General features: G+C 70.1%; 57 protein-coding genes and 1 tRNA gene (2 of these 58 only partly in view). 30 read left to right on the top strand and 28 right to left on the bottom strand.

All coding sequences use genetic code 11. The features are described 5' to 3' along the window. Together QQX02_RS10660 and QQX02_RS10655 are read left to right on the top strand one after the other, a co-directional pair. On the top strand, positions 1-1,125 hold the 3' portion of the coding sequence (locus tag QQX02_RS10660; RefSeq protein WP_301142992.1) for a glycosyltransferase. Its footprint begins 66 nt before the window's first position; only the last 1,125 of its 1,191 coding nucleotides appear in the window; its start codon lies off the left edge, out of view; its stop codon occupies positions 1,123-1,125. Between the two features lie 16 nt (positions 1,126-1,141). Next, positions 1,142-1,918 (top strand): SGNH/GDSL hydrolase family protein, encoded by a 777-nt coding sequence (locus QQX02_RS10655; protein WP_301142991.1) that lies wholly within the window; start codon positions 1,142-1,144, stop codon positions 1,916-1,918. A gap of 28 nt (positions 1,919-1,946) precedes the next feature. Here QQX02_RS10655 and QQX02_RS10650 read toward each other — a convergent pair whose 3' ends face one another. Continuing rightward, a complete protein-coding gene (locus QQX02_RS10650) occupies positions 1,947-2,525 on the bottom strand; it encodes a DoxX family protein (RefSeq protein WP_301142990.1) in 579 nt (192 codons plus the stop codon). A 162-nt stretch (positions 2,526-2,687) separates the two neighbouring features. On the opposite strand from QQX02_RS10650, the gene QQX02_RS10645 reads away from it, so the two are divergent. Then, positions 2,688-4,640: a M3 family metallopeptidase gene (locus QQX02_RS10645; RefSeq protein ID WP_301142989.1), complete on the top strand. Its 1,953-nt coding sequence runs from the start codon at positions 2,688-2,690 to the stop codon at positions 4,638-4,640. A 9-nt stretch (positions 4,641-4,649) separates the two neighbouring features. Here the strand turns inward: QQX02_RS10645 and QQX02_RS10640 are convergent, their stop codons facing one another. Continuing rightward, on the bottom strand, positions 4,650-5,252 hold the full coding sequence (locus QQX02_RS10640) for a TetR/AcrR family transcriptional regulator (protein ID WP_301142987.1): 603 nt from the start codon (positions 5,250-5,252) through the stop codon (positions 4,650-4,652). 67 nt (positions 5,253-5,319) lie between these two features. On the opposite strand from QQX02_RS10640, the gene QQX02_RS10635 reads away from it, so the two are divergent. The 8 genes from QQX02_RS10635 to QQX02_RS10600 all read left to right on the top strand — a co-directional run bounded on the left by QQX02_RS10635 (position 5,320) and on the right by QQX02_RS10600 (position 13,618). Continuing rightward, the gene (locus QQX02_RS10635; RefSeq protein ID WP_436968509.1) at positions 5,320-7,566 is read left to right on the top strand and encodes an exo-beta-d-1,3/1,6-glucosidase; all 2,247 of its coding nucleotides are present in this window, start codon (positions 5,320-5,322) and stop codon (positions 7,564-7,566) included. Positions 7,567-7,574: 8 nt separating this feature from the next. Then, positions 7,575-8,810 (top strand): MFS transporter, encoded by a 1,236-nt coding sequence (locus QQX02_RS10630; protein WP_301142985.1) that lies wholly within the window; start codon positions 7,575-7,577, stop codon positions 8,808-8,810. Positions 8,811-8,893: 83 nt separating this feature from the next. Continuing rightward, entirely contained in the window at positions 8,894-9,655 is a 762-nt protein-coding gene (locus tag QQX02_RS10625) for a fructosamine kinase family protein (protein ID WP_301142984.1), read from the top strand. A 194-nt stretch (positions 9,656-9,849) separates the two neighbouring features. Beyond that, positions 9,850-11,034 carry an LLM class flavin-dependent oxidoreductase gene (locus tag QQX02_RS10620; RefSeq protein WP_301142982.1) on the top strand — a complete coding sequence of 395 codons (1,185 nt, stop codon included), beginning with the start codon at positions 9,850-9,852 and terminating at the stop codon, positions 11,032-11,034. Between the two features lie 10 nt (positions 11,035-11,044). Next, on the top strand, positions 11,045-11,509 hold the full coding sequence (locus QQX02_RS10615; protein WP_301142980.1) for a MarR family winged helix-turn-helix transcriptional regulator: 465 nt from the start codon (positions 11,045-11,047) through the stop codon (positions 11,507-11,509). Beyond that, positions 11,506-12,210: a CE1759 family FMN reductase gene (locus QQX02_RS10610; RefSeq protein ID WP_301142978.1), complete on the top strand. Its 705-nt coding sequence runs from the start codon at positions 11,506-11,508 to the stop codon at positions 12,208-12,210. The genes QQX02_RS10615 and QQX02_RS10610 overlap by 4 nt, the downstream gene beginning before the upstream one ends. Positions 12,211-12,283: 73 nt before the next feature. Further along, on the top strand, positions 12,284-12,574 hold the full coding sequence (locus QQX02_RS10605; protein ID WP_301142977.1) for a GNAT family N-acetyltransferase: 291 nt from the start codon (positions 12,284-12,286) through the stop codon (positions 12,572-12,574). Positions 12,575-12,583: 9 nt separating this feature from the next. After that, positions 12,584-13,618, top strand: coding sequence for a pirin family protein (locus tag QQX02_RS10600; RefSeq protein WP_301142976.1), 1,035 nt, complete (start codon positions 12,584-12,586; stop codon positions 13,616-13,618). On the opposite strand, the gene QQX02_RS10595 is transcribed toward QQX02_RS10600, so the two are convergent. Further along, complete coding sequence (locus QQX02_RS10595; RefSeq protein WP_301142975.1) at positions 13,584-14,315, bottom strand: NADPH-dependent F420 reductase; 732 nt, start codon at positions 14,313-14,315, stop codon at positions 13,584-13,586. The two genes, QQX02_RS10600 and QQX02_RS10595, sit on opposite strands and share 35 nt — an antisense overlap. 58 nt (positions 14,316-14,373) lie before the next feature. Between QQX02_RS10595 and QQX02_RS10590 the strand changes: the two genes are divergently transcribed. Together QQX02_RS10590 and QQX02_RS10585 are read left to right on the top strand one after the other, a co-directional pair. After that, positions 14,374-15,213 (top strand): HAD hydrolase family protein, encoded by an 840-nt coding sequence (locus tag QQX02_RS10590; protein WP_301142973.1) that lies wholly within the window; start codon positions 14,374-14,376, stop codon positions 15,211-15,213. Between the two features lie 114 nt (positions 15,214-15,327). After that, positions 15,328-16,848 carry an MDR family MFS transporter gene (locus QQX02_RS10585; protein WP_301142972.1) on the top strand — a complete coding sequence of 507 codons (1,521 nt, stop codon included), beginning with the start codon at positions 15,328-15,330 and terminating at the stop codon, positions 16,846-16,848. Positions 16,849-16,888: 40 nt separating this feature from the next. On the opposite strand, the gene QQX02_RS10580 is transcribed toward QQX02_RS10585, so the two are convergent. Both QQX02_RS10580 and QQX02_RS10575 read right to left on the bottom strand, forming a co-directional pair. Continuing rightward, positions 16,889-17,371, bottom strand: a complete 483-nt coding sequence (locus QQX02_RS10580) for an NUDIX hydrolase (RefSeq protein WP_301142971.1) — start codon at positions 17,369-17,371, stop codon at positions 16,889-16,891. Between the two features lie 4 nt (positions 17,372-17,375). After that, complete coding sequence (locus QQX02_RS10575) at positions 17,376-18,137, bottom strand: SGNH/GDSL hydrolase family protein (protein ID WP_301142970.1); 762 nt, start codon at positions 18,135-18,137, stop codon at positions 17,376-17,378. A 43-nt stretch (positions 18,138-18,180) separates the two neighbouring features. Between QQX02_RS10575 and QQX02_RS10570 the strand changes: the two genes are divergently transcribed. The 3 genes from QQX02_RS10570 (at position 18,181) to QQX02_RS10560 (ending at position 20,447) form a co-directional block, all read left to right on the top strand. After that, the gene (locus QQX02_RS10570; protein WP_301142969.1) at positions 18,181-18,663 is read left to right on the top strand and encodes a glutathione peroxidase; all 483 of its coding nucleotides are present in this window, start codon (positions 18,181-18,183) and stop codon (positions 18,661-18,663) included. Positions 18,664-18,735: 72 nt separating this feature from the next. Beyond that, positions 18,736-19,782: an LLM class flavin-dependent oxidoreductase gene (locus tag QQX02_RS10565; RefSeq protein ID WP_301142968.1), complete on the top strand. Its 1,047-nt coding sequence runs from the start codon at positions 18,736-18,738 to the stop codon at positions 19,780-19,782. Next, on the top strand, positions 19,779-20,447 hold the full coding sequence (locus QQX02_RS10560; protein WP_301142967.1) for an NADPH-dependent F420 reductase: 669 nt from the start codon (positions 19,779-19,781) through the stop codon (positions 20,445-20,447). Before QQX02_RS10565 ends, QQX02_RS10560 begins: the two co-directional genes overlap by 4 nt. Positions 20,448-20,474: 27 nt before the next feature. Here the strand turns inward: QQX02_RS10560 and QQX02_RS10555 are convergent, their stop codons facing one another. Beyond that, entirely contained in the window at positions 20,475-21,239 is a 765-nt protein-coding gene (locus QQX02_RS10555) for an SDR family oxidoreductase (RefSeq protein ID WP_301142966.1), read from the bottom strand. 230 nt (positions 21,240-21,469) lie between these two features. Between QQX02_RS10555 and QQX02_RS10550 the strand changes: the two genes are divergently transcribed. From QQX02_RS10550 to QQX02_RS10520, 7 genes are read left to right on the top strand one after another with little or no spacing between them, the layout of a single operon-like run. Continuing rightward, a complete protein-coding gene (locus QQX02_RS10550; protein ID WP_301142965.1) occupies positions 21,470-24,271 on the top strand; it encodes a DUF4040 family protein in 2,802 nt (933 codons plus the stop codon). Continuing rightward, entirely contained in the window at positions 24,268-24,606 is a 339-nt protein-coding gene (locus QQX02_RS10545; RefSeq protein ID WP_301142964.1) for a cation:proton antiporter subunit C, read from the top strand. The genes QQX02_RS10550 and QQX02_RS10545 overlap by 4 nt, the downstream gene beginning before the upstream one ends. After that, entirely contained in the window at positions 24,603-26,159 is a 1,557-nt protein-coding gene (locus tag QQX02_RS10540; RefSeq protein ID WP_301142963.1) for a monovalent cation/H+ antiporter subunit D family protein, read from the top strand. The genes QQX02_RS10545 and QQX02_RS10540 overlap by 4 nt, the downstream gene beginning before the upstream one ends. Continuing rightward, on the top strand, positions 26,156-26,521 hold the full coding sequence (locus QQX02_RS10535) for a Na+/H+ antiporter subunit E (RefSeq protein ID WP_301142962.1): 366 nt from the start codon (positions 26,156-26,158) through the stop codon (positions 26,519-26,521). Before QQX02_RS10540 ends, QQX02_RS10535 begins: the two co-directional genes overlap by 4 nt. Further along, positions 26,518-26,775, top strand: coding sequence for an MrpF/PhaF family protein (locus tag QQX02_RS10530; RefSeq protein WP_301142961.1), 258 nt, complete (start codon positions 26,518-26,520; stop codon positions 26,773-26,775). The genes QQX02_RS10535 and QQX02_RS10530 overlap by 4 nt, the downstream gene beginning before the upstream one ends. Position 26,776: 1 nt before the next feature. Continuing rightward, a complete protein-coding gene (locus QQX02_RS10525; RefSeq protein WP_301142960.1) occupies positions 26,777-27,112 on the top strand; it encodes a cation:proton antiporter in 336 nt (111 codons plus the stop codon). Beyond that, positions 27,112-28,356: a BaiN/RdsA family NAD(P)/FAD-dependent oxidoreductase gene (locus tag QQX02_RS10520; RefSeq protein WP_301142958.1), complete on the top strand. Its 1,245-nt coding sequence runs from the start codon at positions 27,112-27,114 to the stop codon at positions 28,354-28,356. The genes QQX02_RS10525 and QQX02_RS10520 overlap by 1 nt, the downstream gene beginning before the upstream one ends. On the opposite strand, the gene QQX02_RS10515 is transcribed toward QQX02_RS10520, so the two are convergent. Further along, the gene (locus tag QQX02_RS10515) at positions 28,353-28,739 is read right to left on the bottom strand and encodes a DUF1304 domain-containing protein (RefSeq protein WP_301142957.1); all 387 of its coding nucleotides are present in this window, start codon (positions 28,737-28,739) and stop codon (positions 28,353-28,355) included. The genes QQX02_RS10520 and QQX02_RS10515 overlap by 4 nt on opposite strands. Before the next feature lie 260 nt (positions 28,740-28,999). On the opposite strand from QQX02_RS10515, the gene QQX02_RS10510 reads away from it, so the two are divergent. Continuing rightward, positions 29,000-30,085, top strand: a complete 1,086-nt coding sequence (locus tag QQX02_RS10510; RefSeq protein ID WP_301142955.1) for an ATP-binding protein — start codon at positions 29,000-29,002, stop codon at positions 30,083-30,085. A gap of 164 nt (positions 30,086-30,249) precedes the next feature. On the opposite strand, the gene QQX02_RS10505 is transcribed toward QQX02_RS10510, so the two are convergent. The 13 genes from QQX02_RS10505 to QQX02_RS10445 all read right to left on the bottom strand — a co-directional run bounded on the left by QQX02_RS10505 (position 30,250) and on the right by QQX02_RS10445 (position 42,063). Further along, positions 30,250-30,322 (bottom strand) — tRNA-Ala (locus tag QQX02_RS10505). Positions 30,323-30,375: 53 nt separating this feature from the next. Beyond that, the gene (locus tag QQX02_RS10500) at positions 30,376-30,975 is read right to left on the bottom strand and encodes a histidine phosphatase family protein (RefSeq protein WP_301142954.1); all 600 of its coding nucleotides are present in this window, start codon (positions 30,973-30,975) and stop codon (positions 30,376-30,378) included. After that, entirely contained in the window at positions 30,972-31,589 is a 618-nt protein-coding gene (locus QQX02_RS10495) for a histidine phosphatase family protein (RefSeq protein ID WP_301142953.1), read from the bottom strand. Before QQX02_RS10495 ends, QQX02_RS10500 begins: the two co-directional genes overlap by 4 nt. A gap of 10 nt (positions 31,590-31,599) precedes the next feature. Further along, positions 31,600-31,977 (bottom strand): ribosome silencing factor, encoded by a 378-nt coding sequence (rsfS, locus tag QQX02_RS10490; protein WP_367304238.1) that lies wholly within the window; start codon positions 31,975-31,977, stop codon positions 31,600-31,602. After that, a complete protein-coding gene (locus QQX02_RS10485; protein WP_301142952.1) occupies positions 31,953-34,010 on the bottom strand; it encodes a hypothetical protein in 2,058 nt (685 codons plus the stop codon). The genes rsfS and QQX02_RS10485 overlap by 25 nt, the downstream gene beginning before the upstream one ends. After that, positions 34,003-34,599 carry a nicotinate-nucleotide adenylyltransferase gene (gene nadD, locus QQX02_RS10480; RefSeq protein ID WP_301142951.1) on the bottom strand — a complete coding sequence of 199 codons (597 nt, stop codon included), beginning with the start codon at positions 34,597-34,599 and terminating at the stop codon, positions 34,003-34,005. Before nadD ends, QQX02_RS10485 begins: the two co-directional genes overlap by 8 nt. 1 nt (position 34,600) lies before the next feature. Then, positions 34,601-34,747: a hypothetical protein gene (locus tag QQX02_RS10475; protein ID WP_193746352.1), complete on the bottom strand. Its 147-nt coding sequence runs from the start codon at positions 34,745-34,747 to the stop codon at positions 34,601-34,603. A 67-nt stretch (positions 34,748-34,814) separates the two neighbouring features. Then, on the bottom strand, positions 34,815-36,101 hold the full coding sequence (locus tag QQX02_RS10470; RefSeq protein WP_301142949.1) for a glutamate-5-semialdehyde dehydrogenase: 1,287 nt from the start codon (positions 36,099-36,101) through the stop codon (positions 34,815-34,817). 62 nt (positions 36,102-36,163) lie between these two features. Next, positions 36,164-37,279 (bottom strand): glutamate 5-kinase, encoded by a 1,116-nt coding sequence (gene proB / locus QQX02_RS10465; protein WP_367304237.1) that lies wholly within the window; start codon positions 37,277-37,279, stop codon positions 36,164-36,166. A 35-nt stretch (positions 37,280-37,314) separates the two neighbouring features. Continuing rightward, positions 37,315-38,838: a GTPase ObgE gene (gene obgE / locus QQX02_RS10460; RefSeq protein WP_301142945.1), complete on the bottom strand. Its 1,524-nt coding sequence runs from the start codon at positions 38,836-38,838 to the stop codon at positions 37,315-37,317. A 90-nt stretch (positions 38,839-38,928) separates the two neighbouring features. After that, entirely contained in the window at positions 38,929-39,180 is a 252-nt protein-coding gene (gene rpmA, locus QQX02_RS10455) for a 50S ribosomal protein L27 (RefSeq protein ID WP_062132831.1), read from the bottom strand. Between the two features lie 14 nt (positions 39,181-39,194). Next, the gene (rplU, locus tag QQX02_RS10450; RefSeq protein WP_062132823.1) at positions 39,195-39,503 is read right to left on the bottom strand and encodes a 50S ribosomal protein L21; all 309 of its coding nucleotides are present in this window, start codon (positions 39,501-39,503) and stop codon (positions 39,195-39,197) included. A gap of 139 nt (positions 39,504-39,642) precedes the next feature. Further along, positions 39,643-42,063, bottom strand: a complete 2,421-nt coding sequence (locus tag QQX02_RS10445; RefSeq protein ID WP_436968531.1) for an Rne/Rng family ribonuclease — start codon at positions 42,061-42,063, stop codon at positions 39,643-39,645. A 526-nt stretch (positions 42,064-42,589) separates the two neighbouring features. Here QQX02_RS10445 and QQX02_RS10440 point away from each other — a divergent pair. From QQX02_RS10440 to QQX02_RS10420, 5 genes are read left to right on the top strand one after another with little or no spacing between them, the layout of a single operon-like run. Beyond that, complete coding sequence (locus QQX02_RS10440; protein WP_301142942.1) at positions 42,590-44,062, top strand: cytochrome ubiquinol oxidase subunit I; 1,473 nt, start codon at positions 42,590-42,592, stop codon at positions 44,060-44,062. Positions 44,063-44,073: 11 nt separating this feature from the next. After that, entirely contained in the window at positions 44,074-45,096 is a 1,023-nt protein-coding gene (gene cydB / locus QQX02_RS10435; protein WP_301142941.1) for a cytochrome d ubiquinol oxidase subunit II, read from the top strand. Between the two features lie 4 nt (positions 45,097-45,100). Then, on the top strand, positions 45,101-46,687 hold the full coding sequence (locus QQX02_RS10430; RefSeq protein WP_301142940.1) for an ABC transporter ATP-binding protein/permease: 1,587 nt from the start codon (positions 45,101-45,103) through the stop codon (positions 46,685-46,687). Further along, positions 46,684-48,360: a thiol reductant ABC exporter subunit CydC gene (gene cydC, locus QQX02_RS10425; protein WP_301142939.1), complete on the top strand. Its 1,677-nt coding sequence runs from the start codon at positions 46,684-46,686 to the stop codon at positions 48,358-48,360. The genes QQX02_RS10430 and cydC overlap by 4 nt, the downstream gene beginning before the upstream one ends. Next, on the top strand, positions 48,353-49,975 hold the full coding sequence (locus QQX02_RS10420; RefSeq protein WP_301142938.1) for a sensor histidine kinase: 1,623 nt from the start codon (positions 48,353-48,355) through the stop codon (positions 49,973-49,975). The genes cydC and QQX02_RS10420 overlap by 8 nt, the downstream gene beginning before the upstream one ends. Here QQX02_RS10420 and QQX02_RS10415 read toward each other — a convergent pair. The 8 genes from QQX02_RS10415 to QQX02_RS10380 all read right to left on the bottom strand — a co-directional run bounded on the left by QQX02_RS10415 (position 49,972) and on the right by QQX02_RS10380 (position 55,333). Continuing rightward, on the bottom strand, positions 49,972-50,589 hold the full coding sequence (locus QQX02_RS10415; protein WP_301142936.1) for a response regulator transcription factor: 618 nt from the start codon (positions 50,587-50,589) through the stop codon (positions 49,972-49,974). The two genes, QQX02_RS10420 and QQX02_RS10415, sit on opposite strands and share 4 nt — an antisense overlap. A 36-nt stretch (positions 50,590-50,625) precedes the next feature. Next, a complete protein-coding gene (mutM, locus tag QQX02_RS10410; protein ID WP_301142934.1) occupies positions 50,626-51,555 on the bottom strand; it encodes a bifunctional DNA-formamidopyrimidine glycosylase/DNA-(apurinic or apyrimidinic site) lyase in 930 nt (309 codons plus the stop codon). A 51-nt stretch (positions 51,556-51,606) separates the two neighbouring features. Continuing rightward, a complete protein-coding gene (gene rnc, locus QQX02_RS10405; RefSeq protein ID WP_301142933.1) occupies positions 51,607-52,344 on the bottom strand; it encodes a ribonuclease III in 738 nt (245 codons plus the stop codon). A gap of 31 nt (positions 52,345-52,375) precedes the next feature. Beyond that, positions 52,376-52,570, bottom strand: a complete 195-nt coding sequence (gene rpmF, locus QQX02_RS10400) for a 50S ribosomal protein L32 (RefSeq protein WP_062132798.1) — start codon at positions 52,568-52,570, stop codon at positions 52,376-52,378. Between the two features lie 2 nt (positions 52,571-52,572). Further along, positions 52,573-53,124 carry a YceD family protein gene (locus tag QQX02_RS10395; protein WP_301142932.1) on the bottom strand — a complete coding sequence of 184 codons (552 nt, stop codon included), beginning with the start codon at positions 53,122-53,124 and terminating at the stop codon, positions 52,573-52,575. 119 nt (positions 53,125-53,243) lie between these two features. Further along, a complete protein-coding gene (gene coaD / locus QQX02_RS10390; protein ID WP_301142930.1) occupies positions 53,244-53,723 on the bottom strand; it encodes a pantetheine-phosphate adenylyltransferase in 480 nt (159 codons plus the stop codon). Then, complete coding sequence (gene rsmD / locus QQX02_RS10385) at positions 53,720-54,280, bottom strand: 16S rRNA (guanine(966)-N(2))-methyltransferase RsmD (RefSeq protein WP_301142929.1); 561 nt, start codon at positions 54,278-54,280, stop codon at positions 53,720-53,722. The genes coaD and rsmD overlap by 4 nt, the downstream gene beginning before the upstream one ends. A gap of 45 nt (positions 54,281-54,325) precedes the next feature. After that, positions 54,326-55,333: a sodium:calcium antiporter gene (locus QQX02_RS10380; RefSeq protein ID WP_301142928.1), complete on the bottom strand. Its 1,008-nt coding sequence runs from the start codon at positions 55,331-55,333 to the stop codon at positions 54,326-54,328. A 196-nt stretch (positions 55,334-55,529) separates the two neighbouring features. On the opposite strand from QQX02_RS10380, the gene QQX02_RS10375 reads away from it, so the two are divergent. After that, on the top strand, positions 55,530-56,226 hold the beginning of the coding sequence (locus QQX02_RS10375; protein WP_301142927.1) for a cellulase family glycosylhydrolase. Its footprint extends 1,199 nt past the window's final position; the window shows 697 of its 1,896 coding nt (coding positions 1-697); the start codon lies at positions 55,530-55,532; the stop codon falls past the right edge of the window.

Raw genomic sequence — 56,226 nt, 5'->3', positions numbered from 1 at the left:
GAGCTGGGACGCGGCTACCGCGAGCGCGGCCACGAGTTCCTCATGGTGGTGCCGGGCCCGCACGATGCGGACGAGGAGACCGAGTACGGGCGGCGGGTCTCGGTCGCGAGCCCAGTGCTGCCTCTCTCCGGCGGCTACCGGGTGATCTCGCGCGTGGCGCAGGTCCGCGAGATCCTCACCGGATTCTCGCCGGACGTGCTCGAGGTGTCCGATCGCACCACCCTGCGCGGCCTTGGCACCTGGGCGGCCCGCCGCGGCGTCCCGAGCGCCTTCTTCGCTCACGAGCGTGCTGACGGTGCGCTGGCGTCGCACCTGCCGGGGTGGCTCGGAGGCGTCCTCCCCCTCGGTCGCATCGCTGATGCCCACAACAGGGGCACCTCGCGTCGATTCGCGACGATCGTCTGCACCACGGACTACGCCGCCGAGGAGTTCGCCCGCATCGGTCGGGAGATCGCTCATGTCCCGCTGGGGGTCGACCTCGACCGGTTTCACCCCTCGCATCACGACGCCGCGCTCCGCGCCGAGGTGGCCGAGCCGGGCGAGGCGCTGCTGCTGATGGCGTCGCGACTGTCCGCCGAGAAGAGGCCCGACCTCGCCGTCGGCGCAGTCCGCGTCCTCACGGAACGGGGGCGACGGGTACGGCTGCTGAGCGCCGGCACTGGCGCGATCGAGTCCGCGGTCCGCGCCGACGCCGCCGGGCTGCCCGTGGACTTCCTCGGGTTCGTCAAGGGCCGGTCGCGTTTCGCCCGCCTGCTCGCGACCGCCGATGCGGTGATCGCGCCGGGCCCCATCGAGACGTTCGGCCTCGCAGCGCTCGAGGCCCTCGCCTCCGGCACCCCCGCCGTGGTGAACGCCGCATCGGCGCTCCCCGAGGTCGTCGGCTATGGCGGCGAACCGGCGGAGGGCACCCCTGAGGCGTTTGCGGATGCGATCGAGCGAGTGCTCGACCGCGACGAGCCCACGCGCCGCGCCGCAGCCCGCGCACGAGCAGAGACCATGCCCTGGTCCGCCACCGTCGAGTTGATGCTCGCGCTTCATACCCGCGCACTCGGCGCCGACCTTGACCCGCACACCGGTGCGGCGGGGCGGCGCCGTGCCCGGGAGAGAGCCCGCTCCGGGCACTGACGGACGGAGGACCCCCGTGCCCGTACCTGTGGTCGTCGCGATCGGGGACTCCATCACCCTGGGGGTGGGCGACGGCGTCCAGGATGCGCGGGGCGACGTGGGATGGGCGGCGCACACGGCCCGCGCCCTCGGCGCGGCGACCTACCTGAACCTCGCGGCGAACGGCACCAGGGTGCGCGACCTCCACGGAGCGCAGCTCGATGCGGCCATCGCGGCGCGGCCCGATGTGGTGCTGGTCACCGCGGGCGGAAACGACGTGCTCCGCGGAGACTTCGACCCGATCGCCGTCGAGCTCACGCTCAGAGCGGCGTGGGAGCGGCTGTCAGGTCCGGGCTGCGTGGTGGTCACGGTGACGATCGACCGGATCGGATTGTTCGACCTGCTCCCGGCCGCGGTGGGCGCCGTCATGGCGAGGCGGGTCCACGCGCTCAACGGGGCGATTCGTGGGGCTGCTGAGGCGACAGGAACCCTCGTCATCGACGGAGCGACGGTGTTTCGCCAGGCCGGCCGGTCGGCATGGCACATCGATCGCATCCACCCCTCGCCGCTGGGGCACCGCGCCATCGCCGCCGCCGCTCTGGAACGCGTGGCACCGTGGTGGGCGGCAGTCGCGCCCATCGACTCCCCACCCGTGCCTCCGCGTACGACGGAGCGGGCCTGGTGGCTGATGCGGAAGGGAGCACCGTGGGCGGCACGCCGCAGCCGCGATCTCATTCCGCAGGTGGCTCAAGCCGTCGCGCACGAGATGCTCGAGGAGAGACGGTCGCGGCTGCGCGGTGCGGCGCGCGCCTGAGGGCGCGAGCCGCACCAGCGAGCGAGAACTAGACGAGCCAGCGGTTCTTCTGCACGATCGACAGCTTGCGCCACCAGTTGCCCAGGCCCACGGCCTGCCAGGTGCGCTCGAGCAGCACGATCGCGATGATCGCGAGGATCTGCAGGATGTGGTCGTCCATGAACGGGTTGTTGGCGTTGCCGCCAGCGTTCGGCCACGCGTGCGACACGTACATCATGGCGAGCAGCAGCGATCCTGCGACCGCAGCGATGCGGGTGCCGATGCCCAGGATGAGCGCGAGGCCCACGCCGGCGAGACCGATCATGAAGCCCCAGTCCGTCCAGCGCTGGTCGGCGAGACCGATGAAGAAGTCGGCGAACGGGCCGGACGATGAGGCCAGGTAGCCCTCCGTCACGGCGCCGCCTTCGAGCCATGCGCGCTCGCACATGACTTGGATCGAGCCGTCGTCCTGACGACACGTCGAGAATCCCAGACCGAACAGCTTGTCCAGGAATGCCCACAGGAAGATCCAGCCGATCGCGATGCGGGTGAGGCTGAGGAAGATCCAGCCCGTACGCGACCCCACTTGTCCGGTCGCGTGTTCGTCGTTGTGCTCCATTGCAGCCATGACAGTGCTCCTCGGGGTCAGAGTAGGTCGTACGCTCCTGACCGTAGCGAACACGGACCCAGAAAGTGCGGTGGGATCGCACGGAACGACAGGGTGTCGTCGCGCCTTGGCCGGGTTCTGCGGCCCCTGGGGGACCAACGTCCCGGGAGTACAGTCGTCGCCATGAGCCGAGCGCCCTCCTTCGTGACCTTTCCCGCTGCCGACTCCGACTGGACGACCTTCGTCGAGAACTACGTGTCAGAGCGCCTCAACACGGCCCGCGCCCGTCTGGGGACGCTCACGGCCGGTGACGCCGATGGAGCGCCGACCGCCGAGGAGGCGCTGACGGCGTGGAACGACGCCGACATCGCGCTCACCCACGCGCACCAGCTCATGGAGAGCATCTCGGAGGTCCATCCGGATCGGGAGGTGCGCGTGCGATGCACCGACCTGCAGCAGCGCACGCAGCGGTTCCGCACGGCACGCGACGGCGACCCTGCGCTGTACTCCGCCATGTCCGGTGCCCTCAGCGGTGCCGCTCTCGAGGGCGATGACGCCTATGCGCGGGACCTCATCCTGGCGGACTTCAGGCTCGCCGGCGCACACCTCGGTGCCGATCAGCGCGACCGGCTCGCGCAGCTCGACGACGCGCTCTCGTCGGCCGCCACCGAGTTCTCCGAGAACATTCGGGAGGACACCCGGAGCATCCGTGTCGCCCCGTCCTCGCTCGCGGGCCTTCCCGACGACTACGTCGCGGCGCACCCGGCAGGCGAGGACGGCCTGATCGAGATCACGACGGACTACCCCGACCTGGGCCCGTTCCTCGACATGTCGACCGATGCGGACGCACGTGAGGCGCTCATGCGAGCCGACTACCAGCGCGCGTACCCCGTGAATGACGAGGTGCTGAGCCGCCTGCTGCGCCTGCGAGACGAGAAGGCGCGGCTGCTCGGGTTCGGCGGTTGGGCCGACTACGCGACCGCTCGCATGATGATGACGGACGGAGCGGGCATCGACGCGTTCCTCACGGGCGTGGAGGCCGCCGCGAGGCCGGCAGGCGAGGCCGATGCGGCGATGCTGCTGGAGCGCAAGCGTCGCGACGTGCCCGACGCCACTTCGCTGCTCGTGTCCGACTCTCGCTTCTACATCGAGACTCTCAAGGCCGAGCGATTCGGCGTCGACGCCCGCGAGGTGCGCCGCTACCTCGACTATCAGCGGGTGCGCGACGGGATCCTGGCGCTCACGGCCGAGCTGTTCGGCGTGAGCTTCTCCCCGGTGTTCGACGCTCCCTCGTGGCACGACGATGTCCAGGCCTTCGATGTGGTCGATGCCGGCGACACGATCGGCCGCATCTACCTCGACATGCATCCGCGCCCGGGGAAGTACGGCCACATGGCCTGCTTCCCTCTCGTCACCGGGATCGGCGGCCAGCACCTCCCCGAGGCTGCGCTGGTGTGCAACTTCCCGCGCGGTCGGATGACGTTCGATGACCTCGAGACGTACCTGCACGAGTTCGGTCACCTGCTGCACGTCGTCTTCTCCGGTGGCGTGCGGCACTCGCGGCTCGCCGGACTGTCGGAGCAGGGCGAGTGGGACTTCGTGGAGGCGCCGTCGCAGCTGCTCGAGGAGTGGGCCTGGACTCATGAGGTGCTGGCACGCTTCGCGATCGACGATGACGGCGAGCCGATTCCCGCGACGCTGGTGGAGGCGCTACGAGCGAGCCGTGACCTCGGGGCGGGCCTGACGACCTGTCGCCAGCTCGTGTACGCGCAGCTGTCGTACCGACTCCACCGCGACGTCCCCGAGGACCTCGCGAGCGCATCGGCCGCCATCGAGCGCGAGCTGGACGTGCGCACCCCGCTCGAGGGGACGCACCAGTACGCGTCCTTCGGTCACCTCACCACGTATTCCGCCTGCTACTACACGTATCAGTGGAGCCTGTCCATCGCCAAGGATCTCTTCACCGGGTTCGATCCGGAGCACCTCCTGGACCAGACCCGGTCGCGACGCTACCGGGACGCCGTGCTGGCGCCAGGCGGCTCACGCCCTGCGGCGCGCCTCATCGAGGACTTCCTGGGCCGCCCGTTCAGCACGCGGGCCTATGAGGAGTGGCTCGCGAGCCTCGCGACCTCGTAGCGGCGAGCGCTAGAGCGGCCGCGTGAGCTGCGCGTCGATGTGCGCCTTGACGAGATCGCCCATCGGCGTGGGCCTGGCGCCCATGAGCCACTGCACCTGCAGCCCGTCCATCAGCGCGACCAGCTGAGAGGCGGCCGCCGAGGGGTCGATGCCGGGCCGCAGCGCGCCTTCGTCGCGGGCCACCTCATAGGCCGAGGTCACTCGGGCAAGCAGGGTGGCGTAGCGGCGCGCGAAGTACTCGTGAGCGGGGTGATCGGTGCCCGTGGCCTCGGCCGAGAGCACGGCGAACAGTTCGACGATGCCTCGCTGAGTCTCGTTGTGACGGGCCGAGGCGACCATGCTGCGCAGCGCGTCGAGCCCCAGCTCGCCCCGCACCGGGCGGTCCTGGGAGTCGACGCGGTCGCGGTACTCGAGCACGGCGCTGAGGAGGGACGCCTTGGTCGGGAAGTGATAGAGCAGGCCCGGATGTGTGAGACCGGCGCTCGCGGCGATGTCTCGTAGCGAGCTCCCGCGGTAGCCGCTGACGGCGAACTGGCGCATCGCGGCATCCAGGATCTGGGCGCGCGTGTCGCGCCCCTTCTGATAGCCGTCGCCGTCCCGGTCCGCGTCCATGGCGGCAAACTTACCACGCGGTAGGTTTGGTGCTACCGTGAGAACGCTGGAAGGCGAAAGGATACGCGTGAACGACACGGCCCCCTACCTCGACTCGACTCTCACGACCGCTGAGCGCGTCGCGGACCTCGTGTCCCGCATGACGCTGCCCGAGAAGGTCGGTCAGATGATGCAGCTCAACGCCAAGGAAGGCGTCGCTCACCTGGTCAACGACTTCCACGCCGGCTCGATTCTGCACACCTCGCCGGAACGGGTGCTCGAGGCTCGTGACCTCGTCGAGAACACCCGTCTGCGCATCCCGCTCCTGGTGGGCGAGGACTGCATCCACGGCCACTCGTTCTGGGAGGGCGCCGAGATCTACCCGACGCAGCTGGGGCTGGCGGCGTCGTGGGACCGCGACCTGCTCATCCGCGTGGCACGCGCGACCGCAGTCGAGGTCGCGGCGACCGGTGTCCACTGGACCTTCTCCCCCGTGCTGTGCATCGCCCGCGACCTCCGCTGGGGCCGCGTGTCCGAGACGTTCGGGGAGGACCCGTTCCTGCTCGGCGAGCTGGCATCGGCGATGGTCGCGGGATACCAGGGCGACGGCCTCGCCGACCCCACCGCCATTCTCGCCACCGCGAAGCACTTCGCCGGCTACTCCGAGACCCAGGGCGGCCGCGACGCGTCCGAGGCTGACATCTCCCGCCGCAAGCTTCGCTCCTGGTACCTGCCGCCGTTCGAGCGCGTGGCGCGCGAGGGATGCGCCACCTTCATGCTCGGCTACCAGTCCATCGACGGCACCCCGATCACGGTCAACGACTGGCTGCTGAACGACGTCCTGCGCGGCGAGTGGAAGTACGGCGGCACGCTCATCACCGACTGGGACAACGTGGGCAACCTCGTGCGCGAACAGCGCATGTACCCCGACTACGCCGAGGCCTCAGCGGCGGCGGTGAACGCCGGCAACGACATGATCATGACCACGCCCTCGTTCTTCGAGGGCGCCCAGGAGGCCGTGGAACGCGGACTGCTCGACGAGGCTCGCATCGACGAAGCCGTGTCGCGCATCCTCACCCTCAAGTTCGACCTCGGGCTGTTTGAGGACCCGCGGCTGCCCGACGTCGAGCGCCAGCAGGAGGTCATTGCGCAGCCCTCTCACCGCGAGCTCGGCCTCGAGGCGTCGCGACGCTCGCTCGTGCTGCTCGAGAACGACGGCCTGCTCCCGCTGGACCCCGACGGCGCTCCTCGCCGCATCGCGGTGGTGGGTCCCAACGCGGACGACGCTCAGACGCAGCTCGGCGACTGGGCCGGCAGCTCCGGCCAGGCGGACTGGCTGCCCGACGGCCAGCCGCGAGACATGATCACCACCGTGCTGGACGGCCTGCGCGCGCAGGTCCCCGACGGCTGGGACGTCACCCATGCGCGCGGTGCGGACATCATCTCCACCGGCCCCGACCCGGCCGGCGAGTTCTTCCCGGACGGCCAGCCCCGCCCTCACATCGCGATGCCGGTCGATCCGGACCAGGGCCTGATCGACGAGGCAGTGGAGGCGGCGCGCGACGCCGACGTGGTGGTCGCCGTCCTGGGCGACCGCATCGAACTGATCGGCGAGGGCAAGTCCACCGCCACTCTCGAGCTGCTCGGCGGCCAGACCGCCCTGCTCGACGCGCTTGTCGAGACGGGCACCCCCGTGATTCTCGTGGTGCTCGCCTCCAAGCCGCACGTGCTGCCCGCCTCTGCCGAGCGCGCATCGGCCGTCATCTGGGCGGCCAACCCCGGCATGGCAGGGGGCCGCGCGATCGCCGAGCTGGTCCTGGGCCAGATCGAGCCCACCGGCCGGCTGCCGATCTCGTGGCCCCGCCACGTCGGGCAGCAGCCCACGTTCTACAACCAGATCGACGCCCAGCACGGCTACCGGTACGCCGACCTCACCCAGGAGCCGCAGTGGGTGTTCGGCGAGGGGCGCAGCTACACGACGCTCGAGTACTCGAACCTGGAGATCATGCCGCCGCGCGAGGGCGCCGAGGACCAGATCTTCGCTCAGGTCACGGTCACCAACACCGGCGATCGCGCCGCTCTCGAGACCGTCCAGGCCTACGTGCGCGATGAGGTGACGAGCGCTACCTGGGCGGATCGTGAGCTCAAGGCGTACCGTCAGGTGTGGGTCGAGCCTGGGAATGCCGAACGAGTCGAGGTCCAGATTCCGGTCGCGTCGTGCACGATGGTGGATGCGAACGGAGTGCGCCGGGTCGAGCCTGGTGACTTCAGCCTGCTGGTCGGGCCGTCGTCGCGCCTGAGCGATCTGCTCGTCACTCGATTCCGCATCGGGTGACCGCTCCAATGACACGCGCCGCCTCCGTCGTGGAGCCCACGCTTCGCCGCGCCCGCCTGGGCGTATCGCTGATCTTCATGACCAACGGGATCCTCATCGGCAACCTCGCGCCGCGGCTGCCGGACATCCGGGAGGGGCTCGACCTCTCGTACGGCGGCCTCGGCGTCGCCATGGCGATGTGGCCCATCGGGTCGCTGGGACTGGGACTCCTCGCGGGCGCCCTGATCCGCCGCTTCCGTTCGTCGCGGGTGGCCGTCGTCTCGATGATCGCGAGCGCGCTCGCGATGCTGATGGGCGGCTCGACGTCGAGCGTGATCGTCTTCGGTGCCGCGCTGTTCGTGGTGGGCGTCACCGACGCTTGGGTCGACGTCGCGCAGAACTCTCACGGCCTCCGCGTGCAACGACTCTACGGACGCTCCATCAACAACGCGTTCCACGCGATGTGGTCGCTCGGCGCCGTGCTGGGCGGGCTCATGGGCGGTCTGGCCGCCGGCATGGAGGTGCCGGTCCGATGGCACTTCGTCGGGATGGCCGTGCTGGTGGTCGCGATGAACCTCGTCGCGTATCGGCTCCTGCTCAAGGGTCCCGAACCACAGGACATCGTGGAGCACGGTGCGGACGAGGCCGCGATGCCGCACGCGAGTCGCCTGCGTCGCATGCCCGGCCGACTGTGGCTGGTCCTGCTTGCGCTCAGCCTCATCGCCATCGGCGGGGGCTGGGCGGAGGATGCCGCCGCGACGTGGTCGGCGAGCTACCTGCGTGACGAGCTGTCCGCGAGCGCGACCATCGCGGCGCTCGGCTTCGTGTCCCTCCAGGGCTTCCAGTTCATCGGCCGCCTCACGGGCGATCGCATGATCGACAGGTTCGGGCAGCGCGCAGTGGCACGTGCCGGCGGAGCACTCGTGGTGCTCGGCATGGGCCTTGCGCTCGCGTTCCCCTCCGTGTGGGGCACCATCGCCGGATTCGGAGCAGCGGGGATCGGAATTGCGACGATCATCCCGGGCGCGTTCCATGCCGCAGACGAGATGCCGGGACTGAAGGCGGGCACCGGGCTCACCGTGGTGTCGTGGCTGCTCCGTCTCGCATTCCTGCTGTCGCCGCCCATCGTGGGTCTGATCGCGGATGCGACGAGCCTGCGCGTGGGGCTGGCGATCATGCCGGTGCTCGGCGTGGTGGTGTTCCTTCTCGCGGGCGTGATGGCCCCTCGCAAGCACGCCCCCTCCCCCTCTCCCGCACCCCTGTAGGAAGGTTCTGTACACACGTCGTCCTCTGAGTGCGCCGTGGAGGAAGGTTCCGTACCCCTGAATCCTCGCGAGAGGATCGAGACATGGACACCTTCGTCAAGGAACGGTCCGATGTCCCTCCCGGGTTCTTCGAGGCCGAGGCCGCCGGACTGCGCTGGCTCGCCGAGGCGGGCGGAGCGCGCGTCGCCCAGGTGCGGGGCGCGTCGGCCGGGCGCATCGAGCTCGAGCGCGTCACACCTGCCCGCCCCACGGCCGATGCGTCAAGGGACTTTGGCCGCGCGCTCGCTCGCACTCACGCGGCGGGCGCGGAGGCGTTCGGGGCACCCCCAGAGGGATGGGACGGGCCGCTGTACATCGGCCGCCGCGAGATGCCGCGCGTCACGGATGAGTCGTGGGGTCGTTTCTACGCGAGCGGTCGGGTGCTGCCGTATCTCGAACCCGCGCTGGAGGCCGGGCACCTGCGCGAACCGGAAGCCGGTGTGGTGCGCGAGGCGTGCGACCTGATCGCGGACGGGGCCTTCGACGACGATGCTCCTCCTGCGCGGATCCACGGTGACCTGTGGTCGGGCAACGTGCTCTTCTCTCCCGACGGCGTGGTGCTGATCGATCCCGCCGCTCATGGCGGCCATGCGGAGACCGACCTTGCGATGCTCGCGCTGTTCGGGACGCCCCACCTCGGCGAGATCCTGGCCGGGTACCAAGAGGTGTCGCCGCTGCGCGACGGGTGGCAGGCGCGTGTGCCGCTGCACCAGTTGCACCCGCTCGCCGTGCACGCAGCGGGACACGGGCGGGCGTACGGGGTGGAGCTGGCCGAGGCGGCGCACGCGGTGCTGGCGCTCGCCTAGGACCATGGGTTCTCACGTTCCTACAGGAGGCATCGCGAGCGCAACGTGGGTACAGAACCTTCCTACGAGGCGAAGGGCGGCCGATGCTGGGGCCCGGCGGGAATGGATCGCGCCCCCTCGCGTTATTACATGCAGACGCATACAATTGACGCAGGCGCGGCCATGACGACCGCGCAGGCAGCCAGGAGGAGACCATGCAGTTCGGCATCATGTCCGTCTCGGACATCACCCGCGACCCCGTTAGCGGCTACACGCCCTCGGAGGCGGAGCGCATCGACGGCATCACCAAGATCGCCGTCAAGGCCGAGGAGGTCGGCCTCGACGTCTTCGCCATCGGCGAGCACCACAACCCGCCGTTCTTCTCGTCCTCCCCCACCACGCTGCTGGCGCACATCGCCGCGCTGACCGAGCGCCTGATCGTCACCACCTCGACGACGCTCATCACCACCAACGACCCGGTGCGCATCGCCGAGGAGTACGCCATGCTCCAGCACCTGAGCAAGGGCCGCATGGACCTCATGCTCGGTCGCGGCAACACCGCCCCGGTCTACCCGTGGTTCGGCCAGGACATCCGCCAGGGCCTGCCGCTCGCGCTCGAGAACTACAACCTGCTGCACCGGCTGTGGCGCGAGGACGTCGTGGACTGGGAGGGCAACTTCCGCTCGCCGCTCCAGGGATTCACGTCGACCCCGCGACCGCTCGACGACGTGCCGCCGTTCGTGTGGCACGGGTCGATCAGGACCCCCGAGATCGCCGAGCAGGCCGCGTACTACGGCAACGGCTACTTCGCGAACAACATCTTCTGGCCCAAGGACCACTACAAGAAGCTCATCGACTTCTACCGTCGTAGGTTCGAGGCGCACGGTCACGGCAGCCAGGCCCAGGCGATCGTGGGACTCGGCGGCCAGGCCTTCATCGGCAAGAACTCGCAGGACGCCCACGACCAGTTCCGGCCGTACTTCAACGAGGCGCCGGTGTACGGCAACGGCCCGCGCATGGAGGACTTCGAGGAGATGACGCCGCTGAGCGTCGGGTCGCCGCAGGAAGTCATCGACAAGACCCTGACCTTCCGCGACGCCTTCGGCGACTACCAGCGCCAGTTGTTCCTCGTGGACCACGCGGGACTCCCCCTCGGCATGGTGCTCGACCAGCTGGAGCTCCTGGGTGGCGAAGTCGTGCCGGTGCTGCGCAAGGAGCTCGCCGCGAGGCGCTCACCCGAGGCGGCCGATGCGCCCACCCACGCGAGCCTCGTCAAGGCCAAGTACGGCGACGCCGAGCCGCGCCAGCCGCGCCCGAACGCCAACCGCGGCGACAACGTCACCGGCGGCTCGCCCTACCAGGACTCCGACGCCGCGGTGGCGTCCTACCCCACGCTGTAGGGAGCACCCGATGACTGTCACCGACTCGACGACGCTGCCCCGCTCCCGCACCGTGCTCGCGAACCAGGCCTGGGAGGCTGCGCTGACGGCACACGCGGTGCTGATGCGCCGCTTCGCCGCCGAGGACGTGTGGCACGGGCTGTCGATGCGCGAGTACGACGTGCTCTACACGCTGTCCAAGTGCGACGGCCCGCAGCGGCTCAGCGACCTTGGCCGCCACGTGCTGCTCAGCCAGCCTGCCTTGTCGCGCCTGGTCGAGCGCCTGGTCGAGCGCAATCTGCTCGCCCGATGCGCGGATCCAGCCGATGCGAGGGCCGCCCACATCTCGCTCACCACCGCAGGACGCGCACTCCAGCGCGAGATCGGCCTCACCCATGGCGAGGCTGTCGCCCACTCCATGACCGCGGCGCTCACGGACGATGAGCTCCGTCTGCTCGAGGCCCTGTCCACCAAGCTCGCCCAGGAGGCATCGTGACCGACCAGACCTACCGGCTCGTCGTGGTGAGCGCGGGCGTCTCCGACCCGTCCTCGACCCGGCTGCTCGCAGACCGCGCCGTCCAGCGCACCGTCGCCACCCTCGAAGCGCGAGGACACCGGGCGACCGTCACGGTCATCGACCTGCGCGAGCTGCTCCCCGAGCTGCCGCAGGCGCTGTCGTCCCAGCTGCTCGGACCCAAGTTCACGCAGGCCGTCGAGTCGCTGGGCGCCGCCGACGGCATCATCGCCGCAGCCCCGGTGTACAAGGCGGGAGCCTCGGGACTGTTCACGAGCTTCTTCCAGGTGCTCGACAACGACCTGCTGATCGGCAAGCCCGTGATCCTCGCCGCCACGGCGGGCACCGCGCGCCACGCGCTGGTCGTGGACCACGAGATGCGCGCACTCTTCGCATACCTGCGGGCGCTGCCGGTGCCGACCGGGCTGTTCGCCTCGACGGAGGACTGGACGGACAAGGCGCTCGGCACGCGGATCGATCGCGCCGCGACGGAGCTCGCGATCCTCGTGGAGTCGGGCTTCGCCCGCGCCGTGCGTGACGACTCCTGGGGGCGCTACCAGCACAGTTTCGGATCAGCGGGCGGCACCGAACTCGGCATCGACCTCGACTCCGACCTGATGCGCCTCGCCACTGGCGGCACGCTCCGCGACGGCGAGGACCCCTTCGACCTGTCCAAGGGCTGAGGGAAGCCACGGGCATCGCCGCACGTTGACGACCCACGACGCCCCGACCCGATGACGACCCCCAAGGAGAGCCATGGCTGACACCACCGTCACCCGCAACGAGAACGAGTCCCGCTACGACGTGCACGTCGATGGCGAGCTCGCCGGCTTCGCCCTGTACGAGATCGACGGGGACCGGGCCGCCTTCACCCATACCGAGATCTTCGAGACCTACCAGGGCGGCGGCATCGCCGGAACGCTGGCAGGCGAGGCACTCGCCGACACCGCGTCGCGCGGACTCACCATCGTCCCGGTGTGCCCCTACATCGCGAGGTACCTGGACCGCCACGAGGTCGAGGGCGCCACGGTCGCGCCGCCGCGGTAAGCCACCGCCATGACGCGACCCGACGTTCACGACGACGTCTGCGACGAGCCCGACTCGGGCGTCGCCACGCCTGCGTTCGACCCCGGCCGCCGCGCCCAGGTGCTGCCATCCCGCGAGGTGCCCCTGGGCGGCCTGCGCGGCATGACCGTGAGCCGGTCGCTGCCCCAGCGCGACGTGCCGACCATCGGCGCGTGGTGCTTCCTGGACCGGTTCGGCCCACAGCGCACCACGATGCGCGTCGAGCCGCACCCGCACATCGGCCTGCAGACCGTGACGTGGCCGCTCACTGGCGAGATCCGTCACCGGGACTCGCTCAGCTCCGACACCGTGCTGCGACCTGGAGCCCTCAACCTCATGACGAGCGGCCACGGCATCTCGCACTCGGAGTACTCCGTCACCGACGAGCCCATCGACCTCGATGCGCTTCAGTTATGGGTGGCGCTGCCGGAGCATGCGCGCCACGGTCATCCTGGCTTCGAGTCGCACGCGAGCCTTCCCGAGGTCACGCTGGAGGCGCCCGAGGGCACCCACTCCTCCCAGGCGGCCGATGCGGTCGCGGTGGTTGTCATGGGCACGTTCGCGGGCGCCACTTCTCCAGCGACCACCCACACGCCGATCGTCGGCGCGGAGGTGCACATCCCCGCGGGGGCGACCGCGCGACTTCCGCTCGACCCAGCTTGGGAGCACGGGATCGCGTTGATCGACGGCGATACGGCGGTGCGCGGCGACGACGGCGTCGATCTTCCCGGCATCGCTTCGGGGGACATCCTCTACCTGGGCAACCGTCGGAACGCGGTGACCGTCACCTCTGTCAGCGGCGCGCGCCTCTTCCTCCTCGGCGGGGAGCCGTTTCCCGACGACGTGGTGATGTGGTGGAACTTCGTGGGGCGCAGTCACGACGAGATCGCTGAGGCGCGCCGTGCGTGGGAAGCACGGGAGCCCCGGTTCGGCCACGTCGTGGGTCACGACGACACCCGAGTGCCCGCACCACCCATGCCCGAGGTGCGCCTCACTCCGCGCCGCCGGCGCCCCGTTCCGGACTGAGGGCGCGCGCCCGCGCCACCACGCGACCGCGCTGCGAGTCCCAGAAGCGCTCCAGCATCTCGCGCGCCTCGGTCACCCCCGCATCGGCCCCGAACACCTCGGTGCCGGGCTCGAACCGCCTGCCTTCCGCGAGCGGTCCCGCGGGCAGCGGGTCGAATCCCAACGCGTCCGCCAGTGCCCCGACCGCGGCGACGTCACGATCGTCGTCGCCGGCGATCGCCATCGCGATTCGCTCAGGATCGCCAGCATCCCGGGCAAGCTCTTCCAGCGCGTACGCACTCACGTGACCGAAGGCCTTGACCACCCGGGACCCCGCGAGGTGCGCCTGCACGGTCTCCGACGTGGACGTCAGGGGATCGTCGAACTCGGGCCGCGCGCCGTCGAGCTCCCACCAGTAGTTCATCGCATCCACGACGAGCGCCCCGGCCAGCGCCTCGGGAGGCAGCTGACGATGGCGGCCAAGGGGGATGGCGAGCACCACGATGTCCGCCCGCGCAGCGTCGACCACCGAGACGGCCGATGCGCCAGGCGCCGCCGCCTCGACGTCGGCTCGGAGCTGCTCGGGCGGGCGGGACGCGGCGACCCTCACCTCGATTCCGGCCCGGCGCCCCAGCACCGCGATCGCGCGGCCGATGCGCCCCGCACCGATGATGCCGAGCGTCGCTGGAGCGGTCGCGGTCGGGTCAGGCGAGGTCACCTTCGTACCCTAGGCGATCACGCACAGGACTCTCCGACGCGCTCGATAGAGTGGAGAGGTGCCCTCCTCTCCCCTGTCGTCGTCCCGCATCGTGTTCCTCGACATCGACGGCACCTACGCGTGGCACGGGGCGGTTCCTGAAGCCCATGTCGCTGCGGTGCGACAGGTGCGGGAGAACGGGCACCGCGTGCTCCTGTGCACGGGACGCGCCCGTTGCGCGGTGTCGTCGCGCCTCCTCGAAGCGGGATTCGACGGCGTGGTCGCGGGCGCCGGGGCGTACGCGGAGATCGACGGACGCGTCCTGCGCGACGAGGTCTTTCCCGCCGCTCTGGCCCGACGCACCATCGACGCCCTCGCCAGCTACCACGCGGTGAGCCTCGTCGAGTCGACGGCGGCGCTCTATGCACTGCCCGATGCGCACGAGGCGATCGAGGAGCGCTCACGCCGGCACGGCGGTGCGGGTGCTCAGGTCGCCCTGTGGGAGGACCTGCGGGCGGCGCGGCTCGTCGTGGACACCCTGCACGGACTCAGCTTCGCGAAGGTGGTGACGCTGCGCGCCGACACCGACCTGTCGGTGATCGCGGCGGCGATCGGCCCTGAGGTCGCGGCGGTGGAGACGTCGCTGCGGGACCTCGGACGGGGTGCGGGCGAGCTGTACCTGACGCACGTCTCCAAGGCCGTGGGCATCGCGGCCGTCGTCGAGCACCTCGGCCTCACGCCGGCGGACGTCATCGGGGTGGGCGACGGCCCCAACGACATCGAGATGCTCGAGTACGCGGGCACCGCCGTGGGAATCGCCGGGGGCCACCCGGACGTTCTCACCATCGCTGATGTGGTGGCCGACGGTCCCGAGCACGCCGGCCTGGTCGGGGCGTTCGCGGAGCTCGGCCTCATCTGACGTCCGTACACAGTGCCGTCAGTACACACAGTGCCGTTGAATTCACGGTGTCACAATAGGCGCAAGCCGGCGTCCCGTCGCGCCGCCCCGCCCACGAGCAAGAACGGTCCCCGCATGCCTGACGTCCCCTCCGCCCCTGCCGTGACGAGCGCACCCCAGTCGGTGTCGCGCCGCGACGAGCTGGTGCTTCGCGTCCTGATCGTCTCGGCATTCACGGTGATCCTCAACGAGACCATCATGGGAGTGGCGATCCCCCACCTCATGAATGATCTGGGCGTCACCGCGATCGCCGCGCAATGGCTCACCACCGCGTTCCTGCTCACCATGGCCGTCGTGATCCCCATCACCGGCTTCCTGCTGCAGCGCTACCCCACGCGACCGCTGTACATCGGCGCGATGTCGCTGTTCCTGGTGGGCACCACGCTGGCGGCGCTCGCGCCCGGCTTCGAGGTGCTCCTGGTCGCTCGCGTCATCCAGGCGGGCGGCACCGCCGTCATGCTCCCGCTGCTCATGACGACGGTCATCAGCCTGGTTCCCGAGCGCGAACGGGGCCGACGCATGGGCACCATCGGCGTGGTGATCTCGGTCGCGCCCGCGCTCGGCCCCACCATCTCCGGCTTGATCCTGTCCGTGCTGCCGTGGCGGTTCCTGTTCGTGTTCGTGCTCCCCGTCGTGCTCACCGTGCTGGCGTTCGGCATCCTGCGCATGCGCAGCACCAACGAGCCGCGCCGCTCTCGCATCGACATCCTGTCCGTCGCACTCTCGGCGGTGGGATTCGGGTCGCTGGTGTTCGGCCTCAGCCGCATCGGCGAGTCCGCCGAGGGCGATCTCGGCACCGCGCTGGGCGCCGTGGGCCTGGGCGTCGCCGTGCTCGCGCTGTTCACCTGGCGACAGATCGCACTGCAGCGCCGCGAGGCCCCGCTGCTGGACCTGCGAGTCTTCAAGGTCCGCACCTTCTCGGTCGCCACCGCGATGTTCGTGGTCGCGATGATCGCGATGTTCGGCACAATCATCCTGCTGCCGCTGTTCATGCAGAACGTGCTCGGCCTGAGCGTGCTCGCCAGCGGACTCCTGCTGCTTCCGGGCGGCCTCGCGATGGGACTGCTGGCGCCGCCCATCGGCCGTGCCTACGACCGCATCGGCCCGCGTGCGCTGCTGCTGCCGGGAACCGCGCTGGTGGCTGCGGCGCTGTGGGCGATGTCGCTGGTGCTCGGTGTCTCGACCCCGTGGTGGGCGCTGCTGGCCTGCCATGTGACGCTGAGCATCGGTCTCGCGCTCATCTTCACTCCACTGTTCTCCGCGAGCCTGGGGTCCCTGCCACGGCGCCTGTACTCGCACGGCTCCGCGACGGTGTCGACGTTGCAGCAGGTCGCCGCGGCAGCCGGAACGGCGCTGTTCGTGTCGACCATGACAGCCGTGGCACTGACTCAGGTCGATGCCGGAGTCGATGCGGTCGGCGCTGAGGCCGCAGGCATTCGTGCGGCGTTCATGGTCGGCGCGATTCTCGCGACCCTGGGCGTGGGCCTCGCGACGCTGATCCGTCGACCCGAGTCGGTGGATGGACCTCCGCCCACGCCAGCCGAGCCGGCGACGGCGGCGCACGTCGACTACGAGGCGTCTGCTCCGCACCCGTGACCGGGGCGGAGCTGCCCACGCACAGGCGGACGGCCGCTGATCACCGCACGAACGCTGCGCGCTCGGACCCGTCCGTCGCGGCGGCGACCCTCGCGAGCATGTCCTCGGACATCGGCGGCAGGTCGTCGAGTGGGAACCATGCCGCGGCAGTGTTCTCGCCGTCCGCGGGGTGCGGTTCGCCGCTGACGTAGCGGAACCGGAAGGTGTGGTCCAAGTACTGCGCCTGGTCCCCGTTGGGGTAGCGCATCGGCGGCAGCGTGTGCACGCGCACCAGCGCCACCGGCTCGGCGACCACATCGGCCTCCTCGTGCACCTCACGCGCCCCCGCGACAGCCGGTTCCTCGCCAGGGTCGACGATGCCGGTGACCGGCGTCCACGCCCCGTTGTCGGCGCGGCGCACCAGCAGCACCTCACGCGTGCCGGCCGGCCCGTCGCGCAGCACCACCGCCGTCACCCCGGGAAGCCACAGCAGCGCGTGGCCCACTTTCTCACGCAGATCGAGCACGAAGTCGGGCGTCGCCATCGCGTCACTGCGCAATCGGGTCGACGAGCGACCAGTGCGGGTGCTTGGGCTCGCGGCCATCGCCGGAGGAGCGGCGGGCGAGGCGACGGGCGAGCCACGGAAGCACGTACGTGGCGTAGTAGCGCGCCTCGGCGACGGGACCGGCCGGCGGGTCCTCCGTCGCTCCTGCTTCGGGCAGCTCCGTCTCGACGCCCAGCGCCGTCAGCACCCTCGCCGCGACCCGGCTGTGGCCCAAGGAGTTCAGATGGAGGCGGTCGGGCGCCCAGTACGGTGCGCGTCGGAGCTCGGCGTCCGACCAGTTGTCGACGAAGGTGACGTCGGGTCGCGTCGCCGCGAACTCGCGGGTCGCCTCCAGGAACTCATCACCACGGCTGCGGATCAGGGATCCACGCGGCAGCCGTGCGGTGGGGTCGCCGCCGCTGAGCACCACCAGTGCGACGCCCTCCTCCGCGCATCGGTCCGCCACCCTGGCGGCGTAGTCCATGACGCGCTCCACGCCGAAGCCGGGTCGCATCATGTCGTTGCCGCCGCCGTTGAAGGTCATGAGCGTGGGGCGCGGCTCGAGCGAGAGTGCGGCTTCGAGCTGCTGGTCCACGATCGGTGCGATGAGCCGTCCGCGAATCGCGAGGTTGGAGTAGTGCACGGGCTCCTCGCCCGCCTGCGCGAGGCCGGCGGCCACGAGGTCCGCCCACCCCCGCACCGAGCCGTCGTCGAGCTCGTCGCCCACGCCCTCGGTGAAGCTGTCGCCGATCGCTGCAAAACGCATGGCTCGAGACTATCCCGATGCGCAGCGGTGGCACGATGGCCCTATGTCCTCACTCACCGACTTCACCGCCACCGCCCTCACCGGCGACGAGCGCAGCCTCTCCGAGTTCGCGGGCCAGGTGACGCTCGTCGTCAACACCGCGTCGAAGTGCGGCTTCGCCCCGCAGTTCGAGGGGCTGGAGGCCTTGCACCAGCAGTTCCAGGACCAGGGCTTCACGGTTCTGGGGTTCCCCAGCAACCAGTTCAAGCAGGAGCTGGCGGACGCCGAGGACATCGGCGCCTACTGCCAGAAGAACTACGGCGTGACCTTCCCGATGTTCGCCACCGTCGACGTCAACGGCCGGCACGCCCACCCCGTGTACCAGTGGCTGCGCTCCGAGGCGGGCGGCGCTCTCGGATCTGCGATCAAGTGGAACTTCACGAAGTTCCTGGTCGGCCGCGACGGCCACGTGATCAAGCGCTATGGATCGAGCACCGAGCCGGCCGCGATCGCCGCCGACATCGAGGCAGCGCTCACCGCCGACTGATCGGGAATGAATGGGGACACCGGTACGCTCTTAGTTGAAGCATCAACTGATCGACACGAGGAGCACCAGGCCATGACGCGAGTCCAGTTCGGCATCGAGACCTTCGGCGACATCCCGCTGGGGGATGACGGCGCCCTGATGACGCACGCCGCCGCCATCCGCCAGGTCGTGGACGAGGCCGCCCTGGCTGACGACATCGGCATCGACGCCGTGGCCCTCGGCGAGCACCACCGCCACGACTTCGCGATCTCCTCCCCCGAGATGGTGCTCAGCGCGATCGCGTCCCGCACCTCCCGCGTGAGCCTCGGCTCCGCGGTGACGGTGCTGAGCTCGGACGACCCAGTCCGGGTCTTCCAGCGCTTCGCGACCCTCGACGCGGTCTCGTCTGGTCGGGCCGAGGTGATCCTCGGTCGCGGCTCGTTCACCGAGTCGTTCCCGCTGTTCGGCTTCGACATGGCCGACTACGAGGTGCTCTTCGAGGAGAAGATCGAGATCTTCTCTCGTCTGCTGACGGAGAAGCCGGTCAGCTGGGAGGGCACCACTCGCCCGGCACTTCACGAGGCGGACGTCTACCCCAAGACCGAGTCCGGCTCGTTGACCACCTGGGTGGGCGTCGGCGGATCCCCTCAGTCGGTGATCCGCGCGGCACGCTACGGCTTCCGGCTGATGCTCGCGATCATCGGCGGCCAGCCCGAGCGCTTCGCGCCATACGTCGACCTCTACCGTCGGGCCAGCGAGCAGCTCGGCACCACCGCCCACCCGGTGGGGATGCACAGCCACGGCTTCATCGCCGCCACCGACGAGGAGGCGCGCGAGGCGTACTACCCGGGCTACAAGGCGATGATGGACCGCATCGGCGGCGAGCGCGGCTGGCCGCCCATGGCCCGCTCCTCGTACGACGCCGAGATCACGAGCGGGTCGCTCTACGTGGGCTCGCCCGACACGGTCGCGCGGAAGATCGCCGCGTCGATCAGCGGCCTCGACGTGGGCCGGTTCGACCTGGTCTACACCGGCGGCGGCGCAATGCCCGCGAGTCAGCGCATGCGGGCGGTCGAGCTCTACGGCACCGAGGTCATCCCGCGCGTGCGTGAGCTGCTCGCCGACGGAGCACCGTCATGACCGCGATGGGAACCGCCACCGTGGGAATCCTCGGCGCCGGCAAGCTGGGAACCGTGCTCGCGCGCCTGGCCGTCGACGCGGGGTACCGCGTGCTGGTCGCCAGCTCCGCCGAGCCGTCGCGCATCTCGCTCACCCTGGAGGTGCTGGCGCCCGGCGCGGAGGCCACGACGGCCGATGCGGTCGCCAGGGAATCCGACATCGTCATCCTGGCACTCCCGCTGGGCCGGTACCGCAACCTGCCTCCCGCGTCGCTGGGCGGCAGCGTCGTGGTGGATGCCATGAACTACTGGTGGGAGGTCGACGGGGTGCGCGACGATCTCGCCTCGCCCTCCAGCTCGACCAGCGAGCTCGTCGCGAGCCACCTCGCCGATGCGCGGGTCGTCAAGGCCTTCAACCACATGGGCTATCACGACCTCGACGAGGGGCCGCGACCCTCCGGGATGTCCGGGCGCCGCGCCATCGCGATCGCGGGTGACGACGACGCCGCGGTCGAGGCCACGCAGCGACTCGTCGACTCCCTCGGGTTCGATCCCGTCATGATCGGCGGCCTCTCCGCCGGGCGACGGCTCGAGCCGGGAATGCCGGCCTTCGGCGCGAACGTCGGGGCCTCCGAGCTCGTCGCGCTCGTCGATCAGGCCACGGCTGACGCGTCTCCAGCGCGCTGACAGTCCCTGCACGCGCCCCCGCCCGTCCTACGTGACGATTCCGCCGGCCGCCCTCAGCCGTTCCATGTCCTGGCGCACGCGATCGGGCTCATGGGAGAGCGGCGGCCCCGTGGGGTCGAGCGCGGCATCGAACGCGCCCGTCGCGTCCTGAGTGAGCGCCCCGAACGCCGCCCGCCAGTCAGTCAGGGCGTCGCCGGGAGCCGAGAACAGCTCGAACGTCACCCCCACCGCCTCGTCGTGGAGCAGGGACTGGGCTATCGCATCGGCGATATGGCGCCGGGAGACTCCCCTGCGACTGTCGACCGGAGTGCGGTCTCCCTGCTCGAGCGTCACGCCGCGAAAGTCGGGCGGCTGCGCGTCGAACCACCCGGGGCGAACGATGGTGGCCGGCACACCGCTGGCCCGCAGCAGCCGCTCGCCGCGCGCCTTCCACCGCATGATCTCCCGCCACGAACCCGTCTCGTGAGTCACCGCCATCGACGTCATCAGCACCACCCGCGGACGCGCGCCGTCGAGAGCCTCGAGCACGGCCGGCACTGCGCCGTAGTCGACGTCCGCGGGGCGGCGATCCGAGCCGTGCACCAGGACGATGCCGTCGGCCCCGCGCACGGCCCGAGCGAGCCCAGCCGGGTCGGTCACGTCGGCACGGATGGTCTCGACATTGGGCAGGAGTTCGCGCGCGCGGTCCGGGTCACGGACGGCAGCGACCGGCGCGAGGCCGTGGGCGGCAAGCGCCGGAACGACCACCCGGCCGATGGACCCCGTCGCCCCGATCACGACCACGCGCTTCATGCGTGTCATCCTGCCGCAACCTCCCCCTTCACTGCGCGACACCTCCGTCTGACGGCCTGGCGCATCGGCGATCGACGGGCGGACCCCCTGCCCCGTTCCGGTAGAATATTGCGCGTAGTGCAGTCGGGATCTCTCGTGTCGTGCACCCGTCCATCTGACTGCTCCCCAGGGGCACTCAGAACCCTCGTACCAGCAGCCCAGCGCTCCAGTGACCGGACCCAGGTGGTTTTTTGCTCCTCGCGTGTGTAGCGACTGTCGTCGCCACGTGTGTCCTGGCTCCGCTCGTGACGCGCCTGCTCGGACGCAGCGCCGGCTGGATCCTCTCGATCCCGCTCCTTGCGGCAGCGGCCGGACTCATCGTGCTCGGCTCGGGAACTCAGCATGTGCCGTGGATGCCGACCCTGGGCATCGGCTTCGACCTGAAGCTCGACGGGCTCTCGCTCACCTTCATGCTGCTCGTGCTGCTGATCGGCGCCGCGGTGCTCACCTACAGCTCTCGCTACTTCGCCGTCGGCCGCCACACCAGGTACTTCACCCTCATGACGGCCTTTGCGGCCGCGATGACCATGCTGGTGCTCGCCGACGACGTGGTGCTGCTGTTCGTCTCATGGGAACTCACCACGCTGTGCTCGTTCCTGCTGATCGCGCGCTCAGGATCGAAGGCCCACAGACCCGCCATCCGCACGCTGCTGGTGACCGCCATGGGTGGGCTGAGCCTGCTCGGTGCCGTCACGACCATGGCCGTGGCCACCGGCACCACCCAGCTGAGCGAAATCATCGCGGATCCGATGTGGCAGGAGGACACGGCCGTCGCGACCACGGTGATCGCACTGCTCGCGATCGCCGCATTCACGAAGTCCGCGCAGTTCCCGTTCCAGGCGTGGCTTCCGGACTCGATGGTCGCGATCACCCCGGTGAGCGCGTACCTGCATGCCGCGGCGATGGTGAAGGCCGGCATCTACCTGCTGCTGCGCTTCTCCCCCGCGTTCTCCGAGGTTCCACTATGGAACACGATGCTCATCACCTCGGGACTCATCACCGCGCTGCTGGGCGCCGTCGCGGCGCTGCGCCGGTACGACCTCAAGGAGCTGCTCGCGTACTCGACGATCAGCCAGCTGGGTCTGCTGGTGGCGATGATCGGCGTCGGCACCCCTGAGGCGATCAAGGCCGCGACGGTGCACACCGTGGCCCACGCCCTGTTCAAGTCCGCACTGTTCCTGTTCGTCGGCGTGATCGACCATCGTGCGGGCACGCGGGACATCCGCGCGCTGACGCACATGCGCATCCGCATGCCGGTGACGCTCGGAGCGATCACCATCTCCGCCGCGTCGATGGCGGGCCTGCCACCGTTGCTGGGATTCGTCAGCAAGGAGTCGATGTTCACGGCCTTCGTCGATGCTCCGGCGACGCCGTGGGGACCGATCGCCATCACCGCGGCGGCCGCCGTCGCGTCGGCCCTGACCTTCGCGTACTCCGCGCGCATCGTGATGGGCGCGCGCGGCCACGACCCGGACGGCCGGGAAGTGACCGAGGTGCGCCCCGCCGTGTGGGCCGCTCCGAGCCTGGCCGCGCTCGCCGGACTGGTGCTCGGGCTGCTGCCGTTCACGCTCGACCCGCTCATCTCCGGCGCGGCGACCGCAGCCTCCGGCACGACCGTCGAGACTCACCTCGCGCTGTGGCACGGCTTCAACCTGCCGCTGCTCATCTCCGTCCTCGTCATCAGCACGGGCGTGCTGCTGGTGCTGGCGCGCAAGAGGATTCAGCCGGTGCTGCTCAAGTACCGTCTGCCCTTCTCCGCACTCGACGTGGTCGAGGCCATCCTGTCCGGTCTCGCCCGGACGGGCCGCGTCGTGAGCGGCTGGTCCGGCACAACCGCGCCACGTCTCCACCTCGCCATGCCGGTCATCGTCACCATCGGCATCGGCGCCGTGGGGGTGCTCGGGATCTCGGGCCTGCCCGCCGTCGACGGGAACACGTCACGGCCGCTGGACTGGGTCCTGGTCGTGCTGCTCGCGGCCGGCGTCATCGCCGCCATGATGGTGTCCACGCGGGTGGGCGCCGTCGTCGTGGTCGGCGTGGTCGGATTCGCCATGACGCTGTGGTTCATGTCGCTGGGCGCGGCGGACGTCGCCCTGACTCAGCTGCTCGTCGAGATCCTCACCGTCACGGTGATGGTGCTGCTGCTGCGCCGGCTGCCCACCGACTTCAAGCCCACGCCGCTGCGTCGCAGCCTGCCCTCCCTCGCGATCGCCATCGCGGCGGGGCTGACCACCACGCTGGGAGTGTGGGCCCTCACGGGCCGCCGGTCGATGTCGAACGCGGCCGAGTACTACCTGACCGAGGGCGAAGGCGTCACCGGCGGCGCCAACATCGTCAACACGATCCTGGTGGACTTCCGCGCCCTCGACACGCTCGGGGAGCTCTCCGTGCTCGGTGTCGCCGGCATCGTGATCGCGACCCTGCTGCGCTCGCGCAGGCCCGCATCGGCCCGCCGGATCGAGATCGACGAAAGCTCGCCACTGGCCGATGCGCTCGACAACTCCGTCTTCACGCGCACCTTGGCCCGGCTCGTCGGCCCGCTGATCGTGGTCCTGTCCGTCTTCCTCCTGCTGCGCGGTCACCAGGAGCCGGGCGGTGGCTTCATCGCGGCACTCGTCGGCGGCGCGGGATTCGCCCTCATCTATCTGATGTCCGCCACCGACGATGTGCGGCGCGTCCGCCTGCCGTATCTGGCGCTGATCGGTGCGGGCATCGTGATCGGCGCCGGCACGGGCCTGTTCGGGCTGACAGAGGGCTCCTTCCTTGCGCCGCTGTACACGGAGATCCTGGGCTACAAGCTGACGTCGGCCCTGGTGTTCGACGTGGGCGTCTACCTTGCCGTGATCGGCATCGTGCTGTCGGCCTTCAACCTGCTCGGCCTGCCGCGCCCGCACGAGCGTGACGCGGCGCACGGGTTCGACGAGGGCGACGACGGTGACGATCCGCACGCCGACGCCCCTCAGACGCCCGACCACCAGGAGGTGACCGCATGACCCTCGCGATCACCGCCGGCCTGCTCGTCATGGGCGCCGTCTACCTGCTGCTCAAGCGCGAGATGCTGCGCATCGTGCTCGGCTTCGTGCTGCTCGGCCACGCCGCCAACCTGGTGATCATGGCCGCAGGTGGCGCCTCCCGACGGGACGCGCCGTTCGGTGCGCCCGACGACCTCTCGACGGTGGCGGACCCCCTGCCCCAGGCGTTCGTGCTGACCGCGATCGTCATCGCGTTCGCCATCACGATCCTCATGCTGGTGCTCGCCGTGACCGGCCGCGACCAGGACGACGACACCACCGTGGAATCCGAGATCGACGAGGAGGGCCGCTCATGACCGCCTCGATGCTTCCCCTCTTCGTCGCCATCCCGCTCGTGGTGGCAGGGGCACTCACCATCCTCGGGCGTCGGCCGCGTGTGCAGGCGGTGGCGATGTTCGCCGTGCTGGGATGCGCGCTCGCCGGGGCCGTCGCCCTGGTGGTCGCGTTCCGCGACGGCGGCGCGTGGGCCGATGCGGTGGGCCTGTGGCCGTTCGGCATCGCCATCCCCTTCGCGGCGGACATGTTCACCGCGCTGATGCTCACCTTCACCCTGTTCGTCACGATCGTGTCCGTGGTCTTCGCGATGGCATCGGGCCGCGCCGCCTCTCCGTTCTTCGCCCCGCTCCTGCTGGTGATGGTCGCAGGGGTCAGCGGCGCGCTGCTCACCGCGGATCTGTTCAACATGTTCGTGTTCATCGAGGTGATGCTGCTGCCGGCCTACGGTTTGTTCGTGCTGGCGGCGCCGGGCTCTGCTCCGCTCCGCCAGATCGCGGGCGCACGGCTGTACGTGACGGTCAACCTGCTGACATCGACGATCTTCCTCACCGGCGTGGGTTTCGTGTACGGCACCGCCGGCACGGTCAACCTGGCCGAGCTCGCAGGCGTCGCTGCGGAGGACGACACCGTGGCGATCGCCATGGCGATCTGCATCTTCGCGCTCAGCATCAAGGCAGCGGCGGTGCCGGTGCACGGGTGGTACGTGCGGGCCTACCCCGCGACGTCTCCCGCCATGACCGCGTTGTTCTCCGCCCTCCACGCCAAGGTCGCGATCTACGCCATCTACCGGCTGTACGCCGTGGTCTTCGACGGCGAGGAGAGGTTCCTGTGGATCGGCGTCGCGGTGGTCATCGCCGGAATGGTGATCGGCGGCCTCGGCGCACTGGGCGAGAAGGACAGCAGGACGATCCTGGCGTTCAGCACCGTGAGCCAGATCGGCTACATCCTCCTGGGAGTCGCGCTGTTCACCGGAGCCGGGCTCGCCGCGGGCATCTTCTACCTGCTCCACCACATCGTCGTGAAGACCTCGCTGTTCCTGTCCGCCGGCGCGATCGAGGAGCGCTACGGCACCGCCACGATCGGTCACGTGTGGGGGATCACCAAGCGCGAGCCATGGATCGCCGCCGCCTTCTTAGTCGCAGCGCTGTCGCTCGCGGGCATTCCGCCGTTCTCCGGCTTCGTGGCCAAGCTGAGCCTCATCATCGCCGCGATCGACGCCGGTCAAGTCCTGGCCGTCGTAGCGATGCTGGTGGTGAGCCTCATCACGCTGATCGCCATGCTGAGGATCTGGAACGGCGTGTTCTGGGGCCGGCCTCCTGACCAGGTGCTGCGGACCCACGAGGAGAAGGACCTGCCTGTCGCGGGGTCGACGCCAGGCGACGGCACCGCCCTCGTGCTCGACACGGGCACCAAGCCGCGTATCGGCGTCGCTCTCGCCGCCCCGGCGGTCGTGCTGGCGGTGCTCACCATCGGGCTCGGCCTGGGAGCAGAGCTGCTGCTGGGACTGTCTGCGACCGCCGCCGACGGACTCGTGGACACCTCGGCCTACATCGAGGCGGTGACGAACCCATGACCTGGTTGACCTGGCCCGTGCGCGTCGTCGCCTTCCTGCTGTGGTTCACCTGGCTGGTGGCGCGCACCAACGCCGTGGTCCTCCGCGACGCGCTCACACGCGGACAGGACTCGACGCCCGGCATCGCGCGCTACGACTCGCGCTGCCGCACCGACGCCGAGATCACGCTGCTGTCGACGTGCATCACCCTCACGCCGGGGACGCTGACGGTGGGCCACCACACCCCAGAGAAGTCAGACGTCGCGCACACCATCTACGTCCACGGCATGTACTCCCCTGACGCCGACCACCTGCGGGCCGAGCTCCGAGACATCGAGGGGCGCCTGCTGTCGGCGATGCGCCGCGAGGGGGGTCCGTCATGATCGGCGTCGTCATCGGCATCGTGCTGGTGGGCCTCGCGGGGGTCTCCACCGTGTACCGCATGGTCACGGGCCCCACGGATGCCGAGCGCGCGATCGCGGGCGACATGCTGATGTTCTGCGTGATCGCCCTGCTGGCGCTGTTCGGCGTGCTGCTCGACACGCCGTCGGCGCTCGAGATCGTGCTCATCGCGGCGCTGCTGGCATTCCTCAGCACCATCGCGCTGGCGCGCGCGCTCACGCGAGGGAGGAGATAGCGTGCTAGAGATCATCGGCGCAGTCATCATCGTCCTGGGCGCCATGGTGTTCGTGACCGGCGCCCTTGCGCTGCTGAGGTTCCCCGACGCCTACACCCACGTCTCCGCGGTCGGCACTGCCGGCGGCATCGGCCTCGTGCTCATCGTGGTCGGTGTGCTGCTTCACGACTTCACGGTGTCGAATGCGGGGGTGGCGGTGCTGATCGTCATCGCCCAGCTGCTCACCTCGGCGGTGGGATCGATGGCGCTCGCGCGCTCGGCCTACCTCGCCCGCTCTCCCCTGCGGCGCGTGACCTTCAACGAGCTCGAGGACGACACCAGCGCTCGGCTCGACTGATGCCTACCGCGCGCGTCATCGGTGGCGGGCCAGCGGGCCTGATGGCCGCCGAGGTGCTGGCCAGCGCCGGGATCGATGTGACAGTCCACGAGCGCATGCCGTCGCCGGGTCGGAAGTTCCTGCTCGCGGGCCACGGCGGGCTGAACCTCACCCACAGCGAGGACCGGGACCGCTTCGTCACGCGCTACGGCGAGTCGGCGGAGCGGATCGCGCCGATGCTCGCGCAGTTCGGTCCGCACGACCTCCGCGCGTGGGCCGCCGACCTTGGGGAGCCCACGTTCATCGGGTCCAGCGGGAGGGTCTTCCCGCAGGCGTTCCGAGCGACGCCGCTGTTTCGCGCGTGGCTCGGACGGCTGGCCGAGCTGGGAGTACACATCGAGCGCCGGACATCCTGGTCTGGCTGGGCTGGCGGCGACTCCCCTGACGGCGCACTTCTCATCACGGACGAATCCGGCACCACCCGCGCACTCACGAGCGATGCCACCGTCTTCGCTCTCGGTGGCGCATCCTGGCCTCACCTGGGAGCGGACGGCACATGGGTGGGTCCGTTCTCCGCGCGAGGCATCCACGTCACACCCCTCGAGGCCGCGAACGTCGGCGTGCGCGTCGAGTGGTCCGATGTCTTCGCCAATCGGTTCGCGGGCACGCCCCTCAAGAACGTGTCCGTCACCGTCGCTGGCGGCGAGCCGCGCCGCGGAGAGCTGATGCTCACCACCACGGGAGTCGAGGGTGGACTCATCTACGCGCTAGGTGCCCCGATTCGCGCAGCCCTCACCAAATCCGGCCGATGCGTCCTCAAGGTCGATCTCCGACCGGAGGTCTCGCTCGGGGAGGTGACGACACGCCTCGGCAAGCGCCGGCCCAAGGACTCCGCCACCAACTGGCTGCGGAGGTCCATCGGCCTCGACGCCGCCTCCATCGGGCTCGTGCGGGAGTCCTTCGGCGGCACGCTGCCCCACGACGCCGCCACCATTGCCGCGCTCATCAAGGCGGTGCCCGTCGTGGTGACGGGAACGATGCCCATCGACCGCGCGATCTCGACCTCGGGCGGCATCGCCTGGAGCGAGGTGGATGAGCAACTCATGCTGCGCCGCATGCCCGGCACGTTCGTCGCCGGCGAGATGCTTGATTGGGAGGCCCCCACGGGCGGCTACCTGCTGCAGGCCTCGTTCAGCATGGGGGTCGTGGCGGCACACGGCGCGCTCGCATGGCTCGAGCGCCGCGCCGATGCCGACCGCGCTTAGAGCGCCAGTCCCACCGCAAGCAGGGTCACAGCGAGTGCGGGAAGCGCGCCCTGCTTGAGTGCCGCACTCGCATAGGCGCGGTCGGAGAGCACCAGCACGAGCGCGGCGGCGGCCATCGAGCCGGCGCCCACAAACACCAGCGTCGCTCCCGCTACCGTGTTCCCGGCCGCCATGAGGACGATGCCCGTCACCACCGCGATCGCGAGAAACAGGTTGTAGAACCCCTGATTGAACGCGAGCCCTCGGGTGGCCTGCGCGTCGGCCTCGGTGGTGCCGAACACGGCACGCGCCCGCGGCCCGGTCCACGTGACCGACTCGAGGTAGAAGATGAACACGTGCACGACGGCGGCAAGCCCCGCCAGGATCAGTGCTGCGATGACCATGACAAGTCCTCTCGATGACGACACCCGGTGATACATCAGATCGCTTCTCCCCCGAGCATGGCCTGTCGGTGGGTCACGGTGCATCGCGACGCGCCTCACAGGTGCGACTGCGCTCTGATCACCGAGCGCCGCTCTCTCGCCATGCGAGCGACCGCCGCTCCATGACTTGCTCGAGCGCCAGCGTTCAGCCATCCCGGCGGACGAGGGTGGTGCATGATGACTCCGTAGGCCGACTCCGTACGCTGGACGAAGGGACTGCCGTGACTCTCCTTGACATCGGAGCTTCCATCGAAGAACCGGACACGCCCGCTCACCTGGACGCGACCAGGTTCAATCGGCACACGTTCTGGTGTGGCCAATCCGGTAGCGGCAAGACCTATGCGCTGGGCGTGGTCTTGGAGCAGTTGCTGCTTCAGACCGAACTTCCCCTCCTGATCCTCGACCCCAACGCGGATTACGTGCGGCTGCGTGAGGTTCGATCGCCGTCATCGGAGGTGTTGGCATCCCGGTGGAGCGACCTCGATATACGCGTGCTCCGCTCGAGCCACGTCACCGGGGATCCGCTGCGTGTCCGCTACCTCGACCTCTCCCCCGCCTCGAAGGCCGCCGTCTTGCAGATCGACCCCATCACCGATGCGGAGGAGTACAACGTCCTCCTTCACTTGGACGTCGACGCCAAGGCCTTCGATGCTTCCGCGATGGTGCGTCTCCTTCGCGACAGCAACGACCCCGTGAGGCATCAGCTCGCGAACCGCATGGAGAACCTGCAAGTCCTGGAGTGGGATCTGTGGTCCCGTGGCAGGTCGTCGGCCGTTGACACCATCGACGAACGTCCCCGCGCGACGGTTCTCGACGTCGGCGGGTTCGAGCACCCGGCAGAACCCAAGGTCGCCGCGCTCGCGGTGCTGGAGCATTTGTGGTCGCGGCGTGAAGAGCGGCGACCAATCCTCATCGTCATCGACGAGGCACACAACCTCTGCTCACCGGCACCCGTCACGGCGGTGGAGAAGGCGCTCACGGAGCAGATCATTCAGATTGCTGCCGAGGGACGGAAGTTCGGACTGTGGCTGCTCCTGTCGACCCAGCGACCGACCAAGATTCACCCGAACGTGCTCTCGCAATGCGACAACCTCGGCCTGATGCGGGTGAATGCCCCGCGCGACCTTGCCGAACTCACCGCCGTGTTCGGGTTCGCGCCAGAAGACCACATTCGGCGGGCGCAGACGTTCACTCAGGGGCAGGCTCTCTTCGCAGGCGGATTCGTGAGCGCACCAGTGTTCGCGCAGATGGGAGACAGAATCACCCACGAGGGAGGCGGAGACGTCAAGGTGCCTCTGCGACGGTGAGCACGGGGGCGGCCCACAGGATCGCTCACGCCCGAAACCCTCTCGGGCCGGGGCGAGCGTGGGCGACCTCAGCGATCGACGGAGCCCGCCTGAAGAACGATGCAGAAACAGCGAAGGCCGCTCCTGACAGGGAGCGGCCTTCGTGATGCTGTCTCAACACATCGTGGAGCTGAGGGGACTCGAACCCCTGACCCCCTGCATGCCATGCAGGTGCGCTACCAGCTGCGCCACAGCCCCATTCGTCGCCCCGAAGAGCGACTGACAGTGTAACGCACCGCGAGGACGCGGCGCTAATCCGCTCCCTGGGAGAAGGCGTCCACGTGCCAGGCGCCGGAGTCGGACAGCGTCAGCACGTGCCAGGCGCCGTGCGGGATCTTGCCGAAGGCCCGGGACGAGGTGTCGAGGCCCACCAGGTCGAGCACGCCCAGTTGGATTGCGCTGCCGTGGCTCACCACGACGGTCGGCACCTCCGGGTCGTACCAGCGTCGCAGGCCCTCGCCCACGCGGGCGGCGACGTGAGCGGACGAGCCCCAGCCCTCGATGAACGGCTCTTCGCCTCGGTGACGGCGGTCGTAGTCCTCGGGCCAGCGCTCCCGGATCTCGTCCCAGGTGAGCCCCTCCCACACCCCATAGGGGCGCTGCGTGAACGCGCCATCGACCACGGTCTCGACGCCCAGCAGAGAGGAGAGCTCGTCGGCCGATGCGGTGGCACGGGCCAGCGGCGACGACACCACGCGGGCGTGGTCGCCCACGTGCGCGGCGATGCGCGCGGCGGCCGCCGCAGCCTGCGCGCGGCCATCCGCCTCGAGCGGGATGTCGAGGGACCCCTGCAGGCGCCCCTCGGCGTTGTGATCGGTGCGCGCGTGGCGCCACAGTACGAGCGAGCTCATGACCGCTCCCCCAGCGTCTCGGGCGTGACGTTGTGGCGCTCCAGAGTCCAGTCGCCGCGGTCGCGGCGCGTCAGGCGCGACCACGCGGCGTTGCCGAGGTTGCCCAGCGTGCGATGGTCGAGCGACAGGCCGATCAGACCCTGCATCCCGACGCGAGCCGAGCTTCCGTGAGACACCACCAGCAGCGTCGCCGGCGCACGCTCGGCCCACTCCTCGAGAGCCTCGACCATGCGCGCACGCACGGTGTCATGGTGCTCGAAGCCGGGCACGTCGGCGCTGCCGTACTTGCGCCACGCGAGCACCTCCTCGGGCCAGCCGCTCTCCCGCTCCTCCGGCGTGATGCCCTCCCACGCGCCGTAGGCGCGTTCGCGCAGCCGCGCGTCGACCTCCACCGCGGCGCCGATGGCGCCCGCGATCGCATCGGCCGTGTCGCGCGCCCTGACCAGCGGAGACGTGACGATGGTGGTCTCGGAGCCCAGCAGACCCGCCAGGGCCTGCGCGGTCGCAGCGGCCTGTGCATGCCCTGCGTCCGTCAGCTCGACGTCGGAGGAGCCCTGCAGCAGGCCCTTGACGTTCCACTCGGTCTGGCCGTGCCGCACCACGAAGACATCCATGGCGGGCACCCTAGCCGAGTTCGACGACCGGGCAGTCCTTCCAGAGGCGCTCGAGCTCGTAGTACGCCCGATCCTCCTGGTGCATCACGTGGACGATGAGGCCGTTGAAGTCGAGCAGGGCCCAGCGGCCTTCACGCACACCCTCACGGCGCAGCGCCTTCGAGCCGACGTCGTGCAGCGCCTCCTCGATGCCCTCCGCGATCGCGATGACCTGGCGTTCAGAGCTCCCCGACGCGACGAGGAAGATGTCGGCGAGCGGCATGCGCGCACTCACGTCCAGCGCCACCAACTCCTCCGCCTTCTTGTCGTCCGCTGCCTTGGCTGCGAGGCGCACCAGCTCCACCGCTTCCTTGGACGCGCCCATCAGGGCTTCACCGCGACGTTCCACACAACTACTCCTAGGAGAAAGGCGACGGCACCGAAGACCGCCAGATGAGCCCACTTGAAATGACGTGGGCCGCCGTCGGCCTCCAGATCGGGACGCTCGCGTGGCGGCACCTCGATCTGGCCTGTCGGCACGGGTTCGATCGACGGCATGCCGCCGGACTGCGGCGCGAAGGTGGGCCGTCGGACGCTGCTCAGATCCGGCTGCGGGATGTTCTGCGAGGGCCGCACCTCCGGCAGCTCGGGAGCGGCGCGCTGGACGCTCATGAGCGGGTGTGCCGCCCACGGCGACTCGGCCTGCTCGGGCGCCTGGACGGACCCCTGGGGGACGTCGAAGGCGGCGTAATGCGGTGCGAGCTGCGCCGAGGCGTCGGGCACGCGGTCGGCTGCCCCGTGCTGCGGCTGCGCCGACACGGAGTGGAAGGCCGGCCGGTGCATCTCGGCGGACGCCGTCGACGCCTCGTCGAGAGCGGCGGTGCCGGGGTGATGCCCGATGATCGCGTCGAACGGAGCCTCGTCGAGTGACACGGGCGCCTGGTGAGACGGCTCGTCGTCGCTCGACGATGCGTGCGGAGGGTCGTGCGGCTGGTCCTGGGTCGCCGGCTCGCCCCACGGCGTGGGCGCGGAGGGCGCGGAGCTTTCCCACGGCTGCGCTGAGTTTGGGGACTGCGCTGGGCTCGGGAACTGCACTGGGTCGGGGAACGCCGCCTGCGGAGCGCTCGGCGATGATGGCGTCGATTCGACATCGGCATCGCGTTCGGGCGCAATCTCGCCCGCCGCAGGGCCCCACGCGTGTGGCAGAACGGCGTGGGCGGCGGATTCGGCGGCCGACTGAGTGGCGGGATCGGCGTCAGGGGGCGAGGACACGGACCGGCGCGAGCTGGCGGCGTCGATCCCGGCGACGGCCTGCCGCGTCAGGCGACGAATCTCCTCGGCCGGGTCTTCGACCGTCGGCTCGTCCACGGCAGGCTCGGCCTGGTCGGTGGCCTGCTGCTCCATCAGACGACGCTGGAGGGAGCCAGGCGGGAAGAGCGCGGCGAACATCTCGGGCGACATGCCCGGAGGCATGCCCAGGACCGACGCGGGGGCGGGAGGCACCTGTTCGTCGTCTGGCTCGCCGCTTGGCCCGTCATCGTGGCCGCCGTCGTGCTCGGGGGACGTGGTCTCGGGCGCGGAGTCGGCATGACTGGGCGTGTCAGTTCGAGGTGCCGCATCGGCCTCAGCCGCCCACTCGCCGTGCGCCTCCGATTCGACCTGGGGAGCCGACGGCGCGTGAGCGGGAGACGGCGCGTGGCTGGGGGCCTCAGGCTCGTCTGCGGTCTCGTCGGCGTCTGTGGGCTCGTCGGCGTCTGTGGGCTCGTCGGCGTCTGTGTGCTCGTCAGCGTCAAGGCCTGCGTCTGCGTCCGCCGAGGCTGGGGCGGGGATCAGGCTGGTGCGGAGCGGCACCGTGGGCTGCGGCTCTGCGTCCTCGGTCGCGACGGGCCGCCATGCGGCACTGTCGTCGTCCGACGTCTCGTGATCGTCTGAGGACGCGTGATCCTCTGAGGGCTCATGGTCCGTCGACTCCTCGAGGCCCTCGGACTGCCATGCATCGGGCGTCTGCTCGGACTCGTGGGGGGCGTGGTCCGCGGACGGTGCGTCGTGCGTGAGATCCTCGGCTGACGGCGCCGAGACGTCGGCGGAGCTGGTGGCAAGGGCGTCCGCGGCAGCGAGCTCCTCGGCCTCGCGCTGGGCGGCCTCGGCCTTCTCGCGCTCGATCCGCTCCTGCTCAGCGATCCGCTCGGGAGTCATCGCGGGAATCTGACCGGTGGCGATCATCTCCTCTTCCGCAGTCCATGTCTCGATGGGCTGGCGCGCGCGCTCGAGCCGGCGCCGCTCGCGTCGCGTCAGCACTCGGCCGTCAGGAGAGTGGGTGGGGATGGACTCCGAGATCGGCGCGCCCTGCAGGGCGTCGGTGTCGTCCGCGGGGCGGGCAGCGTCGCGAAGCTCCTGCTCGCGGCGTTCCCGCCGCGACAGCGGGCGGCTCTCGTCAGTCATCGATTCCTCCGGCATACAGATCGTGCTGCGCGATGTAGTCGGCGACCAAGCGGGGCACGAGGTAACGGATCGGTGCACCGGTCCTCACCCGACGGCGAACATCCGTTGAGGATACCGCCAGCGCCGGCACTTCTACCCACGCGTGTGGAGTTTCCAACTCAGGGAACGAATGGCCCGGCCGAGTCACTCCCACGAACTGCGCGAGATCGGTGAGGCGCTCCGCGTCGCGCCACTCGTCGAAGCGCTGCAGGGCGTCGGCTCCGGTGATGAAGTACAGGCTCGCGTCGGGAAGCTGCTCGCGCAGGTCGGTCAGGGTGTCGACCGTGTAGGTGACGCCGCCGCGGTCGATGTCGACGGCACTCACGGCGAAGCGATCGTCACGCTCGACCGCCAGCCGGCACATCTCCAGGCGGTGGTGGGCATCAGCGAAGTCGAGATCGCGCTTGAACGGCTGGATGTTGGCCGGGACCAGGAGCACCTGGTCGAGCCGCAGGGCGGCGCACACCTCTGAGGCCGCCGCGAGGTGGCCATGATGGATGGGGTCGAACGTCCCGCCGAGGACTCCGACGCGCGCCTGCGGTGCGCTCACGTCAGTGACGCGTGCCGACGCTCCGGAAGGCGAAGGTGATGAACAGCAGGGCCATGAGCCCCGTGAACGCCAGCAGCCCGAACGCCTCGGCAGGGATGGGCAGCTCGTTGACGACGTGCTCGGCCGTCTCCGTCACCTGGGTGATCACTGTGAATCCTTTCGTGTGCTTGGCTGTCGATTATTCCACGGTTGAGGGCCGTGTCCCTGCACCGTCGTCACGCGCGGATGTGGCCGTCGCCGTAGGCGATCCACGTGGTGGTGGTGAGCTCGGCGAGACCCATGGGTCCACGCGCGTGCAACTTCTGCGTCGAGATCCCGATCTCGGCGCCGAGGCCGAACTGCGCCCCGTCCGTGAACCGGGTCGAGGCGTTCACCATGATGGCCGCCGTGTCGAGCTGGCTCACGAACCGTTCGGCAGCCCCAATGTCCTCGGTGACGATCGCCTCCGTGTGTCCCGTCGAGTAGCGCTGCACGTGAGCGATGGCCTCGTCGAGGTCATCCACGACGCGGACCGCGATGTCGAGACTCAGGTACTCGGTCGCCCAGTCCTCGTCGGTCGCCGGCACGGTGGGCACGCCCTGCGGGGCAAGGGCCGATGCGGCAGCGTCCGCATGCAGCGTCACGCCTTCCTCATGGAGGGCGGCGAGCACGGAGGGAAGCACGCGCTCGGCTGCGTCGCGATGCACGAGGAGGGTCTCGGCGGCGTTGCAGACACCCACCCGGTGCGTCTTGGAGTTGACGACGATCTCGACGGACCGTGCGACCGGTGCCGAGGAGTCGAGGTACACATGGCAGTTGCCCTCGCCGGTCTCGATCGCCGGCACGGTCGAGTCCCGGACCACCGCCTGAATCAGGCTGCGTCCGCCGCGCGGCACCAGCACATCGACCAGTCCGCGCGCATTCATCAGCACTCGCGCGCCCTCTCGACCGTACGCATCGATCGACTGGACGGCATCGCGCGGCAGCCCGACCTGCTGGAGGGCGCCCTGCAGAACGTCGACGATGACCTCGTTCGACCGCGCCGCAGCGGAGCCTCCGCGCAGCACCGCCGCATTGCCGGACTTGAGCGCGAGCCCGGCGGCGTCGACCGTGACGTTCGGGCGTGCCTCGTAGATCATGCCGACCACACCCATGGGGGTCGCCTTCTGGATGAGCCTCATGCCGTTCGGCAGCGTCGATCCACGCTTGACCTCCCCCACCGGGTCCGGCAGCGCCGCCAGGAACCGCAGCGCCTCTGCGATGCCGCAGATGCGCTCATCAGTCAGAGCCAAGCGGTCGAGCAGGCCAGGAGTCATGTCGTTCTCGCGCCCGCGCTCGACATCCTCCGCATTCGCCGAGACGATGCGCGCGGAGTGCTCGACCAGTGCATCGGCCATCGCGTGGAGCGCGGCGTCCTTGGTGGACCGCGTCGCGGTCGCGAGCGCGCGGGACGCGACCTTGGCGCGCCGGCAGGCTTCGAGAACGGCGCTCTCGATGTCGATGGAGGCGGCGGTGGCAGACATGGACTCCAGTCTAGTCCCGGTGCTCGCCCCGGCATCGTGAGCGCAGGTCGCGAGCGAGGGGCCTACATGACGACCAGGTCGTCGATGTGGATGAGCTCTCGGGCGTAGCCTTCCCCGAGCGTCTCGCCCAACGCGTCGGTGCTGAGTCCGCGCATCTGCTCGGCCTCGGCAGCAGAGAACCCCGCGAATCCGCGCGCGACGATGGCGCCGTCAGGCCCAATCAGGTCCACGGGCTCCCCCGCCTCGAAGGACCCGCGGATCTCGGTGACCCCCGCAGCGAGCAGCGAGGCGCGCCGCCCCTGCAACGCGCGCACCGCGCCGTCGTCGACCATGATCGCGCCCCGCGTGCGCGCCGCGTGGGCGAGCCACTGCAGCCGGGTGGTGTCGCGCTTGCCCGTGGGGTGGAAGAGCGTCCCGACCGCGTCGCCCGCCACAGCCGATGCCGCATCGGCCGCACTGGCCAGCACGACCGCGATGCCGGACGTCGTGGCGATCGAGGCAGCCTCGAGCTTGGTGATCATCCCGCCCGTGCCCAGCGCAGAGCCGCGCCGCGACACGTCGATGCCCGCGAGGTCCTCCGGGCCGTGCACCTCGTCGATGCGCTCGGACCCGGGGGTCCCGGGCGCGGCCGTGTACAGGCCGTCCACATCCGTGAGCAGCACGAGCGCATCGGCATGGGCGACCGTCGCGACGAGGGCAGCGAGCCTGTCGTTGTCGCCGAATCTGATCTCGTCCGTCGCCACCGCGTCGTTCTCGTTCACGATGGGCAGCACGCCGAGGTCGAGCAGTCGGTTGAACGCGCGCTGAGCGTTGCCGTAGTGCGAACGACGCATCATGTCGTCTGCCGTGAGCAGCACCTGACCGACCGTGAGTCCGTGCCGGGCGAAGGCCGCGGAGTACGCAGCGACCAGCGCCCCCTGTCCCACCGACGCGGTGGCCTGAGCAGTCGCCAGGTCTCGGGGACGGGCGGGCAGCCCCATCGGACCCACGCCGGCGGCGATCGCGCCCGACGTCACCAGGATGACTTGGCGGCCGGCGGCGCGCACCCCTGCCAGCACATCGGCCAGGCGCGTGACGGACTGTTCGCTCAACCGGCCATCCGCGCCCGCGAGCGAGGACGAACCGATCTTGACGATGATGCGACGGGACTGCGCGATGATCTCTCGCGTGGCCTCCACCGGGCCTCCTTCGTGTGCGGTCATACGGGGCGCTGTCACTCGTCCTTGGCGGGATCCGTCCAGTGCCCGGAGTCGCGCTCGGTCCACAGCTCCTCGCGGGCCGCAGACTTGGCGTCCATGCGGTCCTTGTGCTCCGCTCGCTTCTCGGCGCGCGTCGCACGGCCCGAGCGTTCGTGGTCCTCGACGCGCAGATCGGAACCGCGCTGTCCCAGGAGCTCGGCGCCGGTGCCCATCGTGGGCTCCCAGTCGAACATCACGCCGCCGTGACGCGGCCCGATGACGACCTCGGAGCCGGGCACCGCGCCCGCGCGGAACAGCTCGTTCTCGACTCCTGCCTTCGCGAGGCGGTCTGCGAGGTATCCCACGGCCTCGTCGTTGGCGAAGTTGGTCTGGCGCACCCAGCGTTCGACCCTGGGCCCGCGCACCTGGAAGTAGTCCTCGGCGCCGTCCCGGACATGTGTGACGGTGAAGCCGGACTCATCGACGGCCGCAGGACGCAGCACGATGGGCGCACGCTCGAGCACGGGCGCGGCGGCGCGGTGCTCCGTCACCATCGTCGCGAGCGCGAACGACAGCGGACGCAGTCCCTCGTGGCTCACCGCGCTCACCTCGAAGATGGGCATGCCCGTCGCCTCGAGATCCGGGCGCACGATCTCGGCGAGGTCGCGGCCGTCGGGCACGTCGATCTTGTTCAGGATGATGATCTGCGGGCGGTCGGCGAGCGGGACTCCGCTGATCGCGTCGTCGCCGCTGTACGCCCGCAGCTCCGCCGCGATGACCTGCAGGTCACGGATCGGGTCGCGGTCGGATTCGAGGGTGGCGGTGTCGAGGACATGCGCGATCACGGAGCAGCGCTCGATGTGGCGCAGGAAGTCGTGGCCCAGGCCCTTGCCCTCTGACGCGCCTTCGATGAGCCCGGGCACATCCGCCATGGTGAACCGAGTGCCGCCGGCCTCGACCACGCCGAGGTTCGGCACGAGGGTGGTGAACGGGTAGTCGGCGATCTTGGGTCGCACGGCGCTCATGGCGGCGATCAGTGAGGACTTGCCCGCGCTCGGATAGCCGACGAGCGCCACGTCCGCAATGGACTTGAGCTCCAGAAGGACGGTGTTCTCTTCGCCAGGCTCGCCCAGCAGCGCGAAGCCTGGGGCCTTGCGCTTGACGGTGGCGAGAGCGGCGTTGCCGAGGCCGCCTCTGCCTCCGGTCGCAGCGACGAACTCCGCGCCCTCGCCCACGAGGTCGGCGAGCACCTCGCCGGTCGGCGACTTGACGATGGTGCCGTTCGGCACGCCCAGCCGCAGGTCCGGTGCACTCGCACCATGCCGGTTGTCGCCGGCGCCCTGTCCGCCGCTCGCGGCGGTGCGGTGGGGGCCGTGGTGATAGTCCAACAGGGTCGTGACCTGCGGGTCGACGCACAGAATGACGGAGCCGCCGCGGCCGCCATTGCCGCCGTCGGGGCCGCCCAGCGGCTTGAACTTCTCACGGTGCACGGACGCGACTCCGTGACCGCCATTGCCTGCCGTCACATGCAGGGTGACGCGATCCACAAACGTGGCCATGACGCCTCCCTTCGTGAGGTGGTCAGAATATGCGTCAGGGGCGCCGCCATATCGGCGACGCCCCTGACGAAGACAATGATGCGGGTCGGACTAGCCGGCCACCACATCGACGACCTTGCGACCGCGTCGCTGGCCGAACTGGACCGTGCCGGCCGACAGCGCGAACAGCGTGTCGTCCTTGCCGCGGCCCACGTTGTTGCCGGGGTGGTGGTGCGTGCCGCGCTGACGAATGATGATCTCGCCCGCGTTGACGACCTCTCCACCGAAGCGCTTGACGCCCAGGTACTGAGCGTTGGAATCCCGACCGTTGCGCGAGGAGCTCGCGCCCTTCTTATGAGCCATGAGTGCTTCCTCGCTTACTTGATGCCCGTGACCTTCAGGCGCGTGAGGTCCTGACGGTGACCAATGCGCCTGCGGTATCCGGTCTTGTTCTTGTACTTCAGGATGTCGATCTTCGGTCCGCGCTCGTCGCGAACGACCTCAGCGGTGACCGTGATCTTCGCCAGTGCCTTCGCGTCGGAGGTGACCTTGTCACCATCGACGTGCAGCAGTGCGGGAAGCTGGACAGAGTCACCTGCCGCAGCCTTGAGACGGTCGACGACGATGATATCGCCCTCGGAAACCTTCTCCTGGCGGCCACCGGCCTTCACAATCGCGTACACCATGAAATCTACAATCCTCTACGTATGGTCTGGTTTCCTGCCGCTGCCTCACTGGGCGCAGGCAGGCCCTGACGCTTTCGCGCCGACGTACAAATGTACCCGTTGCGGGCCTCCCCGGTCAAACCGGAGTCGCCCGGGCCGGCTACGGCTGGACGTCCCCTTCGGAGGGCTCGGTCGGGTGGTCCTCACCGGGCGCCGCATCCACATCGGAGGCGGGGCTCGGCGAGTCGTGCGTGTCGGCCGAGGACTCGGCCTGATCCGTGCGGTCGGGAAGGTCGATGACGGGCTCGACGGTCGCATCGCCGTCGGCCGCCTTCCCTGCGCCGGAGCTGTCGTCCGCGCCGTCTGCGGGAGCGTCGACATCATCATGGTGGTGGGCCTTCTCGGCCGCCGCCGCGATCGACGCCAGCGTCGCCTTGACGGCGGCGCGTGCCTCGTCGCGGTCGTCCAGAACGTGGGTCTCACCCTTGCCCTGGCCGTGCGAGTGGTCGTCACCACCCGACTGCTTCTTGGCCGTCCTGGTGCCGCCACGGTTGCCGCGCCGCTTCTCCGGCTGCTTGTCCGTCGCCTCGGCGACGGGCTCGCCCTTGACGAGGAATCCACGACCCTTGCAGTGCTCGCACGTCTCGGAGAACGCCTCGACCAGTCCCTGGCCCACGCGCTTGCGGGTCATCTGGACCAGACCCAGGCTCGTCACCTCGGCGACCTGGTGCTTGGTGCGGTCGCGCCCCAGGCACTCGATGAGCCGGCGCAGCACGCGGTCTCGGTTGGCCTCGAGCAGCATGTCAACGAAGTCGATGACGATGATGCCGCCGATGTCGCGCAGGCGCAGCTGGCGCACGATCTCCTCGGCCGCCTCGAGGTTGTTGAGCGTCATCGTCTCTTCGAGAGTGCCGCCCTTGCCGACGAACTTGCCGGTGTTGACGTCGATGACGGTCATCGCCTCGGTGCGATCGATCACGAGGGAGCCGCCCGACGGCAGCCACACCTTGCGGTCCATGCCCTTGGTGAGCATCTCGTCGACACGGAGGTCGGCGAACAGGTCGCCGTCTCCGGTGTACTTCTGGAGGCGAGGCAGCAGGTCGGGTGCGACCTGTCCCACGTAGGCGCTGAGCGAGTTCCACGTGTCGTCGCCCTGGATGGTCAGCGACTCGAAGTCCTCGTTGAAGATGTCGCGCACCACTCGGATGGCCATGTCGGGCTCGCCGCGCAGCAGCGTGGGGCCCTTGTTCGACTTCGCCTCGGCCTGGATGTTCTCCCACTGGCGCTTGAGGCGCTCGACGTCAGCGCGCAGCTCGTCTTCAGAGGCGCCCTCGGCTGCGGTGCGCACGATCACGCCGGCGTCTGCCGGGATCACCTCGCGCAGCAGCTTCTTGAGGCGGGCGCGCTCGTTGTCAGGCAGCTTGCGGCTGATGCCGGTCACGCCGCCTGCGGGCACATAGACGAGGAACCGTCCGGCCAGCGAGATCTGGCTCGTGACCCGCGCACCCTTGTGGCCGATCGGGTCCTTGGTGACCTGGACCATCACGGTGTCGCCGGGCTTGAGCGCGAGCTCGATGCGACGCGGCTTGCCCTCGAGGCCTGCGGCATCCCAGTTGACCTCGCCCGCGTAGAGCACGGCGTTGCGACCGCGGCCCACATCGACGAAGGCCGCCTCCATGCCGGGAAGGACATTCTGCACGCGCGCCAGGTAGACATTGCCCGCCATCGACTGCTGCGCCTGGTGCGACACGTAGTGCTCGACGAGCACCTCGTCCTCCAGCACGGCGATCTGGACGCGGTGGTCCTTCTCCCGCACGATCATGTCGCGCTTGACGGACTCGCGGCGCGCCAGGAACTCGGCTTCCGAGATGGTGGGGCGGCGGCGCTGGCCGTCGCGGTTGTCGCGGCGACGCTGGCGCTTGGCCTGAAGACGCGTGGAGCCCTGCAGCTGGTCGTCGGAACCGGACTTGTCGCCGGAGTTCGCGCTGGAACCCGATCCTCCACCCGAGTTGGAGCCGGAGCCTGAGCCTGAGCCGCTGGAGCGTGAGCCACGGCGGCGGCGGCGACGCCTCGACGATCCATCGCCGTCGTCGTCGCCGGAGTCTCCCGAGTCGCCGTCCTGGTCGTCGCCGGCGTTCGAACCCTGGTCGCTGCCGGTCGACTCGTCGTCGCCCGAGGGTCCGTCCCCGTCGGTGCGCTTCTTGCCGCGGCCGCGGCCGCCACGACGACGGCGACGCTTGCTGCCGTCTCCGGAGTCGCCGTCACCGTCAGGTCCGTCGCTGGACCCCTGGTCCTGCGAGCCGGAAGAGCTGCCGCTGTCGGAACCGTCTGACGACGCCGCACTGCCGCTGGTCCGACGCTCACTCGCGGGGGCGTCCTGAGACGCACCGCCGTCGGTCGAGCCGGCATCGGCGCTCGCAGCGCTGCCCTTGGACTCCGCAGTCGCGGAGTCGGCGTTCTTGGCGCTCTTGGCCCGACCGCCGCCGGACTTGCGCTTGGGCTTGTCGCCCTCAGCGGAGTCCGCTGCGGCCTTGCCGCGCCCACGCGATCCGGACTCGGCCTTCGCTGAGGAATCGGGGATCGAAGGGGGTCCCGCAGGCGCCGATGCGCGACGGGGCGCAGCGGGTTCGGGCGCCTGGAAGATGACGGCGGTCGACGGTGCTTCGGGTGTGGTCTTGTCCTCGCTCAACGCGGGTACCTCAGATCGATACGGCCCACACACCGCATCGATACTCTCTCGTCGGTCGTGGCTCGCGTTCTGCGGCCACGGAAGTCTTCAGGTCGCGGCGGACAGCGGTGCCTGCTCGAGAGCGCCTATCCCCGATGTCTCCGCCTCCGGCTGTAGCCGGACGGGACCGTGACGGGACTGGCAGCTGTCGCAGGCGCTGCGTCTGTCGCGCGGTAGGCACCCGGTGTGGCTGGGTGCGACCTGTCGACCATTGTGACACACGAACTCAGGAACATCTCGTGCCGCGCCGCCCAGGGGTGCGGCGGAGCATCGGGACTCTCCACCCGGGACCAAGGTCCTGCATCCCTACCTTGGTATACCCGGGTAGGTTTAGTGACGCGATATTCCCCGTTGCGTGCCTGACCCTGGAGGCCCCCGAATGGAAGTGCTTGAACTCGCCCGCTGGCAGTTCGGGATCACCACCGTCTACCACTTCATCCTGGTGCCCCTCACGATCGGGCTGTCCACCATGGTCGCGATTCTGCAGACCGCGTGGGTGCGCACGGGCAACGACAAGTATCTGCGCCTCACCAAGTTCTACGGCAAGCTGCTGCTGATCAACTTCGCACTCGGCGTAGCCACCGGCATCGTCCAGGAGTTCCAGTTCGGCATGAACTGGGCGGAGTACTCGCGGTTCGTCGGCGACGTCTTCGGCGCTCCGCTGGCGATGGAGGCCCTCGCCGCGTTCTTCCTCGAATCCACCTTCCTCGGCCTGTGGATCTTCGGCTGGGACAAGCTTCCCAAGAAGGTTCACCTCGCGACCGTGTGGGCGTTCGCGATCGGCTCGATCCTCTCGGCGTACTTCATCATCGCCGCCAACTCGTGGATGCAGCACCCCGTCGGCGCGGAGTTCAACGAGGAGACCGGCCGTGCCGAGATGACGGACATCTGGGCCGTCCTCACCAACAACACCACCCTGGTCGCCTTCCCCCACGTGATCGCCACGGCGTTCCTGGTCGCGGGCACCTTCGTCGCGGGCATCGCGGTGTGGTGGATGGTCAAGAAATCCCGCGAGGACCGCAACCACGCTGACCTCGGCATGTACCGCACCGCCGCCAGGTTCGGAGCCGTCGTCATGCTCGTCTCCGGCATTGGCGTGGTCGTCACCGGCGACATCCAGGCCAAGCTCATGTTCGAACAGCAGCCCATCAAGATGGCGGCGGCCGAGGGCCTGGTCGCGACGCCCGTCGGGCCGGCTCCGTTCTCGCTGTTCACCATCGGCAACCTCGCGGGAGACGACCCCGACTCGGTCCATCACATCCTCGAGATCCCGTACTTCCTCTCCTACATGGCCACCGGCGATTGGGAAGGCGAAGTCAAGGGTCTCGATGAGCTGCAGGAGATCTACGCCGAGCGCTACGGTGCGGTCGACGAGAACGGCGAGGAGATCGAGTACCGGCCCAACCTGGCCGTGACGTACTGGTCCTTCCGTCTCATGATCGGCCTCGCCGTCTTCAGCGCGGCGCTGTGCGTGGCAATCTTCTGGTTCACCCGCAAGGGCCGCGCCATCGACCAGGAGTGGATGAGCAAGCTCGCGCTCATCTCGCTGCCGATGCCGTTCCTCGCGGCCAGCTTCGGGTGGATCTTCACGGAGATGGGACGCCAGCCCTTCGTGGTCGCGCCGAACCCGACCGGATCCGATCAAGTCATGCTCATGACCACCTTCGGGGTGTCGGATGCGACGTCCGTGGGCGAGGTGGCGACCTCACTCGTGGCATTCACCGTCATCTACGCCGTGCTCGGGATCTTCTGGTACCGGCTCATCCAGCGCTACGCGTCGGAGGGTGCCGCCCACGTCACGTATGAAGAGCCGAGTGACGATTCCGACCGACCGATGTCGTTCGCGTACTAGAAAGGGCCGTCATGGATCTCGCAGTCTTCTGGTTCATCCTGATCGCGGTCCTGTGGACCGGCTACCTCGTCCTCGAGGGATTCGACTTCGGCGTCGCCATGCTCATGGAGAAGGTGGGCAAGGGCGACCGCGGCCGACGCACCGCCCTGAACACCATCGGCCCCGTGTGGGACGGCAACGAGGTGTGGCTGCTCACCGCAGGTGGCGCCACGTTCGCCGCGTTCCCTGAGTGGTACGCCACGCTCTTCTCCGGCTTCTACCTGCCGCTGCTCCTCATCCTGCTCGCCCTCATCGTGCGCGCGGTCGCGATCGAGTACCGGGGCAAGATCAACGACGACGCGTGGCGCCGACGCTGGGACTGGGTCATCATGGGCTCCGCCTGGGTGCCCTCCATCCTGTGGGGCGTGGCGTTCGCGAACATCGTGCGCGGCGTGCCGATCGACGAGACCTTCACCTACACCGGCGGGTTCTTCAACCTCCTCAACCCGTACGCGCTGCTGGGCGGCGCGACCACGCTCGCCCTGTTCCTCAGCCACGGCGCGATCTTCCTGTCGCTGAAGACCGACGGCGAGGTGCGCGAGCGCGCCGAGGCCGTCGCACGCCGCATGGCGCCGATCGCGCTCGTCATCGCGGCAGTCTTCGCGATCTGGACCCAGGTCGCCTACGGCGTCGCGTGGACCTGGATCGCGGTGGTCGTCGCCGCGGTCGGCCTGGCGGTCGCCGTGGTCGCGGGCCGCATCGGCAGGTACGGCTACGCCTTCACTGGCAACGCCGTGGCGATCGCCTTCGCCGTGGTGCTGATCTTCGGCTCGCTCTACCCTGACGTGATGCCGTCCAGCACCGACCCCGCGTTCTCGCTGACCGTCCAGAACGCCTCGTCGACCGACTACACGCTGACCGTGATGACCTGGGTCGCCGTGATCCTCACCCCCGTCGTGCTGCTCTACCAGGGCTGGACGTACTGGGTGTTCCGGCGCCGGCTCTCCGCGGAGAACATCCCCGAGCACAACTCCCTCACCTTCCTCAAGAAGTAGGGACGTGCGCCCCGTTGACCCACGGCTGATCGCCCGCATCGGCCCGGCACGCCGTTACGTCATCACCACGGCGGTGCTGGGACTGCTCACGGCGATCGTGATCGGCGTGCAGGCGCTCGTCATCGCACGACTGCTCGCGCCAGTGCTGGCGCCGTCCCCGCTCACCGAGGACGGGCTGGGCTGGATCGGCGCGATCGTGCCGACGGATGCCCGTGCGCTCGAGACCGGTCTGGTGTGGCTGGCGGCGCTCGTGCTGGTGAGGGTGCTGCTGGTCGGGATCCAGGAGCGCCTGGCGCACCGCGCTGGTGTGGCCGTGATCGCGGACCTCCGCGGACGCGTCGTGGCCCACGCCGCGCGTCTGGGACCGCGGTGGGCGGCCTCGGGCGAGGGCTCGACGGTCACCACCACCGTCACCCGCGGACTCGACGGGCTGCTCCCGTACTTCGTGCGCTATCTCCCTCAGCTGATGCTCGCCGCCACGGTGACGCCGATCATGCTGCTCGTGGTGCTCGACCTCGACTGGATCTCGGCGGCGATCATCGCCGGCACCCTCCCGCTGGTGCCCGTCTTCATGATCCTGATCGGCCTCGTGACCCGCCAGCACTCGGCGAAGCACCTCGAGGCCATGCAGCGACTGTCATCGCGGGTGCTCGACCTCATCTCCGGACTGCCGACGCTGCGAGCGCTCGGCCGTCACCGCGGCCCGGCGGGACGCGTCCGCGAACTCGGCGATGCCCAGCGCCGCGCGACCATGGGCTCGCTCCGCATCGCGTTCCTCTCCGGCATGGTGCTGGAGCTGCTCACGACCCTCGCGGTCGCGCTGGTCGCCGTGACCCTGGGGTTCCGCCTCGTCTACGGCGAGGTCAGCATCGAGACGGCGCTCGCGGTGCTCGTGCTCGCCCCTGAGGTTTACCTGCCCGTCCGCAACGTCGGCATGCACTTCCACGCGTCCGCCGACGGCCTCGCCGCGGCCGATGCGGCATTCGACGTCCTCGACACGCCCGTCGCCCGCGTGGGCGGCACCGCTCCGTCCCCGTCGCTCGCAGGCGCCACGCTGATGATGCGCGGGCTCGCCGTCGCCACGCCCGATGGGCGCCGGCTCGCCCCCGAATCGCTGACGTTCGACGCGCCCCCTGGCTCCATCACCGCGCTCGTGGGCCCCAATGGCGACGGCAAGTCCACCGCGCTGCTGGCGCTCATGGGGCTGCTGCGCCCCGACGCCGGCGACGTCTCGGCGGTGCTGGCCGACGGCACGAGCGTCCCGCTCGATCAGGTCGACGCCGACGGCTGGGCCCGCGAGTTCGCGTGGGTGCCGCAGCGGCCGGACCTCGGGGTGCCAGGTCGCACCATGAGCCTGGGGCAGCGCGAGCGGGCAGCGCTTGCGCGTGCGTTCGAGTCGGGACGCCCGGTGATCGTGCTCGATGAGCCGACGGCGCATCTGGACATCGAGGCACGCACCGAGGTGGTCGCACGCATCCGGGCTGCGGCCGCCCGCGGCGTCGCCGTCGTGGTCGCGACGCACGAGGCGGAGCTCATGGCGGCGGCCGATGCAGTGATCGAGGTCGCCTCGGCCAGGGCGGTGACGCCGTGACGGACCTGCTCGCGACCGACCCGCGCAAGGGCGCGCTGCGACGCGTGCTCGGCGACGCTGGCCTGAGCCGTGGGCGCACGGTGCTGGCGGTGCTGACCGGGTCCGCGGCCCTGGGGTCCGCGGTGGGACTGGCGGCGGTGGCGGCGTGGATGATCGCGCGCGCTGCCGGCATGCCCTCCCCCGCCGATCTCGCCATCGCCGCCGTGGTGGTTCGCTTCTTCGGCATCGGCCGGGGACTGTTCCGCTATCTCGAGCGCCTCACCTCTCACGACGTGGCGCTGCGCGGCGCGGTCTCGCTCCGCGTGCGTGTGTACGAGCGACTCGCGCACGCTCCGGCATCGCACGTGCTGCCCCTGACCCGCGGGCAGGTGATGGCACGCATCGGCGCCGACGTCGACGCGATCGCGGATGCGGTGGTGCGCGGCCTCATCCCGATGGCCGTGGCGGTGGTCGTCTCCGGCGTCTCCGTCGGCATCGCCGCGTTCATGGTGCCGCTCGCGGGTGTCGTCCTCGCCGTATGCCTGGTGATCGCGGGCGTGGGTGCGGCGGCGCTGACGCTGCGCTCGGCACGCGCCGCAGCGGCGCTGGCGGTGACGGCCGATGCGCGGGTCACCGAGAGCGCCCTGTCGGCACTGGAGGCCGCCGCCGAGCATCGTGTATGGGGCACCACCGCATCGGCCGAAGCCGCACTCGCCGAGGCGGACGCCGCTTCGGCCCACGCGCACGAGGCGATTGCGCGGCCCGCCGCCCTGGCCGCAGCCGTCCAGGCTCTCGCCGCAGGGCTGGCGCTCATCGGCTCGATCGCCGTCGCGGTCACCGCCGCCGCGAGCGGCGCGATCGGACCCACGACCGCAGCCGTCGTGGCTCTGCTGCCCTTGGCCGCATTCGAGGCCGTGGGCGCCGTGCCGGCGGCGATGCAGCAGCTGTTCCGCTCCGCCCGTGCGGCGGAGCGCATCGAGGAGCTCGCGCCGCCCACCGACGCGCCTCCCGCCGACCCCGTGGAGAACGACGCCGCTCCCCGCGCATCGGCCGTCCTCGAGGCTCGCGATCTCTCGGCGGCGTGGCCGCGCATGACGGCCACCGTGCCCGTGACCCTGCGGGTCGCGCCGGGCGAGGTCCTCGCCGTCGTGGGCCGCTCGGGCATCGGCAAGACCACCCTGCTCGCCACCCTTGGCGGTGCGCTGTCCCCCGCTGCGGGCGAGGCGCTGATCGACGGCGTGCCGGTCTCCGAGGACGACCTGGGAACGGTCGTGGCGATCACGTCCGAGGACGCTCACGTGTTCGGCACCACCGTGCTCGAGAACCTCCGCGTGGCGCGCGGAGGAGTCACCGAGGATGAGGCACTCGAAGCGCTCAGCGTCGTGGGACTGCGCGACTGGGCGGTGGCGCTGCCGGATGGTCTCGGCACCGTGCTCGGCTCCGGCGGAGGAACCGTGTCCGGCGGCGAACGACGGCGCCTGCTGCTCGCCCGCGCGCTGCTCGCGCCACACCCGATCCACCTCATCGACGAGCCTGGCGAGCACCTGGACCACGCCGGCCGCAAGGCGCTCCGCGCGGCCCTGGCCCGGCTCAGCGGCGAAGGCCGTAGCGTGGTGATCGTGACCCATGACCTGACGCTTCTCGATGCGGCCGACCGCACCATCAGCCTTGACGCGGTGAGCTCCGATGCCTGACGCGCACGCCAGAGAGCTCGCACTCGCACGCGCCGTCATCGCGCTCAACGAGGAGCTCGATCTGCCGCTGGTGCTCGACGCGTTCCTCGGCGCCGCCGCAGAGCTCACCGCGGCACGCTTCGCCGCCATCAATGTGCTCGACTCCAGCGGCCAGAGCACCGCCTTCTACGTGCATGGCATGGCCGCCTCTGTGCATGAGCAGATCGGGCGGCCGCCACGGCCCATCGGGGTGCTCGGCGAGATCCCCCGAGAGGGGACCATCTCACTCGAAGAGGTCGCGGCGCATCCCGCGTCGATCGGCCTGCCCGAGGGACACCCGCCGCTCGACAGCTTCCTGGGCGCGGGACTTCACGTGGGCGGCCGGGCCTTCGGCCAGCTGTACCTCGCCAACAAGCCGGGCGGCTTCCACCCGGCCGACGAGCAGGCGATCCAGGCACTCGCGGCCGCCGCGTCGGTGGCGATCGACCATGCCCAGCTGTACGACCTCGCGCGGCAGCGAGAGCGGTGGCTGGTCGCCACGCAGCGCATCACGATGGACCTCCTGTCAGACCCGGGCGCGGAAGGGGCATTGCAGCGCACCATCGACGCGGCTCTCGAGCTCTCCGGTGCGGCCGCCGCCGCGCTGGTGCTGCAGGGCGTGGACGACGCCTGGGTCATGGAGGTCACCGCCGGGGAGGGCGCCGATCACCTGCTGGGTCTCGCGCTCCCGCCCGGCGGCACGGGCATGGACGTGATCCGTTCCGGCGAGGGGCTGATCGCCGCCGAGCCACCCGGCAGCAACGTGCTCGCGCCCGTGATGTCCTATGGACCCACGCTGTACGCGCCGCTGGTCGCGCAGGGCCACGCCGTCGGCCTGCTGATGCTGTGGCGCACCCGCGGCGAACCCGAGTTCGATGCCGGTGACCTGTCGCTCGCGCAGCGCTTCGCGGGACAGGCGGCGCTCGCGCTCAGCCTCTCGGAGCTCAGCCACGTGAAGTCGGTCTCGGCCCTCCTCGAGGAGCGGGCGATGCTCGCGGATGATCTCCACGACTTCGTGTCCCAGGAGCTGTTCGCCACCGCGATGCAGATCGAGGCCATCGCGGAGGACAGCGATCAGAACGTCGCGACGCGATTGCGCGGCACGCTGGAGCACGTCAAGCGCGCGCAGCACGAGGTGCGGGGCGTGATGAGCTCGCTCGCGGGTCAGCGCAGCAAGGAGCCCATCGCCGAGCGACTGCGCCGAGAGCTGCTGCTCGCGCGATCATCGCTGGGATTCGAGCCGTCCGTGGTCGCCGAATGGCCGCATCTGGACGCCGCGGTGGTGGGCGACCCGACCCTGGCGGACGACCTGGTGGCGGTGACCCGCGAACTGGTGTCGAACGTCGCGCGCCACGCCCGGGCCCACGCGGTCCGGATCGTGCTCGCCGCGGACGAAGGCCGCGTCGAGGTGCGGCTCGAGGACGACGGTATCGGCCCGGCGGGGGCCACCCAGCGCCACTCGGGGACGTCGAACCTCGCCAACCGTGCGCTGCGGCGCAACGGCACCTTCAGCCTGACCGAGCGCTGGCCAGGCGAGGACCGCCCCGGGTGCGTGGCCGTGTGGAACGTGGAGTGTGCGCGCCGGGAAGGCGACTAGCGCCGGAACGACTGCGCGCGGCGCTGCGTGGCCCATGCGACCACCTGAGTGCGTCGCTGCAGGCCCATCTTGGCGAGGATGCTCGTCACGTGGTTCTTGACCGTCTTCTCGGCGATGCCGAGCTGGTCCGCGATCTCCTTGTTGGACATCCCGTCGCCGACGGCCGTCACGATCTTGCGCTCGGTGGGGGTGAGGGCCGCGATGGCGGCGTCCTCCTGCACGTCGATGTGCTGGCCGTGCTCGCGCCCGGAGGCCGCGTCGCGCACGGCCTTGAGGACCTCGGCGGAGCCCGCCGTCTTCGCGACGAACGCATCGGCGCCCGCGGTCCGAGCCGCGGCCTTGGCGTCGTCGTCGTCGTAGCTAGTGAGCACCACGATGTGGGTGTCGGGGTGCGTGGCGCGCACGTGGGCGATCACATCGAGTCCGGTGCCGTCCGGCAGTCGTAGGTCGGACAGCACCACATCGGGACGGGTCGCGTCGACGCGACGGATCGCCTGCGCGACGGTCGCCGCCTCGGCCACCACCTCGACGCCATCGGCGCGGTCCAGGATGTCGCAGATCCCACGTCTCACGACCTCGTGGTCGTCCAGCACGAGCACTCTCACATCAGGCATACCCCGCATCGTAGCCGGACGCGGGAGCGGCTCGTCTCAGCCGCGCGCGGCGTACCGGCGTTGGCAGCGTGCGCACCAATGCGTCGACCGCCCGCCGATGGTCTCGCGCCGGATGACCGCGCCGCAGCGGCCGCAGGGCTCGCCGCCCCGTCCGTAGGCCTCCAGATCGCGCGCGAAGTAGCCCGACTCGCCGTTCACGTTGACGTACAGGGCGTCGAAGCTCGTGCCCCCCTGGGAGAGCGCACGCCGCATGACCGCACGCGTCGCCTCGAGCAGCGCACGCGCCTGCGGCGCCGTGACGGCCGACGCGGGACGCTCGGGGTGCACGCGCGCGAGCCAGAGCGCCTCGTCGGCGTAGATGTTGCCGATGCCGCTCACCAGCGTCTGATCGAGCAGCACCTGCTTGACGCCCCGCGACCCGCGTCGCCACGCGCGCGCCACTGCGGGCTCGTCCAGGTGCGGATCGAGCGCGTCTCGCCCGATGTGCGACACCGAGCCGGGCACGGAGGCGAGCGTCGCCCCCTGTCCCCCGGCGAGCCCGTCAGGCGTAGGAACCAGCGGCTCGACGTGAAGATAGCCGAACGTGCGCTGGTCCAGGAAGTCGAGGGTCAGCGGGGAGCCGTCGCGATCGAGCAGGAGCCGAGCCCTGCAGTGCGGGTGCGGTGCGGGAGCTCCCTCCCACGGTCCGGCGTGGACGCGGAACTGACCGGACATCCCCAAGTGCGCGGACAGCGCCTCGGCGGGCTCGGGCGCGCCCGCGTGGGTCAACGGGAGCCATAGGAACTTGCCGCGACGCACCACGGCGCCGATGCGCGCATCGGCCGCCATCGCGCTGAACTGGGCGGGGCCTCCGGGGAGCAGCCGGACGCAGCTGTCGCGGCGGATGTCGACGGCGCGGATCACCGCACCGGTGATGAGCGGCGCGAGCCCGGCTCTGACGGTCTCGACCTCGGGGAGCTCTGGCACGGTCAGTCGGTGGGGGCGGTGAGGTGTCGCAGTCGGTGGCGCTCGTGCGCGTCAGATCGCGGCGCCCGGCGCGGAGTCGTCGGCCACGACGGGGTCCTCAGCGATGATGGACGCATAGGCGCGCTCGGCGGCCTCCTGCTCGGCGTGCTTCTTGGCGCTGCCGGTGCCCGTGCCACGCACGACGCCGTCGATGGCGACCGTCGCAGTGAAGGTGCGCGAGTGGTCGGGACCTGCGCCTTCCGCGGCGTAGACGGGGACGCCGAGGCCGCGCTGGGCGCACGCCTCCTGCAACGACGTCTTCCAGTCGAGCGCCACCCCTGACGAGGCCGCGGCCACGAGCGACGGTCCCACGAGCCGAAGAATGACGTCGCGGGCCGTGTCGATCCCGTGGGTCAGGTAGACCGCGCCGAACACGGCCTCGAGCGAATCGCACAGGATCGAGTCCTTGTCGGCTCCGCCCGTGGCGGTCTCGCCCTTGCCCAGCAGCACGCACGGACCCAGTTCGAGGTCACGCGCCACCTTCGCGAGAGCGCGCTGCGAGACTGTCGCGGCACGCATCTTGGCGAGCTCGCCCTCGGGCAGGTCGGGGTGAGCGTGGTAAAGGCGGTCGGTCACGACCACGCCAAGCACCGAGTCCCCGAGGAACTCCAGGCGCTCGTTCGTGGGAAGGCCGCCGGCCTCGTACGCGAACGACCGGTGCGTGAGCGCGAGCACGAGCAGTTCGGGGTCGACAACGACACCCAACCGCTCTGCCAGGGCGGTGGCCGCAGCCTGCCCTGGAACGCTCACCTGAGTGCCTCGCACATACGGCGAGGCCTGATCAGGCTCCGTGCTCGGTGCGCAGCGCCTCGGAGTACTGGCGACCGTTGTAGGCGCCGCACGTGGGGCATGCTGCGTGAGCGAGCTTCGCGCCCTTGCACGCGGGGCACGCGGTGAGGTTCGCAGCAGTGGTCTTCCACTGGGAGCGACGTGCACGCGTGTTCGAACGCGACATCTTGCGCTTCGGAACTGCCACGGTTAACTCTCTTCCTGTTCAGTCAAACTTGTGAGCGCCGACCACCTCGGGTCGATCACTTCGTGGGCGTGGTCCGGATCGTCCGCGAGCCTGGCGCCACATTGGTCGCACAGGCCCGGGCAGTCCGGGCGGCACAGCGGGGTGAACGGCAATTGAATCACGACCGCGTCCCGCACCACCTCTTCGAGGTCGACGTTCTCCCCGTCGAACTCGAAGACATCCTCTGCTTCCTCGTCACCCTGACCCCCGTGCGGGTCGTCGTGCACGAACAGTCCCTGGACCGTGGCCGCGACGTCGAGTCGCAGTTCGTCCAGGCATCGTCCGCACTCGCCGACCGCCTCAGCGGTCACGGTTCCGGAGACCCAGATGCCTTCGGACACGGATTCCAGGCTCACATCGAGCTTGACGTCCGTCCCCTCCGGCACACCGACCATAGCGGTGCCGAGGACCGCGGGGGCCGGAAAGGTGCCGCTCACCGTGCGCTGAGCGCCCGGCTTCCGTGCGATGTCCCTCACGGAGAAGACATACGGAGAGCTGTCTGGGCGGTGCGACATCCGCGCCTCCCATCCTTCCGGTCCTGGTGGACCCCGGCCCGTGCACGTTCGGCAGGACCGGCGCACTATCCTACGTGATCCTCGGGGGGTCCCTCAACCCGGCGCGAGCGCCCGCATGGTCAGGCCGCGTCGAGCGCCGAGCGGACTGCCTCCGCGACCCCGGCAGGCACGTACGCATCGATGTCGCCGCCGTGCCGTGCGACATCCCTCACCAGTGACGAGGCGATGTGGCTCAGTGCGTTGTCGCCCGTGACGAACACCGTCTCCACTCCGGTCAGCGAACGATTCATGAGCGCCATCGGACGCTCGACGTCGTAGTCGGCACCGCCTCGCAGACCCTTCACGATCACGGTGGCTCCCACCCGCTCGCAGAAGTGCACCAGCAGACCGTCGATCACCTCGACGCGCACCCCCTCCAGGTGCGCGGTCGCCTCACGAGCAAGCCGCGCGCGGGTCTCGACATCGAGCAGCGGGGACTTGGTGGAGTTGTGGGCGATGCCGATGACCACCTCGTCGAACAGCCGGCCGGCCCGCACCGCGATGTCCACGTGGCCCAGCGTGATGGGGTCGTACGTGCCTGGCAGAACTGCGAGCGTCATGACTCGACGCTACCCCAGCGGGCCCAGTGCAGGCGGGTCTCGCCGTAGTCGCGCTCGCGTTCGATGACCAGCCCGGGAGGCCACGTGAGCTGGGGGGCTCGGCTGGTCCACTCCAGCACGACCACCGCATCGGCCGCGAGACGCGGCGCGAGCGCCTCCAGCACCGCGGCGAGATCCTCCGCGGCGATGTCGTACGGAGGGTCGATCAGGACGAGGTCCCACTGATCAGTGGTGCGTGCGAGAAACGGCAGCGCCCGCTCCTTGACCACGCGAGCGCGGTCGGTCGTGGCGAGCTCCTTGGCGTTTGCGGTGATCACGCGCGCGGCGGAGGCGGCCGCCTCGACGAAGGTGGCCGATGTCGCGCCGCGGCTGAGCGCTTCAAGGCCCAGCGCCCCGGACCCTGCGAACAGATCGAGCACCCGGGCACCGTGCAGCGCGTCCTGGTGATCCAGTCGCGAGAACAGCGCCTCGCGGACGCGATCGGTCGTGGGACGGGTGCCGCGCGGGGGCACGGCGATGCGGCGTCCTCCGAGGTCTCCGGCGATGATGCGCGTCATGCGGACCAGGGTACGGGGGTCCGCATGCGTCACCGAGAGACGTCGTCAGGCCGCCATGATCGCGAACCCGATCGTCGCCAGATAGATCCCGGGGATCGCGACCCCCTCGAAACCGATGCCGCGCCTGTCGCGCACCACCAGCCCGGCGGCGAGCACCGCGCAGATGAGCGCCGTGCCGGCGAGCAGGACCAGCGACCGGGGCCCGACCGACGCGTAGATCGATCCGCCGACGAAGAACAGATCCGCCACCGCGATCATGAGCGTGTCGAAGACGTTGCCGCCCACGATGTTGCCGATTCCCAGCTCGATCGAGCCGATGCGCACCGCCGCCAGCAGCGTGATGAGCTCGGGCAGCGAGGAGATCGCAGTCGTGATCGTGAAGCCTGCGATCGAGGACGGTATGCCCGTCGCGGCGACGACGCCCAGACCCGCCTTCGCGACGACCCAGCCGAACCCGGCCACCACCGCACCCAGCAGCGCGAACCATCCCCACAGTGCGCGCATCGTCTTGTTCGACTGCTCGGGGGACTCCTCGTCGCCGGTGTCAGCGGTCTCCTTAGCCGTCCACTGCGGGTGGTCCTCAACGGACTTCACGAGCCGCAGCCCGTAGAGGTACAGCGCCGGGATCGCCAGCGTCAGCGGGTGGAACCACCCCCAAGTCAGGTCGGGAGTCGCGTAGGCGGCGACGGGCAGTGCCAGCAGCGCCAGCAGGATCAGCGACTGAAGCAGGTTGGGCAGCGACGCGGCCGCGTGCTCGAGGTTGGTGCGGCGGTACAGCAGGTCCGCGATCGCAATCCACACCGTCTGGATCGCGACGCCGCCGATCGGGTTGGCGATCGCGAAGTCCGCGTCTCCGGACAGCGCTCCCGTCGCGGTCGTGACGATGCCCGTGAGCGAGGTCACGGCGCCCAGCAGGAGCGCGCCCGCGGTCGCCTTGCCCATGCGCGTGCGCTCCGCGATCTCGTCCGCGACGTACGCCAGGCGCGTGCCGCCGAAGCCGAGCACCACGACGGCCACCGCCAGCGCCCCGACCGAGGGCCACAGCGACCACACGTCACCGATGCCGTCACTCCTCGTCTGCGCGCGTGGCCGTGGCGGCCTGTCCCTGCTCGTGCGTCGGGCCTGATCTTCAGGCTACGACACGGCCTGCGCGGCCGTACAGAGCGCGGTCGCGGCTCCCCCGTCCTGGGCACTGGCTCGGTCCTGCTCGGGACGTCGCTAGGCTGTGCCGGGACCTATGGGGGGGCTCATGAGCGACCAGACCACGCCTGGAGACGCCGCCGACGACGAGCGCGCGCACAGCGAGCCCGACCAGACTGTGCCCGACGAGACTGTGCCCGGCCAGCGGCCCGCGCGGCGCTGGCCGCCGACCACCCGCCGCGGCTGGGTGATGACCGCGAGCGCGTCCGTGGGCGTGCTGGTGCTCGTGGTGGCAGGGACGTGGGCGCTGGCGACGTCCGTCGACTCGGACGCCTCGTCGGATGCCTCCGCCACCCCCTCCTCGACGCCCGCCGTCGGCGCGGACGGCGCTCCAGCCGAGTGCTCGGTGGACGTGGTGATCCGTGACGAGTGGGAGGGCGGCTTCACGGCCGACGTGGCGGTGCGGGCGAGCGCCGGTGCGCTGAAGGGCTGGTCCGTGATGCTCGAGCTCGGCGACGCCGTGGTCGACGGCGCGTGGGACACGACTCTGGCCCGCGGTGCCCAGGGCCTGGTCGAGGCCGAGAACCTCGAGTACAACGCGACGGTCGCCGAGGGCGACGAGGCCACATTCGGCTTCACTGCGTCGGGGACGCCCGATGCGCTCTCCGCGGCCTGCGGCGGCGCCGTGGCGAGCGCAGCGGGCGATGGCGATGGCGACGCCGACCGGGACGATCCGGGCCCCGGTGACGCGGCCGACGTGGCTCCCCCGTTGAACGCACCGAGCGGTGACGACTGGCTCAGCGTCG

This window comes from Demequina muriae (assembly GCF_030418295.1).
Classification (GTDB): Bacteria; Actinomycetota; Actinomycetes; order Actinomycetales; family Demequinaceae; genus Demequina; species Demequina muriae.
This window is presented reverse-complemented; position numbering and strand designations above follow the sequence as displayed.

Coding starts and splice junctions, on each gene's coding strand:
- QQX02_RS10650 (WP_301142990.1), bottom strand. CDS start 2,525: ATGGCTGCAATGGAGCACAACGACGAACACGCGACCGGACAAGTGGGG.
- QQX02_RS10645 (WP_301142989.1), top strand. CDS start 2,688: ATGAGCCGAGCGCCCTCCTTCGTGACCTTTCCCGCTGCCGACTCCGAC.
- QQX02_RS10640 (WP_301142987.1), bottom strand. CDS start 5,252: ATGGACGCGGACCGGGACGGCGACGGCTATCAGAAGGGGCGCGACACG.
- QQX02_RS10630 (WP_301142985.1), top strand. CDS start 7,575: ATGACACGCGCCGCCTCCGTCGTGGAGCCCACGCTTCGCCGCGCCCGC.
- QQX02_RS10625 (WP_301142984.1), top strand. CDS start 8,894: ATGGACACCTTCGTCAAGGAACGGTCCGATGTCCCTCCCGGGTTCTTC.
- QQX02_RS10620 (WP_301142982.1), top strand. CDS start 9,850: ATGCAGTTCGGCATCATGTCCGTCTCGGACATCACCCGCGACCCCGTT.
- QQX02_RS10615 (WP_301142980.1), top strand. CDS start 11,045: ATGACTGTCACCGACTCGACGACGCTGCCCCGCTCCCGCACCGTGCTC.
- QQX02_RS10605 (WP_301142977.1), top strand. CDS start 12,284: ATGGCTGACACCACCGTCACCCGCAACGAGAACGAGTCCCGCTACGAC.
- QQX02_RS10600 (WP_301142976.1), top strand. CDS start 12,584: ATGACGCGACCCGACGTTCACGACGACGTCTGCGACGAGCCCGACTCG.
- QQX02_RS10585 (WP_301142972.1), top strand. CDS start 15,328: ATGCCTGACGTCCCCTCCGCCCCTGCCGTGACGAGCGCACCCCAGTCG.
- QQX02_RS10580 (WP_301142971.1), bottom strand. CDS start 17,371: ATGGCGACGCCCGACTTCGTGCTCGATCTGCGTGAGAAAGTGGGCCAC.
- QQX02_RS10575 (WP_301142970.1), bottom strand. CDS start 18,137: ATGCGTTTTGCAGCGATCGGCGACAGCTTCACCGAGGGCGTGGGCGAC.
- QQX02_RS10570 (WP_301142969.1), top strand. CDS start 18,181: ATGTCCTCACTCACCGACTTCACCGCCACCGCCCTCACCGGCGACGAG.
- QQX02_RS10565 (WP_301142968.1), top strand. CDS start 18,736: ATGACGCGAGTCCAGTTCGGCATCGAGACCTTCGGCGACATCCCGCTG.
- QQX02_RS10560 (WP_301142967.1), top strand. CDS start 19,779: ATGACCGCGATGGGAACCGCCACCGTGGGAATCCTCGGCGCCGGCAAG.
- QQX02_RS10555 (WP_301142966.1), bottom strand. CDS start 21,239: ATGAAGCGCGTGGTCGTGATCGGGGCGACGGGGTCCATCGGCCGGGTG.
- QQX02_RS10545 (WP_301142964.1), top strand. CDS start 24,268: ATGACCCTCGCGATCACCGCCGGCCTGCTCGTCATGGGCGCCGTCTAC.
- QQX02_RS10540 (WP_301142963.1), top strand. CDS start 24,603: ATGACCGCCTCGATGCTTCCCCTCTTCGTCGCCATCCCGCTCGTGGTG.
- QQX02_RS10535 (WP_301142962.1), top strand. CDS start 26,156: ATGACCTGGTTGACCTGGCCCGTGCGCGTCGTCGCCTTCCTGCTGTGG.
- QQX02_RS10530 (WP_301142961.1), top strand. CDS start 26,518: ATGATCGGCGTCGTCATCGGCATCGTGCTGGTGGGCCTCGCGGGGGTC.
- QQX02_RS10520 (WP_301142958.1), top strand. CDS start 27,112: ATGCCTACCGCGCGCGTCATCGGTGGCGGGCCAGCGGGCCTGATGGCC.
- QQX02_RS10515 (WP_301142957.1), bottom strand. CDS start 28,739: ATGGTCATCGCAGCACTGATCCTGGCGGGGCTTGCCGCCGTCGTGCAC.
- QQX02_RS10500 (WP_301142954.1), bottom strand. CDS start 30,975: ATGAGCTCGCTCGTACTGTGGCGCCACGCGCGCACCGATCACAACGCC.
- QQX02_RS10495 (WP_301142953.1), bottom strand. CDS start 31,589: ATGGATGTCTTCGTGGTGCGGCACGGCCAGACCGAGTGGAACGTCAAG.
- QQX02_RS10485 (WP_301142952.1), bottom strand. CDS start 34,010: ATGACTGACGAGAGCCGCCCGCTGTCGCGGCGGGAACGCCGCGAGCAG.
- QQX02_RS10470 (WP_301142949.1), bottom strand. CDS start 36,101: ATGTCTGCCACCGCCGCCTCCATCGACATCGAGAGCGCCGTTCTCGAA.
- obgE (WP_301142945.1), bottom strand. CDS start 38,838: ATGGCCACGTTTGTGGATCGCGTCACCCTGCATGTGACGGCAGGCAAT.
- rpmA (WP_062132831.1), bottom strand. CDS start 39,180: ATGGCTCATAAGAAGGGCGCGAGCTCCTCGCGCAACGGTCGGGATTCC.
- rplU (WP_062132823.1), bottom strand. CDS start 39,503: ATGGTGTACGCGATTGTGAAGGCCGGTGGCCGCCAGGAGAAGGTTTCC.
- QQX02_RS10440 (WP_301142942.1), top strand. CDS start 42,590: ATGGAAGTGCTTGAACTCGCCCGCTGGCAGTTCGGGATCACCACCGTC.
- cydB (WP_301142941.1), top strand. CDS start 44,074: ATGGATCTCGCAGTCTTCTGGTTCATCCTGATCGCGGTCCTGTGGACC.
- QQX02_RS10420 (WP_301142938.1), top strand. CDS start 48,353: ATGCCTGACGCGCACGCCAGAGAGCTCGCACTCGCACGCGCCGTCATC.
- QQX02_RS10415 (WP_301142936.1), bottom strand. CDS start 50,589: ATGCCTGATGTGAGAGTGCTCGTGCTGGACGACCACGAGGTCGTGAGA.
- QQX02_RS10395 (WP_301142932.1), bottom strand. CDS start 53,124: ATGTCGCACCGCCCAGACAGCTCTCCGTATGTCTTCTCCGTGAGGGAC.
- coaD (WP_301142930.1), bottom strand. CDS start 53,723: ATGACGCTCGCAGTTCTGCCAGGCACGTACGACCCCATCACGCTGGGC.
- rsmD (WP_301142929.1), bottom strand. CDS start 54,280: ATGACGCGCATCATCGCCGGAGACCTCGGAGGACGCCGCATCGCCGTG.